Here is a 57,671-nt window from a genome sequence, read left to right on the forward strand (position 1 = left end):
GTCTTTGGCTACGCTCAGTCTATTTAACTTGGAGTGTATATAAATATCATCAAGCCCTTTTTCTTCAAGGACTGCCCGTACATCGTACATTAGAGAAAGCACTAGTCTCCTTTCTTTCTCTAGTTTTGCAAAGAGTCTGTCAACTGATGAAACTTTACCCATGCCTTTTGTCCTTTTGAAATTAACGTTAATTTGCCTGCACAAATATTATCGAGTATTTCAGCAAGTAAAAAAAGACATCAAAATGATGTGTGCGAAAACCTAAAAAACATTGATTTTCAATATCTTAAAGCATTACTAAGTAAAATTGCTATGCAGGCCTATCTGTGGCTAGGTATTTTTCGTAGTTCCTAGTATGAAAGTCATTGATAAACCACATTTGAAAAAGAGGAGTTGTTATCGATGGGAGAATGCCTTCTCTTAAAACTTCATAAAGGCCTTTTTTTCCCTCAGTTACGTAGACTTGACAACAAAAGTGGTAATAGGGCTGAACGAGTAGAACTCCTTCATTTTCGATTCGATTGTGATTTTTCATCAATTGCGCCACGCCATCCCGATACTCTTTATTTTCTTCAATATTCGATATCATCGCTTGCGCACCGACTTTGAGCAGCTTCTCTACATTTTCAGACATTGGGTTGATATCTATATCTTCCATTTCAGTGATTTACCATTGTTAATTGAGCTTTCTATTTTAAATGCTAGCAGACAAACGCTATCTTGGCTTCATTTTGTAGACAAATAAGAACAGCATTGTTATGCGCTTGATGAAAAACTATCAGTACTTCGCCTTGATAAAGTGGTTGGTCGCTGCAAGAAACTCTGCAACGTCACCTTCTATTAAAACGTCAATCTGTCTCTCATTTTAAGAGTAACGACCAACTATTTTCGCGTTATAAGTAATCGTTGAGTTGGGAAACAAATGTGAAAAGTATTCATGCACTTTCTTTCCCTAATTCATCCAATTCACAAGAGATTTTCCTATTCTTAAGATAATAATCGATTTGCTGAGAGGGTTCGTAGTATAGTCGCAGCGTTGCTTTAGCTCGGTAGCCGTAATTAAGCGGGATTTAGACTTCAACTATTATCTGTTATTTCAAGCGGCAATTCGTGCAAATAGTTGATGTTGGGGTAAAATTCAGTGATTAGCAATGCTCGTTAAACGTACCGAGCAGCCGACCAGTATCAGAGGCTTTCTTAGATAACTAACGGAGATTCGACACCAAAGCCGGGGCAGGTCTAAAAAAGTCCCGCACTTGAAGGGCTGAGTCGGTCTCTATTTGTTATGAGCCTTTTAATGGCGGCTTTCCCATTTGTTCAAGCTTTTCATTAAGCTTATCCTTGCGCGCCTTTAATTTCCTAGGCTGCACGAACACATAATCTAATAATGCTTCAAGAACTTCTATTAGCCATTCAGACTCTCCGTCTTCAACGTCTACAATCTCTCCAGAGTGGCTATTTTTCAATGGGTGGGCTGCGAAATTTCCTACTGTTCTAATAGCATCTACGGCCTCTGATAAGTAAGTTGGAACATCAGAAGAAGCAATGAAAACATCGATTTCATCTGATAGATTTCTTTTTTTTATTTTTAGCTCTAGATGAAATATCTTTTGCAAGAGTCGCCTTGAAAGGGCCGCACTAGCTTTTGGACTTAAAGGAAGCACTAAATATGCTTCCTTTAATTCTTCTCTATATTCTTGAGGTATTTCTTCAGGTAACAGCTTCCCAGTAGATTGGGGATAAATAGCTTTTTCTTCTTTTATCTTTCTTAACCTGCATTCTCCGCTGAGTTCCGAAACTTCACCTTCCCTATACATTACAACGATATTGCTACAAGAAGGACAAAGTTGAACAGCAAAACCAAAACCACTCTCGAATTCTGCGTCTTCATCTTGTTCAGAGAAAAAATAATATTGAGAGTTATCCGGTTGTACGTGAAACTCTTTAGTGCATGTTGGACATTGCATCAGATCATCCTTAACTCATAACACCCGCATAACAGAAATAACATTTACCTTACTGAATAAAGCACTTGCCAAGTCTGGTTTTCGTAGATACAGAGCTCACATCCACAAGCTTTGCCATGAACCAGCCTACAATTTCAGGTGACTTAATATCTTTTTTAACTTCAATAACCAAAAGCTCACCAAAATCACCAGCTAAATTTAGCGATTCTAATTCCCAATTCTTATTTTCTAACAACACCCAATACATACTGTTTGTTGCTCTTTCACTTCCATCTTTGCTAAGCGTGTTCTTACTAGTTTTGAAGTCGACTATTTCTAAACTCTGATTAATCTCTGCATATCCTGATAGTGACTGCTTTTCGTGATTAGTCTGATGAAACTTATCAAAGTGACAATTGATTGTTTCAGATGCAAATACGACGTGAGGGAAGGTTGAAACTAATAAAAACAGAATTGTCAATTCTTTGAGCTTCATAAAATATCCTTATGCACCTAGCAACTTGTTACTGAGGTCATATAGTAACACTCAGTTTCGTTGAAAAAACATTTTTTTGTTTTCATTTGTATAATTGAATGCTCGTATCCTTGTACTTGCAGACTGTTTATGAACGCTTTTAGTACATAGCGGAAAGGGGGTATGTGAAGCGAAAATTTCGATAGCTGTGCAATAAAATCTGCTTGAAGCGTGTTGCAGACGGTCACACCAAACCAATTAGAATATCGTTTATGGGAACTGTGTTCATGCTGTCCAACAGTTTTACTAATTCTAACGGGTTAAATCTATAACAATATCTGTCAGAGGTTTTGAGCAGCAAGGGAGAAACTCTTCATCATGGATGAAGGCAAGAGGGTCAATGATATATTCAACAGAACCCGTGCCCAATGGGCACCGACAAGCGCCACAAAAGCCTTCTTTACAATGGTATTGAATGTCGATATTAATCGCCAAAAGAGACTTTAAAATTGTGTCCCCAGAGTCCGGTACATCAATAGTCCCGAACTCTGTTTTACATATTATTTTCTTCACAAGACGTAACTAATTAGAGTTCAAAGTCTTCAAAATCTTCTGAGTTAACTTCGGCACTAATTTGACCTACTAAGTAGCTGGAAATTTCAGATTCCTGTGGAGCAACCTGAACATTATCGGAGCTAAGGTAGTTATTCATCCAAGGTAATGGGTTGCTTAAAACGTCGAAAGGCTGATCGAAACCAATAACGCTCATGCGTTGGTTAGCGATATATTCGACATAAGACTTTAAGATTTGAGCATTTAGGCCGATCATAGAGCCATCTTTAAATAAATAGTCTGCCCATTCTTTTTCTTGCTCAACTGCTGATAAAAAAATATTTCGTGCTTCATCGTGCAGTTCCTCAGCAATCTCTTTCATTTCAGGATCGTCTCTGCCACTTCGCCAAAGATTAATAACATGCTGTGTTGATGTTAAATGAAGATTTTCATCTCTTGCAATTAGACGCAGTATTTTTCCAGAGCCTTCACACATCTTTCTCTCTGAAAAGGCAAATGTGCAGGCAAATGAAACATAAAATCGAATGGCTTCTAGTGCGTTGACTGATTGCATACAGAGGAAAAGTTTCTTCTTAAGTTCACGAACCGTAATGTTGTGGCTAACTCCATTAACTTTATGAACACCTTCGCCTAAAGTCTGCCAAAGTTGAGTAGCAAAAATAAGATCATCATAATACTTGCTGACGTCAACCGCACGTTTGATGATATTCGGATTTTGAGTGATATCATCAAAGACTGGTGAAGGGTCGTTAAACACATTTCTCATAATGTGTGTATAAGATCTTGAGTGAATGGATTCGAAGAAAACCCAACTATCGACCCAAAGCTCAAATTCACTTAGAGAGCAGATAGGAAGGAGTGCAATGCTCGGACTACGACCTTGTACGGAGTCCAAAAGCGTCTGATATTTTAGGTTAGAAGTGAATATATGCTTTTCAGAATCAGTCATTTTATTAAAGTCGATTCTGTCTCTGCTAAGATCCACCTCTTCAGGTCGCCAGAAAAAACTTATTTGCTTTTCAGTAAGCCTTTCAAAGATTGAGTGCTTCTGCTGATCGAATCTCGATACATTCACTGAATTTCCAAAAAAAATAGGCTCACTAAGTGGGTCGTTACTTTCTTTTCTAAATGTTTGGTAGGCCATGTCAATCTCTCTCGAATTAGTGAATAGTCAGCATATAGTGCGTTGTTTCCGATATACCAAAACTTTTCTTTTCACCTGTTTTGGTAACGACAAACTCTGCTTTTGGTAAAATTACCATATCTTTGCTGATGCAATTTTCATTTATTTTTGGTGTCTCACACTCACTCACTCGCTGATTTGTGATAGTTTTTTGTCGGAATTCGGTTTCAACCCAAGTTTCTAACTCTGGTAGTGAAATAATAGGCAAGAACGCGATGTTCGGGCTACGGCCTTGCACCGAATCTAACAGGGTTTGGTACTTAAGGTTTGAAATAAAGATGTGCTTTTCTGGGTCGGTCAATTTTTGGAAATCAACACGGTCGCGAGAAACGTCAACTTCTTCAGGGCGCCAAAAAAAGCTAATTTGCTTCTCAATAAGCTTTTCGAATATGGCATGCTTTTGCTGGTCGTAGCGTGCAACGTTTACGGGGTTACCGAAAAACATCGGCTCGATCAATGGATTAGTACTTTGCTGATTAAACGTAGTGTATTTCATGATGGCCTAACTAAAAACTTAATGATTAACGCGTATTATTGTTTGTGTTCTTGCTGCGAAACGTTAATGGCAAATGCAGTTAACTCCTTTTATGCATTTGCCATTTAAACAGGGGGCGTGTTCTAAATCTTACACGCACCACCTGCACAATCATCATCTTCCTCTACAACCTCTTCTTCTTGACGTGGCATAGGCTCGCTCGCTTTAGCATCGAGAGCAGATGTGTCTGACGCGCCGTCGCGAGTGTTATGATAGTAAAGTGTTTTAACACCCAGTTTATACGTAGTAAGAAGGTCCTTAAGAAGAAGCTTCATTGGTACCTTGTTACCTTCGTAACGGCTTGGATCGTAGTTGGTATTCGCTGAGATAGTTTGGTCGATAAACTTCTGCATGATACCAACAAGTTGTAGGTAACCATCGTTTGAAGGAATATCCCAAAGTAGCTCGTATTGGTCTCTCAGCGTTTCGTACTCAGGTACAACTTGCTTAAGAACACCATCTTTGCTCGACTTAATGCTGATAAAACCACGCGGTGGCTCAATGCCGTTTGTCGCGTTTGAAATCTGAGAAGACGTCTCTGACGGCATTAATGCTGACAGCGTAGAGTTACGCAAACCGTGAGTTTTGATTTCTTCACGAAGTGCATCCCAGTCGTAATGAAGTGGTTCATTACATACGCTATCAAGATCTTTCTTGTAGCTATCAATTGGCATGATGCCTTGAGAATAGGTGGTTTCGTTAAACTTAGGACACGCACCTTTTTCTTTAGCAAGATTGTTCGACGCTTTTAATAGGTAATACTGCATTGCTTCGAACGTGCGGTGAACTAGACCGTTCGCGCTGTGATCAGAATATTTAACGCCATTTTTAGCAAGGTAGTATGCAAAGTTGATAACACCGACACCTAGCGTACGACGTCCCATTGTAGCGTTATATGCAGCAGGAACGGGGTAGTCCTGGTAATCAAGCAGGTTATCTAGCGCACGTACTGCAAGGTCAGACAGCTCTTCAAACTCGTCCAGTGACTTAATCGCACCTAAGTTAAACGCTGACAGCGTACATAGTGCAATTTCACCGTTCTCATCATTAACGTGCTGAAGCGGCTTAGTAGGTAGCGCAATTTCAAGGCACAGGTTGCTCTGACGAACTGGCGCAACTTCTGGGTTAAACGGGCTGTGCGTATTACAGTGGTCAACGTTTTGTAGGTAAATACGACCTGTGCTTGCACGCTCTTGCATGAACAAGCTGAATAGCTCCATCGCTTTAATTTGCTTCTTACGGATGCTGTCGTCGTTTTCGTATTTAACGTATAGCTCTTCAAACTTCTCTTGGTCAGCGAAGAAGGCATCGTAAAGACCTGGAACGTCAGACGGGCTAAATAGTGAGATATAGCCGTCTTTCATCATGCGCTGGTACATTAGTTTGTTGAACTGAACGCCGTAATCTAGGTGACGTACACGGTTTTCTTCAACCCCACGGTTGTTCTTAAGCACTAACAGTGATTCAACTTCCATATGCCAGATAGGGTAGAACAGCGTAGCAGCGCCACCACGAACACCACCTTGTGAACAGCTTTTAACGGCTGTTTGGAAGTATTTGTAGAACGGAATACAACCCGTATGGAATGCTTCACCGCCGCGAATAGGGCTACCTAGTGCGCGTATACGGCCTGCATTTACACCGATACCAGCGCGCTGGCTTACGTATTTAACAATGGCACTTGCCGTTGCATTGATTGAGTCTAAGCTATCGCCGGTTTCGATAAGTACACATGAGCTAAACTGGCGAGTAGGCGTACGTACGCCAGCCATAATAGGTGTAGGCAATGACAGCTTGAATGTTGAAGCGGCATCATAGAAGCGGCGGATGTAGTCCATACGCGTCGCTTTATCGTAATTTGCGAAAAGGCATGCCGCCACTAAGATATATAGGAACTGTGCACTTTCGTAGATTTCACCTGTAACTCGGTTTTGAACCAGGTATTTACCTTCAAGCTGTTTAACTGCAGCGTAGCTGAAGTTCATGTCTCGCCAATGGTCGATATACGAGTCCATTTCAGCAAATTCTTCAGGCGTGTAGTCTTCAAGCAAGTGCTTATCGTATTTGCCCATATCAACCATTTTACCTACATGCTCAAGTAGGGCAGGCGGCTCAAATTGACCATAGGCTTTTTTGCGGAGGTGGAAAATGGCCAAGCGTGCAGCTAGGTATTGATAATCTGGCGCATCGGTAGAAATAAGATCTGCCGCTGATTTGATCAGGGTTTCATGGATCTCGCTAGTATTGATACCGTCATAAAACTGGATTTGTGCCTTGATTTCAACTTGTGAAACTGAAACGTTTTTAAGTCCTTTGGCTGCCCATGTCACGACTTTGTGGATTTTCTCTAAGTCGATGGACTCTTTTTCACCGTTGCGTTTGGTGACTAATAAGTTGTTGTTCATGTTACTGGCCGTTTGTCTGTTAGCGCTTGATGCGTGGGCTATGTAATGCCCATTTTCATTTTTAATTTATTGAGTGTGAGTGAGATTATCACCATTGGCTCACGCCAGATAACAACACACACGAAAGCGGCCTAAACCAATACCGAAAGTACAAAGTAGAGACTGCTCATTTAATTTTTTCACTGCATTTATATTTTCAGCGAGGTTGATGTCATACACTGCATATGGCATTGCCATAATCTCGTTAGCGATCTGTGCGATCCCAGAAAATCTGCATTGGGATCACGTGCTGAATTAAACACAAGATAGTGAGGTTTTAGTCTTAATGCAACCCAATATCTGGTGGTATTTCAAGCACTCAATCTGGCATGAAATTTATGTTAGTAACAACTAACTTTTTAGCGTTCTACAAGCGTAAAATATCTGGATTGCAAGCATTTTTAATTATTTCTTCGACATAAAAATTAATTTATTCTTAGAAAATAGTTTTTATATAAACACGATATATGGTGTTTAAAATATCGCCGCAACCCAATATATAGTGTTAAATTAATTTTGCGCTACTGTATATAGTAAGTAGTTAACGTCGACATTATTCGCAGAGAGATAAAAGCCTTGAGAAATTGGGTCCATGTGTAGACCTGTCATATCTCGAGGCAGCAAACCAGCATGATCGGTCATCGCCATAAGTTCAGATGGTTTGATGAACTTACTGTGATCGTGGGTGCCCTTTGGAACCAGTTTAAGGATATATTCCGCTCCCACGATCCCCATCAGATACGACTTTAGGTTTCGGTTAAGCGTAGAAAAGAAAACATGGCCACCAGGCTTAACCAACTTAGCACAGGCCAGCACAACAGAAGCAGGGTCGGGTACATGCTCTAACATTTCCATACAGGTTACCACGTCGAACTGTCCTGCATTTGCTTCTGCGAATGCTTCGGCAGTTGAACATACGTAGTCAACTTTTACCCCTGATTCTAAACCGTGCAGCTTCGCTACTTCTAACGACGCTTCAGCCATATCCAAGCCGGTTACCGTCGCGCCTGCACGCGCCATAGATTCTGCTAAAATACCGCCACCACAGCCAATATCGACGACTTTTTTGTCAAACAGGCCTTCACTGTGTTGATTAATGAAGTCTAAGCGAAGTGGGTTAATAAGGTGCAATGGCTTAAATTCGCCTTCTGGATCCCACCAGCGTGAAGCGAGTTCAGAGAACTTATTGATTTCTTGTTGATCGACGTTCGTCATGAGTAAAACAATCCTTAATCTATCTCTTTTTAAGATATCGTAAATTACGGTTGTGTTTCACTGTTTTTAAACAGAAATAGACAAATTATAAGAAGGGTCGAACGAAAAATAATCGCTTGCCTTTTAGTTGATTAATAAGCGTAATTAAGCGCTACATAATTCTGTCATCAAGTGGTACACTCGAAGCACGATTATGACCCACATAATAATAACAGTGCGCTCCCACGCCTTGTTTTCACAATGATGTGAAGCGAAGTGCTGGATAACGCAGAACAAACCAAGATAAAGGGATTAAGCAGTTTATGTCTGATAACGCTAAAGAAATCCTCCCCGTTAATATTGAGGAAGAGTTAAAGAACTCTTACCTTGATTACGCGATGAGCGTTATTGTCGGGCGAGCCTTGCCTGACGTAAGAGATGGCTTGAAGCCAGTGCACCGTCGTGTGCTGTTCGCAATGAACGAACTGAAAAACGACTTTAACAAGCCATACAAAAAATCTGCCCGTGTGGTAGGTGACGTAATTGGTAAATATCACCCTCACGGTGACTCTGCAGTTTACGACACTATTGTTCGTATGGCCCAACCGTTCTCACTTCGCTATATGCTAGTAGACGGTCAAGGTAACTTCGGATCGGTAGACGGCGACTCTGCTGCTGCGATGCGTTATACCGAAGTTCGCATGGCTAAAATTGCGCACGAGTTACTTGCCGATTTAGATAAAGAGACCGTAGATTTCGTACCTAACTACGATGGTACAGAGCATATTCCTGAAGTATTACCAACGAAGGTGCCTAACCTTCTTGTTAACGGTTCATCGGGTATCGCGGTTGGTATGGCGACGAATATTCCGCCACATAACCTCACCGAAGTAATCAACGGCTGCGTAGCGTTAATTCAAGACCCGTCTATTACCATCGACGACTTGATGACACACATTCCAGGTCCAGATTTCCCAACGGCGGCGATGATCAGCGGGCGCAAGGGAATTGAAGATGCGTATCGCACAGGCCGCGGTAAAATTTATCTTCGTGCTAAGGCGGAAATTGAAACTGACAGCAACGGTAAAGAAACCATTGTTGTTAACGAGATCCCTTACCAGGTTAACAAAGCGCGTCTTATTGAAAAGATTGCTGAACTGGTAAAAGAAAAGCGCATCGAAGGCGTTTCTGCACTGCGAGACGAGTCTGATAAAGACGGTATGCGCATTGTTATCGAAGTTAAACGCAACGAATCTGCTGAAGTCCTACTTAATCATTTATACGCGAATACCCAGCTTCAAACGGTATTCGGTATTAACATGGTTGCGCTTGATAACGGTCAGCCTAAGGTATTCAACCTTAAAGAAACGCTAGAATGCTTTATTCTTCACCGCCGTGAAGTAGTAACACGTCGTACTGTTTTTGAATTACGTAAAGCCCGTGACCGCGCTCACATTCTTGAAGGTTTGGCGATAGCGCTTGCGAACATCGACCCAATTATCGAGTTGATTAAAGCGTCACAAAGCCCAGCAGACGCCAAGAAATCGCTTGTAGCACAAGGTTGGGACTTAGGTGATGTAGCGCAAATGCTTGAGCGTGCAGGCGATGACGCTGCACGTCCTGACTGGTTAATGCCAGAATTTGGTATTCGCGACGGCAAGTACTACCTGACAGAACAGCAAGCGCAAGCTATTCTTGACCTTCGCTTACACAAGCTAACGGGTCTTGAGCACGAGAAGATCCTTGAAGAGTACAAGCAACTTCTAGAGATCATCGCAGAACTTCTTCACATCCTAAATAGCCCAGAGCGTTTGATGGAAGTGATTCAAGAAGAACTTGAAAAAGTACGTGATGAATTTGGTGATGAGCGTCGTACTGAAATTACGGCAGCAAGTCACGATATTGATATTGAAGATCTTATAGAGCAAGAAGATGTTGTAGTAACGCTTTCTCGCGAAGGTTATGTGAAATATCAAAAACTTACAGACTACGAAGCACAGCGTCGTGGTGGCCGTGGTAAATCAGCAACCAAGATGAAAGATGAAGATTTCATCGAAAGATTATTGGTAGCTAATACCCACGATCACATACTTTGCTTCTCAACCCGTGGTCGCTTGTACTGGTTGAAAGTATATCAGTTGCCGTTTGCTAGCCGTAACGCGCGCGGACGCCCAATTGTTAACATCCTACCGCTTGAAGAGAACGAACGTATTACTGCTATTCTTCCTATTAAAGAGTTTGAAGAAGGCAAGTTTGTACTGATGGCGACGGCAAACGGTACGGTTAAAAAGACTGACCTGAGCCTATATTCTCGCCCACGTTCAAGCGGTATTATCGCCGTTAACCTGAACGAAGGTGATGAGCTGATTGGTGTTGATATCACTCACGGTGATGACGACATAATGTTGTTCTCTGATGCAGGTAAAGTGGTTCGCTTCAACGAGAAGCTTCGCGACAGCGAAACCGGTGAAGTTAAGCGTGACCCAGAGACGGGTGAAGAGCTTCTGGCACTTCGTCCTATGGGAAGAACAGCCACAGGTGTTCGCGGTATTCGTCTGCAAGATGGTCAAAAAGTGGTATCACTTATTGTTCCTAAAGGCGACGGCCCAATCCTGACAGCAACAGAGAATGGTTTCGGTAAGCGTACTCCGCTTGAAGATTACCCTGCGAAGAGCCGTGCGACACAAGGTGTTGTATCAATTAAGGTGTCTGAGCGTAATGGTAAAGTGGTTGGCGCGGTTCAAGTAGACGAAACCAATGAAATTATGCTTATTAGTGACCAAGGCACACTGGTTCGTACCCGTGTAGGCGAAGTGTCAGTAGTAGGCCGTAACACACAAGGCGTTCGCTTAATACGCACCGTAGAAGGTGAGCACGTTGTAGGGTTACAACGCATTGAAGAAGTGGAAGAGTTACAAGAATTCGACGAAGACGGTAACCTAATCATTTCAGACGATGCGCCAGAACAAGCAGAAACTGCTGTTCAAGAGCAAGAGAACACCGCAGAAGACGGTGACGGCTTAACGACAGAAGAGTAGGGATAGGGCGCAGGTATTCATACTTGCGCATTATCAGTGTTCTTTCAAACAAGCGGCTTAAGCCGCTTGTTTACCTAATAGACCCGCAAAATGTTCAAAACAAAGCGAGTTAAACGGTAATTATCTACAGGTGTTGAAAAACGCGATGAAAGAGGTTTTTAATTTTAGTGCTGGCCCGGCTATGCTTCCAAAAGAAGTCATGGAAAAAGCACAATCAGAATTTACAAATTGGCGCGACCTAGGCTGCTCTGTAATGGAAGTAAGCCATCGTGGTAAAGACTTCATTGAAATAGCGGCAAAAGCTGAGCAAGATTTGCGAGATTTGTTGTCCATTCCTTCCAACTATCATGTGCTGTTCACGCACGGTGGTGGGCGTGGGCAATTTGCCGCTGTACCGCTCAACTTATCAAACGCTAACGATACCAGTCTTCACTTAGTCAGCGGTTCTTGGTCTAAAGGTGCCGTTGACGAAGCAAACAAATACAACCACGCCAAAGTGGTGGGTGAAGTGTCTGAAAAAGACGGCTGTCACTACGTTGCGCAGCCTCAGTTGAGCGATATTGATCAATCTGCCGCGTATTACCATTTCTGTCCAAATGAAACCGTTGACGGAATAGCTTTTGATTGGCTACCAGAGTCGGGCAAGGTTCCGCTTGTTTCTGATATGTCTTCGACTATATTGTCTCAGCCGTTAGATGTAGCAAAACATGGCGTTATATACGCTGGCGCACAAAAGAATATCGGCCCAAGCGGCTTATCAGTTGTTATTGTTCGCGAAGACCTGGTTGGCAAAGCACGTAAAGAAACGCCCTCTATCTTCGATTATGCACTAGCGGCAAAGTCTGACTCTATGTACAACACACCGCCAACGTTTTCATGGTATTTGGCTGGCCTTGTATTTGAGTGGCTTAAAGATATGGGCGGTGTTGATGCTATGGCGAAACGCAATGCGGAAAAGGCGGCGTTATTGTATTCAGCTATTGATAGCTCTGACTTTTACTCAAGTAAAGTTCACCCTGATAACCGTTCAAAAATGAACGTGCCGTTTCATTTAGCCAATGCTGAACTTGACGGATTGTTCCTTAAACAGTCGCAAGAAGCAGGGTTACTTGCTCTTAAAGGGCATCGTTCAGTTGGGGGCATGCGTGCCAGTATTTATAATGCAATGCCAGTAGAGGGCATTGTTGCGCTAGTTGAATTTATGCGCGAATTTGAAAGAGTGAATGGATAAAATGGAGCAGTTAACATTAGACCCGATTGCAAAAGTATCGGGAGAGATCAATGTACCTGGCTCAAAAAGTCTGTCTAACCGCGCACTACTGCTTGCCGCGTTAGCTGAAGGTGAAACTGAATTAACCAACTTGCTTGATAGCGAAGATATTGAGCACATGCTAAATGCACTAACTAAATTAGGCATAAACTACCGCCTTAGCGAAGATAAAACACAATGTGTTGTGCAAGGTAACGGTGGTGCATTTAACGTAGCAGAGCCACTTGAGCTTTTCTTGGGTAATGCGGGTACAGCAATGCGTCCTTTGTGCGCTGCACTTGCTGCAAGTAACGTTGATACGGTACTTACCGGTGAACCGCGCATGGAAGAGCGTCCAATTGGCGACTTAGTCGATGCGCTACGCGAAGCCGATGCTGAAGTAACTTACCTTAAAAATGAAGGTTACCCACCGCTACAAATTAAAGGTAAGACTTTAAACGGCGGTGAAATGTCGGTAGACGGCAGTGTATCTAGCCAGTTCTTAACCGCGCTCTTAATGGCAGCTCCGCTCTTTTCTGGCGATGTGACTATTCGCATAAAAGGTGAGTTGGTTTCTAAGCCTTATATCGATATCACGTTAGATACCATGGCGAAGTTTGGCGTTACTGTTAAAAATGATAACTACCAAACGTTCACGATTTCTGGTGACGCTAAGTATATTGCGCCGGGTAAATTTATGGTAGAAGGCGATGCATCGTCAGCATCTTACTTCCTTGCAGCCGGTGCCATTAAAGGTGGAACGGTACGCGTAACCGGAATTGGCCAGAACAGCATTCAAGGTGACATTCGTTTTGCTGATGTACTTGAGGCCATGGGTGCAACGGTGGTTTGGAACGATGAGTATGTTGAAATAACGGGTGCGCCGCTTAAAGGCGTGAACATGGATATGAACCATATTCCAGATGCGGCCATGACCATCGCGACTACGGCATTGTTTGCTGAAGGTCCAACGACCATGACTAATATTTATAACTGGCGTGTTAAGGAAACAGACCGTCTTGCGGCTATGGCCACCGAGCTTCAAAAGTTGGGCGCGAAAGTGGAAGAAGGGCATGACTATATTAAAGTGTGGCCAACTGAGTCGCTAAAACATGCTGAGATAGACACGTATAACGACCATCGCATTGCCATGTGCTTCTCGCTTGTTGCGTTAAGCGATACGCCGGTAACAATAAACGACCCGGGCTGCACGCGCAAAACGTTCCCAGACTACTTTACCCGCTTTAAAACACTGTATAGCGCGTAAAGGCTCAAAAAATATTGCTCTTAAATAATGGTAGGCAATGCCGGTAATCGCCTTACTTGCCCCATTGATCTGAATCAGGTTTAACCTGATCTTCAATGCCGCCAATTAGAGGCGGCATTGCTTATCTCTCACTAAAGCGTATAATTGCGCGCGATTTTTAGTAATTTAAACGATGGAGCAGGTATGCATTCCACACCCGTAGTCACGGTTGACGGTCCTAGTGGTGCAGGCAAAGGTACATTAAGTAGCTTGCTGGCAAAAAAATTAGGGTGGCACTTTCTAGATAGCGGTGCAATTTACCGCGTATTAGCAGTTGCTGCACTTCACCACGACCTTCCGTGTGATGATGAAGAATGTGTTGTTCCTCTAGCAACCGGTCTTGATGTTAGTTTCGAGACGAATGGCGATACCACTCGCATTATCTTAGAAGGCGAAGACGTTACTGACGATATTCGCACTGAAGAAGTTGGCGCTGTGGCATCAAAAGTTGCAGCATTACCCCGGGTTCGCGAAGCACTACTTCGCAGACAGCGTGCTTTCCAACAAGATCCTGGTCTTGTTGCCGACGGTCGCGACATGGGTACAGTGGTATTTCCCGAAGCGCCTGTAAAGATTTTCCTCACAGCAAGCGCAGAAGCCCGTGCAGAACGCCGCTATAGCCAGTTGAAAGCAAAGGGCATGGATGTTAATATTGCGCGCCTTTTAACCGATATCAAGGCAAGAGACGAGCGCGATACACAGCGTGCAGTGGCTCCTTTGGTACCGGCACAAGATGCAGTAATTATAGATTCAACGGACTTGGATATTGACCAAGTCTTTGAAAAAGCGATGGATATTATTTCCTCACGCCTTTAATGACGAGAGCTGATCGCATCCAAAGCAGTGTTGCTACAGGAAGTGGCGACTAATTTTAATAACCCCGCGTTATCCGGATAAGAAGCGTGGATATCAACTTAAAAGTTATTTGAGACTTATGACTGAAAATTTTGCACAACTTTTTGAAGAAAGCTTACAAGAACTAGAAACACGTCCTGGTTCAATTGTAAAAGGTACTGTTGTTTCTATCGACAAAGACATCGTTCTTGTTGATGCAGGCTTGAAATCAGAAAGTGCTATCCCAGCTGACCAATTCAAAAACGCTGAAGGCGAACTAGAAATCGCTATCGGTGACCAAGTAGACGTAGCACTAGATGCAGTTGAAGATGGTTTCGGTGAAACTATCCTTTCTCGCGAAAAAGCGAAGCGTCACGAAGCGTGGGTTGAGCTGGAAAAAGCTTACGAAGATAAAGCTACTATCAAAGGCGTTATCAACGGTAAAGTTAAAGGCGGTTTCACTGTTGAAGTTAACAGTGTACGCGCGTTCCTTCCTGGTTCTCTTGTTGACGTACGTCCAGTACGTGACACTACGCACCTTGAAGGCAAAGAGCTTGAATTTAAAGTTATCAAGCTTGACGCTAAGCGTAACAACGTTGTTGTTTCTCGTCGTGCAGTTATCGAAGCAGAAAGCAGCGCAGAGCGCGAAACGCTTCTTGCTAACCTTGAAGAAGGTCATGAAATCAAGGGTATCGTTAAGAACCTTACCGATTACGGTGCGTTCGTTGACCTTGGTGGCGTAGACGGTCTTCTACACATCACTGATATGGCTTGGAAGCGCGTTAAGCACCCAAGTGAAATCGTGAATGTTGGTGACGAAATCAACGTTAAAGTACTTAAGTTCGACAAAGAGAAGCAGCGTGTTTCTCTTGGCATGAAGCAAATGGGCAACGATCCATGGCAAGAAATTGCTTCTCGTTACCCAGAAGGTACTAAGATCAACGGTCAGGTTACTAACCTTACTGACTACGGCTGCTTCGTTGAAATCGAAGACGGCGTTGAAGGTCTTGTACACGTTTCTGAAATGGATTGGACTAACAAGAACATCCACCCATCTAAAGTTGTTAACCTAGGTGACACTGTAGATGTAATGGTTCTTGAAATTGACGAAGAGCGTCGTCGTATTTCTCTAGGTCTTAAGCAGTGCATTGCTAACCCTTGGGAAACATTTGCTGAGTCACACGAAAAAGGTGACAAAGTGTCTGGTAAGATCAAGTCAATCACTGACTTCGGTATCTTCATCGGTCTTGACGGCGGCATCGACGGTCTAGTTCACCTTTCTGACATCAGCTGGAACAAGTCTGGTGAAGACGCGGTTCGCGACTACAAGAAAGGCGACGAAATCTCTGCAGTTGTACTTCAAGTCGACCCAGAGCGTGAGCGTATCTCTCTTGGCGTTAAGCAAATCGAAGAAGATCCTTTCAACAAGTATCTGACAGATAACAAGAAAGGTGCTATCGTTACTGGTACAGTAACAGCAGTTGATGCGAAAGGCGTTACTGTAAACCTAGCTGAAGAAGTTGACGGCTACATCCGCGTTGCAGATCTTGCTGTAGAGCGTGTTGAAGACGCAACAGAAGTAGCAAGCGTTGGTGATAGCATCGAAGCGAAGTTCATGGGCGTTGACCGTAAGAACCGCACTGTTAACCTATCTGTTAAAGCGAAAGATCAGGCTGACGAAAAAGAAGCTATCGATAAAGTTAACCAGCAAGAAGATGTTGGTTTCGCTAACGCGATGGCAGAAGCATTTAAAGCTGCTAAAGGCGAATAATGCTTTTGTGGGTGTGCAGATGCACACCCAATTCGCGATAGCTGTTTAAACAATAATATTGACAATGAGGTTAAGCATGACCAAGTCTGAATTAATTGAACGGCTCGCGGATCAAGCGCGTCATATTCCGGCGAAGGAACTTGAGCTGGCGATAAAAGAACTTCTAGAGCAAATGGCGCAAACTCTCCAAAAGGGTGAGCGTATTGAAATTAGAGGTTTTGGCAGTTTCTCTCTTCACTACCGCGCTCCACGCGTAGGTAGAAACCCAAAAACGGGTGAGACAGTGAAACTTGACGGTAAATATGTACCGCACTTTAAGCCTGGTAAAGAGCTTCGCGAAAGGGTAGACGCCTCAATCGCATAATGCATTTTAAAAGCCGCTGAAAAGCGGCTTTTTTGTGTCTGCTGCCTTATTGTTATTTAGCAAAATTCAATAGTCTATTTGCCTTAGCTAAAATAAGGTGCTCGTTATTGCTGATATACTTTCGTTTAATTTTTGATACCTATTGACCCCAACTCGAATAGGGTTATATATTGTTCAAATAATAATAAACGGTATTCATAGAAGTAATGTCAGCCGGCGACGAACAAGCAATAATAAAACAATACCAGCCGCTCATTCGCGCGTTAATTCCTTATGAACAACAAAACAAGCTGTTAGAAGGAATTAACAAGTTTTCGAAGCGTCTACCTAGTAGTGTTCGAAAAGTAGTAAAAGAGGAGGTTGTTCGATTAACGTCGTTAACCGACGCACCTGCTGATAACTCTGCCTTTGCTCAATTCCCCGTCATGAAATTCAAGCACTTCGGGGTTCAAATGCGCCTTGATAAAGTCGGCGCGCAGATACTCAAAAACGAAACATCACTTTATCAAGACAGATATACGGTAGGCGTGTTTGAGTCAGTAATGAACTCAGACTTCTACCAAAACCAAATAAAAAAAGAACAGTTCAAAAAAATTGTCGATGCTTTTAATGTTGAAAGCCAATCGTTTACTGATATAGATTTCGGCGATGACATCGCAATTCGTCCAAACTTTACTATTTCTTCCCCCGATTTTGAGAAAGGCCGTCATTGTTCGATCAGTTCGATGTCACACAAAGGCATTGCTCTTGAAACGAAAAGGCCACCGAACGCTTCTACTGGTGACATTATTACGTTCACTATTCCTGAAGTTAAAGGACTTACTAAAGAACCGACTGAAATAACGCTTGAACTAGAGTCGGTAAAATACAACAAGCACTTAGGGAAGTATGAGACATCGTTTGTTTTTCAAGACGACGTGGATAAAGGCTTTCTTGCAACCCTTAAACGATATGTAGCGATTACCGCGTATAAACAGCCTTTGCAGCGTGATTTAGAAATAGAACGCGCCATGCAAGAACTAGAACGCGACCGAATACTTGAAAATAGCCCGTGGTTGCCCGTGTTTCTCGCGCCAGAGAAGAAGTCGCTTAAGCCAATTATTGCCCTGTTTACCAAAGCCAATGTCGAGCATAACGACGCCGAAAAACTCTTGGCTAGCCTACAAGATAAGCCTATCTTCGCGACGTTAGTTGACGAGCTGCGCAAGTATAATGAAGCGTATGTCTTTCATGGCAACATCAAAACCAAAAATGGTAACGTTCAAATAACAGCGACGCATAGACAACTACTGGCATTAAAACAGCTTAACGCGTTGGTTTATCTTCTTGCCAAAAGTGGCGACTTCATCTGTACCCATTGTCGACTTGATAGCGTGACGCGAGAAGATAAACAAAAAGCGTTTGCTATTCACGATATTGCCAGTAAAGAATTTGAGCAACTGGCGCAGATCTCCCATGTTCTTTACTGTAAAGACGTGTCTGCTTATCTTACTAATCTGACTCTTTCAGCAAAATGCGATTTCAAACCCTTGTCAAAAACCTTGAGGGCTAGCGGCAATAATTGGCGAATTGATTATGTAATGGAAGAGGATTTAGATAGACGCAGTGAGACACGTTACGTTATTGATAAACCTGCCTCTATCAAAGTTGGACTGCTGACATCGATTGATGCGCGGGTTGCTGATCTAAGTGCAAGTGGAATGAAGTTAATTGTTGCACCGAAAAGTGAGCTACAAAAGGAAATTCGTGTTTCAGTACCGGAACTGAAAATTAAAGGTGAAAAATATAAGGTTGTGCACTACCAAGCGGAAACGGGCGTGGTGAGGTTGTGCCTTGTTGAAGATACACGTAAGGCTAAAGTGAGCTCGAGCGTCGATCATATGGTTGAAGAAAATACCGCGTATTTCAAAGTAAGAGATATTGCGCGTATTCAACGCTCAACTCACCGTTATATCTGGGAATTGGCGGTTAGGCATATGCCGTCTTTATCGGTACTATGTGTGATGAACCGCTTTACGTTAGACAGGCTCAAAACGGTGTATCAAAGTGACGCATCTGACGACCTTTATCCTTTTTCGCGCACTCAAAATATTATCCCACTGCACGGCTTTTTTGCAGACAAAGGGCAGGCTAAGCCCAAGTCACAAATTCTAGAGGCGATGTTTAAAGAAACATCTGAACAAGCGTTAGTGGTTCACTGCGTTAGAAAGAGCGATAGCCGCTTAGTGTATATAAAAGAACGCGACTTCCTTTTTTCTAAGTTGCGAACACAGATAAAAACTCAGTTAGATGAAGAAAAAATACATCTCAGTGCCACAGATGTCACTGCTATCCGGTGTCACGGTGCGATAACACCGTTAACTAAGAAGCGTCTTGCCCAGCTATCAAAGCTAGACAAAGCCATGTATGACAAGCTCGAAACGATGCAGGCGGGTTATACACACTGTATTTTTATTACTAATATGTCAGCCCTTCACCACGATTTAGTGGTAGACAATCTTATTGCCAAACCCCAACGTCAGGATCTAGAAAGCGAAGGTGCGGCTTAATGCCAGAGCCTTCTGAATGGGCAATTATCGATGCGGGTTGGTATAACATCATTTCACTTACGCTTTTAGTGTTATCTCTTTTCGCATTTTGCTATTCTTGTAAATAAATCAACAAAAAAGGGTTGAGTGTTGAAAGGGATCCTAACGTTTCTTATCATTTTGGTTCTGCTCGCGATCGCGTTTGTCATTGGCTCTCAAAATGAAGCACAAGTAACAGTTAATTATTTAATTGCTCAGGCGAATCTTCGCTTATCGACGTTAATAGCGATAACACTTTCAATTGGCGTTGGTATCGGAATTTTGGTAATGCTAATGAGCTGGCTAAAATTACGTGTTCAGCTGATGTCTGCGCAGTCTAAAATACAGAGTCTGGAACAAGAACACTAATGCTCGAACTGCTGTTTCTCCTTTTGCCTGTTGCGGCAGGTTACGGCTGGATAATGGGCCGAAATAGTGTCCGTCAAGCGCAGCGAAAGCAGTCTAGCATTCTATCTAAGCATTATTACAAGGGGCTAAACTTCCTTCTCTCAGACCAACCTGATAAAGCAGTCGATACGCTAATCAAAATGATTAACGTGAATAGCGATACAGTAGAGACGCATATCGCGATGGGGAGTTTTTTCCGTCACCGAGGTGAAATAGACCGCGCAATTAAAGTCCACCAGAATTTAGTTAGCCGTGATGAGCTCCAGCCGGCTCAACGAGAAAATGCACTGAGGGAGCTTGGTCACGACTACACACAAGCAGGCTTTCTAGAGCGTGCTGAAAATGCTTTTCTTCAACTGCTTAACAGCGATAAACACTACCTTGTAGCTCAACAGCAACTTTTCAGTATCTACCAGACCACGAAAGAGTGGGAAAGAGCCATAGAATTAGCTGAACGTATGGTGCAGTGTCATGGTGACAATGATGATTTGTGCGAACGCCTTGCACACTTTTATTGTGAACAAGCATCGGTTGAGTTGAAGAACGATAGCCAAGGGGCGGCATTGACCTTATTACAAAAAGCGGTAAATGCCGACGAACATGCGGTTAGGCCGTGGCTTATGTTAGGTGATATAGCGCTTGATCAAAAACGCTTTACTGATGCCAACGCGTACTTTACGCAAGTGGCCGAACGCGATATCAACTGGTTCAGCGAAGCCGTACCTAGTTTGGAAAAAATTGCTGAAGAAACTGACGACTGGGAAAGTTTTCAGAAGAACTTAGAAGCACATTGGCAGGAGTGTGCTACGTCCTATTTAGCCATGGTTGATGTGCTTATGAAGCGCGGTGAAACGGCACAGGCGGCTGAGTACTTACTAGAGCAACTTCGCAAACGCCCGACCATGCGCGGCTTTAAAACCCTTATGGGGCTTTACATTGACCAGCTTTCAGATAAAACCACGGCTGATAGCTTACGCTTACTTAAAGAATTGGTGGAAAAGCAAATGTTGCAGCGCCCGAAATACCGCTGTGGCAGCTGTGGCTTTTCCGGTCGAAAATTATATTGGTTATGCCCTAGCTGTAAAAAGTGGGGCGTAGTAAAACCTATCAAAGGGCTAGACGGAGAATAAAAGAACATGCATGACCCACGCGTTATTGTTGCATTAGACTATGACAATAAAGACACTGCATTGGCGTTTGTTGATAAATTAGATTCAAGCTTGTGCAAGCTAAAAGTGGGCAAGGAAATGTTCACCTTATTTGGACCAGAATTCGTAAAAGCGCTAATCGCTAAAGGCTTTGACGTTTTCTTGGATCTTAAATTCCATGACATTCCAAATACTGTAGCGAAAGCGTGTAAAGCAGCGGCGGAGCTGGGTGTATGGATGGTAAACGTACATGCATCGGGCGGCCTACCTATGATGCAAGCAGCTAAAGAGGCGATTGCAACAAGCAGCAACCCTCAAACTAAACTTATTGCGGTTACCGTTCTTACCAGCATGGATGAAGCGCAGTTGGCGGATGTAGTAAGCGGTGTGACACCAGAACAACAAGTGCTGCGTTTGGCGGCACTAACAGAAAAAGCAGGATTAGACGGCATTGTCTGCTCAGCGCAGGAAGCCAGCGCGTTACGCGAAAAACACAGCGACGATTTTCTGCTAGTTACACCGGGTATTCGCCCAGTAGGCGCAGACGCTGGTGATCAAAAACGCGTCATGACGCCTCCCGATGCTATGAAAGCTGGCGTGAGCTATTTAGTTATGGGAAGACCTATCACTAAAGCGGAAGACCCTATTGCCGTACTGAAAGCAGTAAACGCATCAATAAACGGTTAGACTTATTTCAAATACAAAAAAGCTCGGATGTGATGTTCACATACCGAGCTTTTTTATTCCGATATTCTTATTCAAGGGTATGGCCACAGCCCCACCCGAGACTAACCTTAAGAAATTATTCGCCTTTAAGCGCTACTTCAGCTGGTGTATAGGTTAGACCTAGTTCTTCACCTAGAGCGTCAACAACGGCTTTGTACGTTACCTTACCTTCGTGCACATTTAGGCCGTTAAGCAAATGCTTGTCTTCTAGCATTGCTTTCGCTGGGCCTTTGTTAGCTAGGGCTAGACCAAATGGCAATGTGGCATTGTTAAGTGCCATCGTAGAAGTACGCGCAACGCCACCAGGCATGTTTGCAACACAGTAGTGAACTACATCGTCAACAACATAAACAGGGTCTTGGTGTGTGGTCGCTTTAGATGTTTCAAAGCATCCACCTTGGTCGATAGCAACATCAACAAGCACTGAACCAGGTTTCATTGCCTTAATTTGTTCGCGAGTAAGAAGCTTCGGAGCTGCTGCACCAGGAATTAGTACCGCACCAACAACAAGGTCAGCTTTTGAAGAGTAGTGCTCAATAGCGTCAACGGTAGAGTAAACCGTTTTTACTTGTCCGTTAAAGATATCATCGATTTGACGAAGACGAGGAAGCGAGCGGTCAAGAATAGTAACGTCAGCACCAAGGCCTAGTGCCATTTTTGCTGCGTTAGTACCAACAACACCACCACCGATAACCAGTACTTTACCTGGTGCTACACCCGGAACGCCACCAAGAAGTGTACCGCTACCGCCGTGTGCTTTTTCAAGGTAGTGCGCGCCAGCTTGAACCGACATACGGCCAGCTACTTCACTCATTGGTGCTAGTAGTGGAAGCCCACCGCGGTCGTCAGTCACTGTTTCATATGCGATACAAGTTGCACCAGACTCAACAAGCAGCTTTGTTTGCGTAGGATCAGGCGCTAAATGTAGGTAGGTGTATAGTGTCTGGCCTTTACGAAGCATTTTACACTCGTTAGGCTGAGGCTCTTTAACTTTTACGATCATTTCTGCTTCAGCAAACACTTGCTCAGCCGTTGATGCAATGGCTGCGCCTGCTTCGACATACATTTCGTTAGTGAAACCTATTGCTTCACCTGCGTTCGTTTCTACTAAAACGCTGTGACCGTGGCTAACAAACTCTTTTACAGCTGCTGGCGTCAAGCCAACACGGTATTCGTGGTTCTTAATTTCTTTTGGTACACCAACTAACATGTATAGTCCTCAATCTTATAGTGAGCTTCTAAGCGGCTCTGGTTGAACTTTTGATAAATAGTGTTCGGCTTTGAAGCACGTGAACATATTTGCGGAGTATACGTGATAAAAAAACGAACTATCTGCTGAAGAATGGGCGTTTGTAGCATATAATTCTCCTAAAAGATGCTTTTAAGATATTTTATATGCTGGTAAAGACACCAAAACACCTAGACCGAATAGACAGGAATATCCTGGTACAGTTACAGAAAAACGGGCGTATATCAAACGTCGAACTTGCTAAAGAAGTGGGATTAAGCCCCAGCCCTTGTCTTGAGAGAGTTAAGAGGCTGGAGGCTCAGGGCTATATAAAAGGATATCATGCTGTCGTTGACCCAGAAAAGCTCGGCGCAGCTATGCTTGTGTTCGTAGAGATTACGTTAACGAAAACATCGGTAGATATCTTTGCAGAATTTTCTGCTGCGGTAAAACTGCATGACGATATACAAGAATGTCACCTGGTGTCCGGAGATTTTGACTTCCTTCTTAAAGCACGCGTTGCAGATATGGGAAGTTATAGGAAATTATTAGGTGATACTTTACTGCGCTTGCCCGGAGTGAGTGAGTCGCGGACGTACGTTGTGATGGAAGAAGTAAAAAGTACATCGTCGCTGCGCATTAATTTGAAGTAATGAAAGCGTGGCTCAATAGCGTGGTTTTGTGGTAGGCTGTGCAAAAATACAGTGTTTGTGTTTTACCAAAGGATTAACAGCACGCTAAAGCACAGGGTAGGGGATGGGTGTATTAATTCAGTTGTGCGCTCAGTAACTTACCAAAAAGTAAATCAATAATAATTATGTAGGAATAGCAAAGAGTTCGCTAAGCTCTTTGTTGCGGTTAGTACTGCGGTTACCGCATAGCGTAAAAAGCTATCTGCGGTAATACATGCGATGGAAATTGAAGGTTTTTTAGGGTTATGGCGCGATTAACAGGGGTTCAGCGAGTGTGGGAAGCAGGTATGATTATCGCCTGTGTTTTCGCCTTCTTCTTATTGCTGGCACTAGCATCTTTTCATCCAGGAGACCCAGGTTGGAGTCAGGCTGGATTACAACTCGACGTTCACAACTGGGTTGGAGCAACAGGGGCGTGGGTCGCTGATCTTCTGCTATTCTCATTTGGTTTTTTAGCGTATTTGCTGCCTTTCGGCTCCGCCTTCTTAGGGTGGTTTCTATTCCAACACATTAAAGAACTCGATGAATTCGATTACCTTACTATTGGATTAAGAATTATCGGTGGGCTGTTGATGGCCCTCGGTGCAACGGGCATCGCCAGTATAAATTTTGACGACATCTACAACTTTTCAGCCGGCGGTTTTGTTGGCGACGTAATTAGTTCAGCGCTAGTGCCTTACTTCAATACAGCTGGCACAATTTTGCTACTTCTTTGTTTCTTCTGTACGGGCTTTACCTTACTAACGGGTATTAGCTGGCTCACTATTATCGACAGGTTAGGTGAAGGTACGCTGTGGTTAGGACGCAAGACTCTTTCAGCGCCTCAGAGTTTGTTAGCATTCGAAATGCCGCGACTAGCCCTAGCTAACAAATCGTCTAATCAAAGTGGCGACGAAGGTGCAGAGCTAGATATTACTAGTATGCGCGCTGAACCTTTGGCTTCTACTGCACAGACAAAACCATCACAGACACAGAAAACTACGCCATCACGCAGTGAGCCTACCTTTGGCATTGACGATGTAGATGATGAACCGCCGTTTTATACCTATGACGGGGACAAGTCTGCTCAATCTAATCCCAACGATACTGTCAACGCCGAGGAAGACGATGCGACATCAAGTGCAGATGTAGATGCAGATGAGACGAAAAAGTCGTCGTTCTCATTGTCAGGTATGCGTAGTGCGGTTACTGGTAGCTTTAAAGACAAAGTGGGTTTGGGTAAATCGAGCCAAGATGACTCAGTTCAGTCAGAAGATGATAGCAGTCAACATGAGCATAAACACCAAGCGCAGCAAAGTCCGCATATTAACTTTGACGACTTAGAAGAGTTTGATGAAGACTTGCCTTACGAAACTGGAAGCAAGCCAATAACTTCTGCAAATAACAGCGCGCCATCTGTTGAAGGTAGCGAACCAAATACGGAAACGCTACAGTCGCAAACTGTTGAAACTCAGGGAGCGAGTCAAGGTGCTAACCAAGCATTTACGCCTGCTGCACTAGGTGCCAAACCTGTGAAGGCGAGGGCAGGTGAGTTAGACCCTGATTTACCACCTATGCCGTCCTTTGATTTACTTGAACGTGCCGACAAACATGAAAACCCGCTTACGCCAGAAGAGATTGAAGGTATTTCTCGTTTGGTAGAGGAAAAACTGGCTGACTTTAACATTGAAGCGACGGTGGTTGGCGTGTTCCCAGGCCCTGTTATTACCCGGTTTGAGCTTGATTTAGCACCTGGGGTAAAAGTGAGCAAGATCTCAGGACTGTCGAAAGACTTAGCCCGCGCTATGTCAGCTATCTCGGTGCGTGTAGTGGAAGTTATTCCGGGTAAGTCAGTAATTGGCTTAGAACTGCCGAATAAAAAACGTGAAATGGTGCGGCTGAGCGAAGTTATTAGCTGCGATACTTTTCAGTCTAATAAATCACCATTAACCATGGTGTTGGGCGCTGATATTTCAGGTCAGCCAGTGGTGGTCGATTTAGCCAAAATGCCTCACCTTTTGGTTGCGGGTACTACAGGTTCAGGTAAATCTGTAGGTGTGAACGTTATGATTCTTAGTTTGCTTTATAAGAGCACGCCAGAAGATGTTCGCATGATCATGATTGACCCGAAAATGCTTGAGCTTTCCGTTTATGAAGGCATACCTCACTTGCTTGCTGAAGTGGTTACCGACATGAAAGAAGCCGCCAATGCCCTTCGTTGGTGCGTGGGTGAGATGGAGCGTCGTTATCGTCTAATGAGCGCTCTTGGCGTGCGTAACCTAAAAGGCTATAACGCGAAAGTAGAAGAAGCTATTGCTAATGGCACACCAATAAAGGACCCACTGTGGAAGAATGAAGAAAGTATGGATGCTGAAGCGCCTGACTTAGCCAAACTTCCTGCTATCGTGGTAGTGGTCGATGAATTTGCCGACATGATGATGATAGTGGGCAAAAAAGTAGAAGAGCTTATTGCACGTATCGCGCAGAAAGCACGTGCTGCGGGCATCCATCTTATCCTTGCCACACAGCGTCCATCTGTAGATGTTATTACAGGTCTGATCAAGGCCAACATTCCAACCCGTTGTGCATTCCAAGTTTCTAGTAAAATAGACTCAAGAACCATTCTAGACCAACAAGGCGCAGAAACTTTGCTAGGGATGGGTGACATGCTTTATCTGCCTCCTGGTAGCCCTGTGCCAACCCGTGTTCACGGTGCATTTGTGGATGATCACGAAGTACATGCTGTAGTTGCAGACTGGCAGAAACGTGGTGAGCCTGAATACATTGATGAGATCCTGAATGGCGAAGCGACGGCTGAAGTCTTACTGCCAGGCGAACAGCCTGAGGGTGAGGATCAAGAATTTGATGCCTTCTATGATGAAGCCGTGGCGTTTGTTACTGAAACACGTCGAGCTAGTGTGTCGAGTGTGCAGCGTAAGTTTAGAATTGGTTACAATCGGGCTGCGCGCTTGGTTGAACAAATGGAAATGAGTGGTGTCGTAAGTGCACAGGGGCATAACGGGAACCGTGAGGTTCTTGCACCGCCGCCCCACAAAGAATAACGAATGGATTGAATAAATGAATAAAGCAGTTTCGGTTTATTTTGTGAGTGCATTGGTAACGGCAGGTACAGCAATGACTGCTGCTAACGCTGCGGTAGAATTAGATACAACAGGTTCAAATATAGGCAAGAACAATGCTCACGAGGTTGTCAGTGCTCATGACGCTATTCAGGCTAATGCCACAGTAAACACTAGTCAGCCTAAAACTTCATCGCTTATCAAAGATTCTGCGAGTACTTCACTGCAGGCTTTGTTAAGCAATATGAAGCAGTTTCGTGCAAGCTTTGCGCAGACAGTAGTCGATGCACAGCAAAATGTCGTTCACGAAGCACAAGGCACGCTGACCATGACCCGCCCTAATAAGCTTCGCTGGGAAACAACGTTTCCTGATGAAACCCTTTTGGTTGCCGATGGCGAAGCGGTTTGGAATGTGGATACCTTCGTAGAGCAGGTAACAGTCCTATCTCAAGACAATGCGATTAAAGATAACCCTATTGTTTTGCTTACATCGACAGATGAAGCAACGTGGTCAAAGTTTTCTATCAGTCAATTAAATAGCGGTTCATCGGCCGTAACACCTGAAAATGGCGCGGCAGACAACATCAATGGTGTTAGCGCAACAAAAAGCTACCAAATCACGCCTAAGGAACAGGGCGGCCAAATCGCAACGCTTACATTAACCTTTAACCAAGACAGTGAACTCGCTTCGCTTAATATGCTCGATGCGCAACAGCAAATCAGCACTTTGGTGTTCAGTAATATTGAAACGCGTTTTCCAGTGCCCGCTGATACGTTCTCAGTTGATATTCCAGACAGCTTCATAATTGATGACCAGCGTTAATCAAGATTTCGCGCCCCTCGCGGCGCGAATGCGCCCGGTCACCATAGAGCAGTACAGCGGTCAAGAACACTTACTTGGCGAAGGTAAGCCTCTACGTAAAATGTTAGAGGCGGGTCACTGTCATTCTATGATTTTGTGGGGGCCGCCCGGTACCGGTAAAACTACCCTTGCTGAACTCATTGCTCAATACACCAACGCATCTGTATTGCGTATTTCTGCGGTTACCTCTGGGGTAAAAGACATCAGAGCCGCTATGGATACGGCTGAAGAAAACGCCCGTTATAACCAGCGGACACTGTTGTTTGTTGACGAGGTTCACAGGTTTAATAAAAGCCAGCAGGATGCGTTTCTCCCATTTGTAGAATCTGGTGTAGTTACCTTTATTGGCGCAACCACAGAAAATCCATCGTTCGAATTAAATAAAGCCCTGTTATCACGTGTTCGCGTATACGTTTTAAAGACGCTAGAACACGACGCGCTTTCACAATTAGTGAACAGAGCGCTAAGCGATAATGAAAAAGGCCTCGGTGACAGAGCTCTTGGTATTGAAGAAACAGCAAGAAACGCCCTTATAGATTTGAGCGGTGGCGATGCCCGCCGTCTTCTCACGTATTTGGAACTAGCTGCCGATTTTACAAGTGCAAGTGAGATAACCATAAGCGATGTTGAGCATGCGGTGGGGGAGAAAGTTGCCAGCTATGACAATAAAGGCGATACCTTCTACGATCTAATCTCCGCGTTTCATAAATCTGTTAGAGGCTCAGATCCAGACGCAGCCCTTTACTGGTACGCAAGAATTCTTGATGGCGGGGGAGACGCGCTGTATGTAGGAAGACGTCTACTTGCTATCGCGTCTGAAGACATTGGTAATGCAGACCCAAGAGCAATGCAGCTCTGTATTAATGCCTGGGACACGTTTCACCGAGTAGGGCCCGCAGAGGGCGAGCGCGCTATTGCTCAAGCTGCGGTATATTGTGCGTTAGCTGCAAAAAGTAACGCGGTATATATGGCGTTTAACGAAGCAAAAGCATTGGCGCGTAAAACCTCTGATGCACCTGTTCCCATGCATTTACGCAATGCGCCTACGTCGCTAATGAAAGAGCTCGGTCATGGCGATGGTTACCGCTATGCTCACAACGAGCCGAACGCGTTTGCCGCGGGTGAGTCTTACTTTCCGGAAAGCCTTACCGGAACTCGCTTGTACAACCCTAATGAACGCGGTTTAGAGAAAGCTTTGAAAGCCAAGCGTGAATTTCTCGATTCACTTAATGCGAGAAGTAACAATAAAAGGTAAAGTTGCAGACAAGTAACTCAACTAGTTCAGATTATATGAATTAGTTAATAAAAAATGCGCTAGGGAGTTTTCGTGCCTCAAGGGTTAGCTTTGTATTGTTTTATTGCCGCTGGCGGTGCGACCGGCGCCTGTTTACGCTATTTTGTTACCACAAGTGTTGATTCCTTATTTGGAAAACACATGCCGTTTGGTACACTAACGGTGAATGTGGTCGGGTCGTTTGCACTCGCATTACTGTACGGTTTTATCGAACGTCATGATTTAAGCGACTCTCCTTACCGAGCGCTTATCGGTGTAGGGCTATTAGGTGCCTTTACTACATTCTCAACATTTTCCGTTGAAACCTTAACTTTATTAGAAAACGGGTTGTGGCTTAAAGCCGCAGCAAATGTATTTCTTAACGTTGGCGCTTGCCTAATAGCAGGTTGGCTAGCCATTCAATTGATGAAAGGATAATTAGAAACACATGTTAGATCCAAAGTGTTTGCGAAGCGATATAGAACAAACAGCTAAGCGATTAGCTGCCCGTGGTTTTAACCTCGATGTAGCAGCTTTCAGTTCGCTTGAAGAAAAAAGAAAAACACTTCAGTCCAGAACACAGGATCTGCAAAACGAGCGTAACGTACGAAGTAAATCCATAGGTAAAGCAAAAGCGCAGGGCGAAGATATTGCACCGCTATTGGCTGAAGTGGGTAAGCTTGGTGACGAGCTTGACGCCGCTAAAGCGGAACTTAGCGAACTGTTGGAAGAAATTAACACCCTTACGCAAGGCATTCCTAATTTGCCACACGAGTCTGTACCAGCGGGTAAAGACGAAGATGACAATGTTGAGATTTCTCGATGGGGCGAACCACGCACGTTTGATTTTGAAGTTAAAGATCATGTTGATGTGGCTGAAGGCTTAAACAACGGCTTAGATTTCGCTACCGCAAGTAAGCTTACGGGAAGCCGCTTTGTAGTGATGCGCGGCGATATTGCTCGCCTAAATCGTGCAATTGCTCAATTCATGCTGGATACCCATACACAAGAACATGGCTACCAAGAGATGTATGTGCCTTACTTGGTTAACGCTGACAGCCTTTATGGCACAGGTCAGTTACCTAAATTTGGTGAAGACCTATTTCACACCAAGCCAGCAACTGAAGAAGGACAGGGGCTTAGCTTAATTCCAACGGCGGAAGTTCCGCTAACTAATATTGCACGTGATGAAATATTAGATGCGAAAACGCTGCCTGTGAAAATGACTGCGCATACGCCTTGCTTCCGCTCAGAAGCTGGTTCGTACGGTCGTGATACCCGTGGCCTTATTCGTCAGCATCAGTTCGATAAGGTAGAACTTGTACAGTTAGTTAAGCCGGAAGATAGCTTTGACGCACTAGAAGCACTTACAGGACACGCAGAAGTTATTCTTCAAAAGCTAGAATTACCGTACCGCAAAGTGTTGCTTTGTACTGGTGATATGGGCTTTGGTGCATGTAAAACCTACGATCTTGAAGTATGGCTACCTGCGCAAAATACCTATCGTGAAATTTCTTCATGTTCAAACATGTTGGACTTCCAAGCACGACGCATGCAGGCTAGATTCCGTAACCCAGAAACGAATAAAACTGAACTTCTGCACACATTGAATGGTTCTGGTTTAGCGGTAGGGCGTACGCTTGTAGCTATTTTAGAGAACAATCAGCAAGCAGACGGAAGCGTTACGATTCCAAAGGCGCTTGTGCCTTACATGGCAGGGCAAGAAGTGATTAAGGCTTCTTAGCGAGCTATTTTTTGGGCACATGAACTGAGCCCCGCCTCAAAACAGAGCCTTTTATAAGCTAAAACATACAAAATCCGACATTGCATTCAGTGTCGGATTCTTTCATTCTCCACCCCGTGTAAAGTCGCAGGTTGAATGGAGGTATTACTGTTCGCTTCGAATAAGCGTTAACTAAAACGATGAGCTACCACGTGAACGTGGTGGCTCTTTTTTGTGTTACTTCCCTTATAATTTCTGTACCTTGAAGCGAGTACAAACTCATAGGCTTTCTTACATGTGCGGATTTATACAGCGTATTACTGACTCACCTGACGTTATTGCGCTACTTGAAGAAGTCGGGCTTACACAAACCATTCCGCTTTTTGTCAATGAATCTTCCACAAGCAATGTTATTAACTTTTATCCTGCATTTGGAAAAGTGCCAGAACGACAAATTACCAATTTAATTGTATCTGGTGATAGCACCATCGATGCAACGTGGTGGTTTGACGCAAAACCTAATGGAAACACGCTTACCGTAGGTGATAGAACAACATTTAACGCTCGAAATCTCGATAGCCCTTATTGGAGCAAGTTCATTCGTGAACGACGCGCTGTGGTTGTCGCAACTGCAGTAGGGGAGTCAAACCCGCTTGGTAAAGGAAAAGCGCACTTTTTAATGAAACCGGCTACTGGTGCATTGTTAATTGGCGCGGTATACCGGCGGTTTAGTAATGGCCTATTTTCCTGTGCAGTAGTGACGCGCCCACCCGTAGAGGGATTTAGCCAGTATCATGAAAAATCCATTCCTTGCTTTCTTCCACATAATGCACATGCGATAAATGCGTGGTTAGCGGCTGACAAACAAGGCTCATTGAACAATGAGGTAGAATATATTTTGAATAATCCTCGTGTTTATACCGATCTTGAAGTCACGCGAGTAAAGACGTTTAAAAGCGCCGAGGCAATCGGTGAGGTTAATGTGTTAAAAGCTGACGAAAACCGCTAACTTTTACTTATAAGCGAGTAAGAGAAGGCGGCAATGACAACAGCCGCCTGTGACAATCTAACTACTAAATAACGTTTTATTTAAGGTAGGAAAGCAAGGTTTCTTCGTCCGCGCCTAAAACATTCTTTTTCACTTCTTTGTCGACGACGTCTGAACATTGAGATGACATTCCGCTTCTCAATTTACCAAGAAATCCAGGCCCACTAATAATATCTATCGAGCCCAACGCACCTCGTTTACGCTCACCATCTAGCCAGTCAGCAATGTCACTGGCAAATCTTTCATCTTCGAGTTCGGCGGCATCTTTTCGATTCATGCTATCAACGCCTGGTACTTGCGAAGCGGGAGCCGATTGTCTGCCGGGTTTATCTGTATAAATGTCTTGGTCACTCGCGCCACTAAACTCGTTATGCCACTTTTTTACTTCAACAAGTGCACTTCCGTGGTTGGTATAGGTGTAAGCTGTGGCGTCGTCGTGGTTGGCCACAATTACGTAGTGTTTTTGAACTGTCATACAGCCTCCTATGTCCATTTATGTAAAACATTCACGTTTATGGTGTTCGGTAAAAGGCAAGTATGAAAAATATGCCTGAAACCCGAGATAAAACGCCAATGTAGGAGGGGAGTTGCAATATCAACACCAAGGCTAAAACAGTTAACAATAGGGTGGCTTTTCTGATAGCTACCTTAAATCGGGTTTCAATCCGTGAAGCAATTCAACAAGTGCTTTTAGCAGAAGGCTAGCCGGGGGCGCTAGCACTTTAAATATAATGTGCGATCGCCTTTACAAGCATTTGGCAGGTTTAGGTAATCCTGCCAGTTTGGTGGCTTGCTTAGCCGGGCCTTTTTTAAAGAGTCGCTGCAGGTAGCGGCTATTACCTTTTTCTGGCCCAAACTTATTGGCCATAGCTTTCACCAAAGCACGAATCGCTGGGCTGGTTTCGTACTCTTCATAGAATGCGCGTACGAAGCGCACCACTTCCCAGTGGGCTTCGGTTAATTCAATGTTCTCTTCTTGCGCCAGCAACTCAACCATACCTTCTTCCCAAAGGGTATAGTCGAGTAAATACCCGGCTTTGTCTGTAGGGATCGCTTGCCCTTTATAATTGAAGCTATAGGTTTCTTGTGTCATGAAAGGGGTATCCAGTGCTGATTTTTTGCTGATATTGCAGCAAGTTCTTTGTGGGAAATTGGATTAAAATGTTCGGGAAGATTTGCGCCCCTGGTATCCGCATCTGTACTCAAGAACGACAGGTTAAGCGTTGGTTTGTCTTTTGCCGTGCTTTTTACCGTATTGGCCAGCCGCTCAAAAAACGCGGTGTTTAATGCAGGGGCATAAACGCCATCACCAACAAATACAACATAAGTAGAAGTCGATTGCTCATAAGTGGCTTCAATAAGCTGTTTGTATTCAGTGCTCAAAATTGGCGTTGAAATAGTAATAAGCATTAGAATGTCACCACATGATCTACGCTTTGGATAAGCGTGACCTTTTCTTCTGGGGTTATCCACTCACAGTCTAACTCATCAACTAAACTGTTATTTGAAAGAACCTGCTCAATGTCGTAGGTATCTGCACTTGCTTTACACACAAAGCATTCTTCGATATCGAAAAACGGCATGCTAGCTAAACGTTTGGTGTGATTTTTTAGTCCTTTGGTAGACGCTGCCTTAACAAGCTGCAGTACACCTTGGCTTTCAAAAAGCACTTTAACATCGTGCCCATAGTTTGTTGCAGCAAGCGCAAAATCTAAACCGTCTTGGCTTTTAGCATTGGAAAAAGGGCTTTGCGTAAACCTAATAAGTAGTTGCGCCATTAGAATTGTACCAACCTGTTGCAATCATGGAGCGCAGTGAAGAATTCGCCCAAGCCAGCTTGCTCGAAAGGCGCGGTTAAGTTGGCCTGAGACAACCCATTCTCTTTCGCCTCTAACTCACTAACAATACCTCGCTTAACGGCGGCGGTAATGCATACTAGTAATTTCACGTTGTGTTCAGTCGCTAGAGTCTTCCAGCTATCAAGTACGAACAGCTCGTCACCCGTCTTTAGCATTAAGTTATTAGTGTGGTGTACACCTTCGCTATAAAAGAAAACGTTGTTTATTACATCACCATTATCGATTACACCTTGTGCAAAGGAGAGGGCGCGTAACGCTGTATCGCCTTGAAACGGTGATGATGTGATAAGTACTGAATATTCTGCCATACAAATAAAAACACCCCGGTTAAGGGGTGTTTCTCTTTAAACCTTTAACGCTGTTTTAATCGTCGCCACCAAACGCACCTAGAAGGTGAAGGATAGACGTGAACAAGTTGTATATGTTCAAGTATAGCGAAACTGTCGCGCGAATGTAGTTTGTTTCACCACCGTGGATGATACGACTTGTATCAAACAAGATGAAACCTGACATAATAAACACAATCGCTGCACTGATTGCTAAGCTTACCGCTGGAACTGCGAAAAAGATGTTCGCAATAGCAGCTACAAGCACTACAACTAGGCCTACTACCAAGAATCCGCCCATAAACGAGAAGTCTTTCTTAGTGGTAAGTGCGTAGCCAGAAAGCGCGAAGAACACAAGGGCTGTTGCACCTAGCGCTTCCATGATCAAGCCTGGGCCCGCAACGCCTAGATAGAAATTAAGCGTGTAACCTAGTGATGCACCCATTAAACCTGTGAATGCAAACACCCAGTAGATACCAGATGCTGAATCAGCTTTTTTCTGAACTACAAATAACGTAATAAAAGCGCCGATAGTCATAACAAGAGACATCATAGGAGAAATGCCTACTGCCATTGCTATACCAGCACAAACCGCACTAAACGCCAGTGTCATCGCAAGCAGCATATAGGTGTTGCGTAGAACCTTGTTCGTCTGCAATACCGATGGTTGAGATGCACTTGAATACATCGAACGTTGATCCATTGTTTCCTCCAACAGGACTTATGATATGACCAAAATGGTACACAATTGTTTAGTGTATGTTGTATGGGTTTTAGTTCCCATTTTCAAGTAGTTTCAGATGAAAATGGTGTCAGGTGAATATAAAAACATCTCTTATACGTGCTAAACAGTCTATTTGGTTGAAATCTCGGCACTTAGACAACTTTTTTAATTTTTCGCTTTACAGTCATAAAAATATCATTAAGATACGCAGCACTTCAGGAGAGTTGGCAGAGCCCGGTTTAATGCACCTGACTTGAAATCAGACGTGGGGTCAAACCCACCGGGGGTTCGAATACATTCCATTCACATGTTTAGGCTTGCGCTTTTCTTCGCGCAATCTAAAGGTGTTATGTGTCACAAGAAAGTTCTTCTTATCAAAATCTTCACAAACCGAGCAGTAGTTTTAAATCAAGAGACGAATATTTAAATCACGAACTTCAAGTACTTTCTCCAAAACGTTGGCGGTTGAACCTGCCTGGTAAAGACTACCGCGTTGAGTGGGAAGACTTCGTGCCAGGCATGGCGGCGACCATAGGAAAAATCGTTATGGTTGCCGCCGTAGTAGGTGCATTCGCAGCACCGCTAGGGCTATCTCCTGAGTTTGTTATTGAAAACGTGCGCTTTGAATTACTCATTGCAGCAGTCTTGTTCGTTGTTCTGATTTCCGGTTTTCTGAACCCGTCAGCTAATTTAGCAGGTACACACGGCCCCTTACTGCCCTTGGTACCCCTTATTGTTGCATCTGGCGGCCATCCCATGGCGCTCGGTCTGCTCATTGGACTCTTTGGTTTTATTTTAGGAATAACGAAGGGCGGCAGTGTGCTTGCCAGGCTAACCAGTAACGGTGTATGCGGTGGGTTGCTGTTGTATTTAGGGTTTATTGGCATTACAGGCCAGGTGAAGAAACTCTTTGCGTGGGCAGAAAGCTTCGATATGGCTTACTTAGCCTTCGTGGTGATCATTGCCACTATCTTAATGTATGCATGGCTAGAGCATATTCAAAAGCGCTGGCTAGCCATTCCGCTTGGTGCGGTGATGGCGGCGGTCATTGCGTTTTCCTTCGGTGCGCCATTTGAGTTCACAACGTCGCCGGGTATGCCTAACTTGAACCCTGCTTATTGGTGGGGGGAAGACACGGGTTGGAAACTAGGCCTGCCAGACTGGTCACATTTCATTGCTGTGCTGCCTTTTGCTGTGCTGGCTGTATCTATGTGGTCGCCAGATTTCTTAGGTCATCAAGTCTTTCAAAAGCTTAGCTACCCTAAAAAAAGTGAACGAGCGCACATGAATATAGATGACACCATGATTGCTGCATCTAGTCGTCAGGCAGTGGGAAGCCTACTGGGAGGGGGGAATATCTCATCTTCGTGGGGGACCTACATTATTCCGGCTTCTATCGCGCGCAGACCCATACCCGGTGGTGCATTAGTTACTGGCTTTTTATGCGTTGTAGCGGCACTTTGGGGTTACCCCATGGATCTAGCAATTTGGCCGCCAGTGCTTTGCGTAGCGCTTATTGTTGGGGTCTTTCTGCCGCTAATGGAAGCTGGTATGCAAATGACGCGTGAAGGTAAAACGACGCAATCTGCCGCATTGGTAGTGATCTCCTCTGTATTAGTTAATCCAGTATTCGGATGGTCTTTTACCATGCTTTTGGATAATTTGGGGCTCGTTGGGTGTAAAGATAGAGCTGGAGAACTCGGCAAAGCAGGGCGTTGGCTAATTCCAGGAATTACGTTTTTGGTGCTATGTACCGTTATGGCACTAATTGGTATGTTCCCGGGGGTGCCCGCGATTATGGAAACCTTCAGAATGTGATGAGGGCTTTAGGGTAAGGTTACTCTTTTAGAGTTTAAGTTACTGAAACCAGATATACTATTACGCGAACGGCGTCGGAGGTGTTTCTCCACGCCGTTTTTATTTAATTTATTATGCTGATATCCCTCATCCACTGAAGTTACGTTTTTACCACATAAATTAAGCGTTACGCGTACCGCGATTTACTTGTCCCAGTAGGGCGTACTTTCAAAATAGCTTGATAAAAAGTCAATGAAAACCCTTAGCTTATTAGAAATGAGCTTACGATGAGGATAGACCGCATACAAAGAGATAGCTTGCGGTACGAAATCGTCCAGTATGGACACGAGTTCCCCGTTTTTGAGCGCTTCACCGGCAATGAAGGTAGGTTGAAGTACATAACCTTCACCCTGCTTTGCTACATTGGTTAGGACTTCTCCATTATTCGCGGTTAGCTTGGGCGTCACAGTCTGGGCATTTGCTTTAAGCGCCGCAATAAGCACTGATTTATCGTTATCATAGTTGACGTAGGAGTACTCAAGATAGTGTTCTGGTTTTAATTCAGCTGGATGTTGCGGTGTGCCATATTTTTCCAGGTAGGCTGGTGAAGCGCACAGGGCCAGCTTTATCGTTGTGATTTTCTTGGCCACCAGCGACGAGTTAGCTAGGTGACCTGCACGTATTGCTACATCAAAGCCTTCGTCTATCACATCAATCTTTCTATCGTTTAGCTGCAAGTTTATCGATACGTGAGGGTGTGCTTGTTGAAACGCACTGAGTGCACTCGCTAAATGTAATGTTGAGAAAGAGACAGGGGCACTTACGTGCAGAACTCCCTTTGCTTCTGTATTGAGCAACCCAAGCTGACTTTCCATATCGGTTACGCTTTCAAGAATATGATTTGCATGTTGCAAACACTGTTGACCTGCCTCGGTTAGGTGAATTTTTCTTGTAGTGCGATTGAATAAACGCGTATCAAGTTGCTTCTCTAATTCGGCAACATACTTGCTTACGAGTTGATTTGACGTGTCTAGCTTTTCTGCAGCTTTTGTAAAACTGCCTTCATTCGCAACAACGCAGAAGGTTTTCAGTAGCGATAATTTATCCATCGTTTAGCCATTCGTCTCAATAAACAACAAATTGTTGGTAATCATTCAATATTTAACCGCTTTATTCAATAGGTGTTGGTAACTATTCTATATGCATCAGGTTAGCGCTGTGCCAACTCAATGAAGTCAGGCGGAGCGTTCATCACTTTTTAGATATGACACTTTCAATTACGAGAGACTTTGAGGATTCAACAATGAACAAGCAATTTCTGAAAAACATTTTTTCTTCTAACAGCAGTGTTTCTAGTTTGGTTTTACGTGTGCCTGTGGGCATTATTCTTACCGCACACGGCGCACAAAAGCTTTTTGCGTGGTTTGGTGGTTATGGATTAGAAGGCACAGGTCAGTGGATGGAAAGCATTGGTTTAACGCCAGGCTTTTTAATGGCATTGCTGGCCGGCAGCGCTGAGTTTTTTGGCGGGATAGCGCTTATTATAGGTTTTCTAACACGCCCAGCCGCTTTAGTAAGTGCATTCACAATGGTGATTGCGATTTTTAGTGTACATGCAGCAAACGGTTTATTTATGACTAACAACGGTTACGAGTTTGCACTAACGTTACTTGCTGCAACAGGTGCGCTAGCTATTCAAGGTGGCGGTAAACTTTCAATCGACTCTCTTATTAGTCACAAGCTTAATAAATAGCGGTTGTGAGATTCGACGACTAACGAAACCGGCCCAAATGCGCCGGTTTCAATGGCTATAGAGCCCTTATATCAATCCGCATTGATAATTGCCCACTCAGAAGACGCTGGCAAGTTTCCTAGCGAAGCGTGGGAATGCAGGAATGGTATTCTCTACATCTAACAAGGTATAGTTTTATGCAACAGCGAACGCAAACTCGCCCGTCTGTGAGAATTAACACCGCTTATATTTCTCATGGTGGAGGGCCGCTTCCACTTCTTGAAATGCAGTCAGTAGGAGAGGCGAGAATGTCTGCCTATCACATTGAAATGATTGAAGCGCTCAAAGCATTATCAACAGATTTACCCAAACCTGATGCAGTCATAGTGATTAGTGCCCATTGGGAAGATACTGAAGTCTGTGTAACTACTCACCCAGAACCTTCCTTGATTTATGACTATTATGGCTTCCCTAAAGAGGCGTATTCCCTTGAATATCCGGCCAAAGGGGAAGTAGCACTCGCAACTTTATTACTAAAGCGTTTAGCAGGGCAAGGCATCGCTGTACGGGAGGATAGGGCACGTGGTTTCGATCATGGAATGTTCATTCCCCTAAGTATTATGTATCCCAGTGCCGATGTACCCTGTATTCAACTATCCATTACGTCTGATTTGGATTCGGAAAAGCATGTGCTATTGGGGGAAGCAATTAGGAAAGCTGTTGAACTCGGGGTAGAGCCTGTAAATAGTGAAGCAAAGAACGAAGTGAATATTTTAGTATTGGGCTCGGGGTCTTCTTTTCACAATATGCAGGGCTTTTTTGATAGCTCCGATGATGCAATGCGAAAAGCAACGCGCTTTAATAACTGGCTTCAGACAACTATGCAGACCAGTGCCTACAGCGAGAATGAACGAAAAGCTCGTCTTGTTGAATGGTACAGCGCGCCGGATGCGCGATACGCCCATCCTAGAGAAGAGCACCTTCTCCCTCTCCATGTTTGTTATGGTGTTAATAATAGAGCAGCTGATAAAGCTCTGTCTTTAACGCTTCTAACCAAACCTGCAAGCATGTTTATGTGGTGTGATTGACCAGTGCTTCACATTGCCGCGTCAGTGCAACACCTGATTGGATACCGGCTGCGTTAAATGAGAGCAATTAAATTTTGAACACTTTGATTATCAATTGGTCGTTTGAGTAAAAATGTTAAAATTAGTGCTTTACAGTCCCACATAAATCATTAAGATACGCAGCACTTCAGGAGAGTTGGCAGAGCCCGGTTTAATGCACCTGACTTGAAATCAGACGTGGGGTCAAACCCACCGGGGGTTCGAATCAAAGCTAAATGAACATTATCATTTTGGCATCATGAACTGTCGACGTGCATAGAATACCTAATGAGAACGCAGGTCATTTTCTAGCAAGATGGTTATTATTCTTGCGAAAAGGTGAATATTTCACCAGTTGATTGATTTAATTGAAATTAGTGCTTTACAGCGTCACGTAAATCATTAAGATAAGCGTCACTTCAGGAGAGTTGGCAGAGCCCGGTTTAATGCACCTGACTTGAAATCAGACGTGGGGTCAAACCCACCGGGGGTTCGAATCCCTCACTCTCCGCCAGATACTTATCACCGCATAAAAATCATTATTCTTATCGTTGTACAAATAATTAACTGTAATTCCATGTCGCCTAAAAATTTCTTGCGAGGGTGAAGTGCACACATACGGATAGAGCTTCTTTTGTTGTTCCTCTACAAATTGATTAACGCCTTTGTTTTGAGTCAACGTCATAGAGCGATAGTGATAAGTGATCTCTCCGTCACTGGTTGATAGGCGCTCCATAGTGAGTGTTGGGTTTACAATTAAAGGGGTACTCTTATTGCCTTTGCGAACGGCTTCATTGAGAAGCGCATTAGTATAGTTGTCAGCTGCAGTCGCGGGTGAACCGTACAACGAGAGCAGCGTTACTGCTATGTAAATTACTGATTTCATGTTAAGAAAAATCCTTTTTCGTTTCTGAAGGTGTGAAGGTATAAACGTATAAGTATGCTGTTTACCGACGCAGCTTAATTAGCCAACGTTGAATCGGGCATTTAGTAAGCTAGGTAAACGTAACATGATAACCAACGGTATCTCCATGCTTTTTATGATCACGAGCTTTAAGTTAAACGGTGTTTCACAGCATCATCGCAGGCATAAGTTTGTTATGAAATATTTTCTGATCTCATCCTGTCTGTATCTTGTAATTACAGGACATTCCATAAAAACCTAGTTATGTCGCGCTTTATTCATAAAAGCTTGGTATACATAAAGGGTTAGCAATCAACTGAAATCATTACGGCATTTTAAAGCGCTCTTCTTTTATTCTTATGGCGCTGGTCCTACGCAGTTGGTAGTAATAACAAAAATCGAGAGGACATTATGCAGGCAATGCCCACACTTAATTTACGGCAAGGAACAGTTGAGCAAAAAAGACAGGAAATAAAGGCTTATTTCCTCGATTCCTTTGATACCTACGAATCGCTTTTCTCTTGTCTTGCCAATGATGACGTATTTTATCAACGACCTGAAAAGTTGCGCCATCCGTTAATTTTCTATTTTGGTCATACTGCTACTTTCTTTATCAATAAATTAGTACTGTCTAAGGCGATAAACGAGCGCATTAATCCAAAATTTGAATCGCTATTTGCCATTGGTGTTGATGAAATGAGTTGGGATGATCTTAACGATGAAAATTACGACTGGCCGAAGGTGGAAGAGGTGCGTCAATATCGTAATCAAGTGCGCACATTGGTATGCGATTTAATAGATACCATGTCTTTCAGCATGCCTATTGACTGGGAAAGCCCAATGTGGCCCGTAGTAATGGGAATAGAGCATGAACGTATTCATTTAGAAACCTCATCTGTTCTAATCAGACAGCTCCCCATAGCATCGGTACGCCCCAGCCCAGAATGGCCTGCATGTAGCACTATGCAAACTAATGCTGAAGCGTTAGAGGCTAATGTTTTAATGACCGTTCCGGCACAGAAAGTTATAAATGACAAAGCGTGGGACAGTGCTTATTACGGCTGGGACAATGAATATGGTTCTCAGCAAGAATCCGTTAGCGAGTTTAGTGCGTCTAAATTTCTTGTAAGTAATGGTGAGTATTTATCGTTTGTGTAAGACGGCGGCTATAACAACGCAAAATACTGGGAGGCTGAAGGCAATAAGTGGCGTGAATACACTAAAGCTCAGCACCCTGTATTTTGGATTAAAAAGGGTGATGATTATTTATATCGCAGCATGCTTGAAGAGCATCCACTACCTTTAGATTGGCCTGTGGATGTGAATTATCATGAAGCGAAAGCGTTTTGTAACTACTTGAGTGAAAAAACGGGTGAGCTTATTCGTCTGCCGACTGAAAATGAATGGCAGGCGTTACGTCAGCAGGCTGGTGTAACACAGACCGTATACAGCGAAGGATTCAACATAGCGCTGCAAAAGTATGCGTCGAGTGAACCTGTTAATGTTAATAAGTCCGGCGAATTTTATGATGTTGTTGGCAACGTATGGCAATGGACAGAAACACCCATCTATCCGTTTGAGGGCTTTAACGTTCATCCTTTATATGACGACTTTACAACACCAACATTCGACAATAAGCATAACCTCATCAAAGGCGGTAGTTGGGTATCTACAGGTAACGAAGCAATGAAAGATAGTCGTTACGCTTTTAGGCGCCACTTCTTTCAGCACGCGGGGTTTCGGTATGTTCAAGGAAAGCGAGTTATAGCAGTGAACGATTTTGATTATGAAAGTGATACACAGGTTTCGCAATACAGTGAATTCCATTACGGCGACGAGTACTACGGCGTCCCTAATTTTGCTAAAGCCAGTGCGCAGTTTTGTATTGACGCTATGCAAGGGCGTCAACACGCTAAAGCGTTAGATTTGGGGTGTGCCGTTGGTCGGTCTACCTTTGAACTTGCAAAATACTTCGATCATGTCGATGGCATCGATTTTTCTGCACGCTTTATAAAAACAGCGTTTGAGATGCAAGAGCGTGGTGAAATACGCTATAACCTTATAGAAGAAGGTGAACTTACGTCGTTTAAGGCGCGCAAGCTCTCTGCGCTCGGTTTAGATGACAGTGTAGACAACGTTGCTTTCGCACAAGGTGATGCGTGTAATTTGAAGCCGCAATTCACAGGCTACGACTTGATCTTCTTAGGCAACCTTATTGATAGAGTGTATAGTCCAAGAAAGGTATTAACGGACATGGCCACGCGGCTAAATAAAGGTGGATTGCTCGTTGTCGCCAGCCCCTTTACATGGTTGGAAGAGTATACCGAAAGAAGTGAATGGTTGGGCGGCTATAAAGATGAAAATGGTGAAACGCTTAGCTCTACTCAGGCGCTTGAAGATGCATTAGGTCAGAGCTTTAAACGAATTGCTGAACCTAAAGACATTCCATTTGTCATTCGAGAAACAAAGCGGAAATACCAACATACGCTTTCTGAATTTAACGTGTTTGAAAAGATAGAATAACACGGTGTCTATTAAAGTGTGTGCAGTATAAAGTGAGCGCGGTACGCGTGTTTCGCGCTTATAAATATGATAGATTTCAGAAGGCCTTTAGCCAATAGTAAATGCGTAAGGCTATATAGATAGGATAATGTGAAGGTGAGCAACGCGCTAAGCCATCTCCCCGTGTTCAACGCTATGCAAAGCGAGTTTATGCCTTACAAGGATGTATGGCAGGCACCTTCTCACCTGAAACTCGATCAAACCCGTCTTAAATATTCAGCGATATTTCGCCGCTTTCAGGGCGCGTCTTCATCTCAAGCGAACGTTGTCGCGTCTCAGCAAGACCCTATTCCAATGTGGATAGCGGATATGGACATCCCGCCTTGTGATGAAATTCTCAGCGCGATTACACAAAACCTTCGCTCTACTTATGGATATCAGTCCCTTGATATCGGTGACGCGGTAGCAAAACGTTTTGAGCGTACCACACAAAAAAGTAGTCGCTTTAAAGTAGAAAGTGGCGATGTTGTGGATGTTGCGAGCGTAATAGGAGCAATAGACGTTGCGCTTCACACTTTTTGCCAACCTGGTCAAAAAGTTATGGTTTTAACACCAACCTATTCCCCTTTAATAGAGGCTATTAATAATAACGGCTTAACGCCAGTATCTATTCCAGTCATTCAAAACGCGCGTCAAAGTCAGACTAGGCTTTCTGAAGTTACCGCGACAAAGGATAGCGACAAGAGTCGTCAGGAAGACGTCGAACGTTCTTACTCAACTATAGATACTTCAGCCTTCGATAGTTCTGCGGCTGCATTCGTGATTTGCCATCCTAATAACCCTACAGGTACAGTATTAAGTGCAGAAGAGCAGCGTGTTATTATAAGCTTCTGCGCCAAGAACGATATTTTAATGATCACTGATGAGGTACACAGCGAGTTTGCATTTAACTCGTCAAATGAACCAACGATAATACCCATGTTTGGTGCAGAGGTGAGCAATAAGAGCGAGGGGCGCCAAGAAAGTCTAAACGGTGGTAACATCCATACTCATCAACTGCCGCGAATTATCCACATTAATAGCGTGTCCAAGGCGTTTAACCTAGCGAGTATCCCAGGTGCATCGTATGCGGTCATTAAGGATAAAACGATCAGAGAGACATTTGCCCAAGCTATTAATAGCAGGCACCTGAACGCAAGTAACTTAGGAAAAGTTGCGTTGATTGCCGCCTATGAGAAGGGAAGTACTTGGTTAGACAGCGTAAAAAGTGCGTTGAGCTTCAACCGAAAGCTTGTTGTGCGCTTCTTTGAGCACTATGGTTTATCTGTTAATTATACAATGGGCAGCGCTGGTTATTTCTTGTGGCTAGACCTTTCAACGTTCCCTTCGCATTTAACACAGCCGAACAGTATCGCTTCTGTGGATGAAGCTCCTTTAGGTAACGCTTCTTGTCAACCTTTCAAATATTCACCCGTGACCACTGTGGAAGGGTGTATTGAGCGAGGCGTGATAGGTAACGACGGCGCGCCCTTTGGTTCTCCACACCATATTAGGCTAAATTTAGCCTGTCACCCTGCGGTTGTAGAAACCGCGCTGCAAAGACTGTGCTTTATTTCTTAGCGTAGCTTAACCCGCATCTGTTGACCGATAGTTAGTTTGATTCTAAATATTAGAATAATAAGCTCAAATATATGACATTTTATTCCTATTAAAGAGGATTAAAATGGCCTTATTACATAATTAGCCCTTGAGACATGTTCTATCGCCCAGCGTTACTCCTGTTGGGGAGAAGAGCCAGTGGCGGCTTACGGTTATAAGGAATGCAAGATGATGTATTTGAGAAAAGCGAATGAAAGAGGAAAAGTGAACTTTGGGTGGCTAAAAAGCCAACATAGCTTTTCGTTTGGACATTATTATGACGCAAAACATATGGGGTTTTCAGCGCTACGGGTTATCAATGACGATGTTGTTCAGGCCGGCAGAGGTTTTGAAACCCACGGTCACAGAGATATGGAGATAATTTCATATGTTGTAAGCGGTGCTTTAAAGCACAAAGATAATACCGGTAATGAGTACGTAGTGCCTGCGGGTGACGTGCAAGTAATGAGTGCAGGTAAGGGTATTATGCATTCAGAGTTTAACCCTTCTACTGAAAAGCCTGTTAACTTTCTGCAAATTTGGATTGTGCCCAATGAAAAAGGCGGTACGCCCAGCTATGCGCAAAAAACCTTTGGCACACAGGCGGGTGGAAATAACCATGATTCAAAGCTTGAATTATTAGTAAGTGATAACGGTAGGGAAGGGTCATTACGCATTAAGCAAAATGCGGCAATCAGCCGTTTAACGTTGAAGGCTGGCGAAACATGGGAGCATGGCACTGAAGACCAAAAGGGTTACCTTCATATGATTAGCGGTAATGTACAAGCTATGGTAGACAGTGAAACGAATGCAGTTGAAATAGAGGCAGGCGATGCTTTGGGTATTTACGAGCAAGACATCATTCGTCTGAAAGCCTCAGAGGAAAGTGTGGCCTTGTGGTTTGAATTACCTAAATAGCTGCCTAAAAGTAATCTAGATCAATAATTTAGTTTCAAATTGTGTATCTCTACTTCACGAATTCTTATCTCGTGGTATTATGACTGGATAAGGTTAAAGGCTGGTAATACTTCTCATTGATGAGCATTATCAGTCTTTATTCCAGTTGTATGTAAAACTGAAGTCAGTGAGATACTAGAGTGATAAAAATAATCCTAGCAGATGACCATGATTTGGTCAGAACAGGGATACGCCGGATTCTGGAAGACGTAGACGATTTTACTATTCTCGCAGAAGCGAAGAACGGTGAAGACGCGGTACTTTTGTGCCGAAAAAACGCGCCAGATGTGGTACTCATGGACGTGAATATGCCCGGTATTGGTGGACTGGAAGCGACAAAGAAAATTGTTCGTATGTCTGAAAATACGCGTGTTATTTGTGTTTCAATGCACAAGGAAAGTCCTATTCCAATGCAAGTTATGGACGCAGGCGCATACGGTTTTCTGACAAAAGATGCAGAGCCAGACGAAGTAATACGCGCTATCCATAAAGTTGCGGCAGGGCAAAAGTATGTTGATCAAGAAGTGGCCAATAGCATAGCCATCGGTAAGTTATTGCCTAGTTCGGATAATCCGTTTGATGAGCTATCGAGTAGAGAACTTTCAATAGCAATGCGATTAACCGAAGGTCACAAAGTGCCGGATATAGCCCGAGAACTCAGTATTAACTCAAAAACGGTTAATACTTACCGTTACCGAATGTTTCAAAAGTTAGGCGTAAATTCTGATGTAGAGCTAACACACTTGGCCTATCGCCATAAGCTTATCAATCCTAACACCTTTTAAGCGTCACTAGACGCGCAACGTCAAAGTGATTATGTCTGCATTTGATTCAGCAGCATTTCTTAAGAATCTAACCTCTCAACCTGGCGTGTACCGCATGTACAATAGTCAGGAAGAGGTTATTTACGTAGGAAAAGCCAAAAACCTTAAAAAGCGCGTATCAAGCTATTTTCGTAGTAATCTTGATAACGCCAAAACGCGTTCGCTAGTTAGTCAGATTGCGAACATGGATGTCACGGTTGTAAACAGCGAAACCGAAGCGTTTTTGCTTGAGAACAACTTCATCAAGAAATACAAACCGCGTTACAACGTGGTCATGCGTGACGACAAGTCTTATCCCTTTATCTTCTTATCCGATCACGAACATCCAAGGCTTTCTTTTCATCGCGGCCCTCAAAAGAAAAAGGGCGAATACTTTGGCCCATACCCCAGTGCGTGGTCGGTGCGAGAAAGCTTGCGTTCAATGCAGCGAATTTTCCCCGTACGTCAGTGCGAAGATAGCTATTATCGAGCACGCAGTAGACCTTGTCTTCAGTATCAGATGCAGCGCTGCAGTGCGCCGTGTGTAGAAGGCTATGTGAGCGATGAAGAATATAAAGAGCAGGTCAATTTTGCACGCTTGTTCTTGAAAGGTAAAAACCAGCAGGTCATTGGTGGGCTGGTGGAAAAGATGGAAGCAGCCAGCGAGGCACTCAACTTTGAAGCTGCTGCCCGTTACCGCGATCAGATTAATGCACTAAGAAAAGTTCAAGAACGACAGTGGGTTGCCGGTACTCAAGACGAAATGGATGTGTTTGGGTTTGCGTTCAAAGGCAATATGGCGTGTATTCAGGTAATGTTTATTCGTGAAGGGCAGTTGTTAGGCAGCAAGGCCTATTTTCCCAAAGTACCCAACACTGCCGATGAACAAGAAGTTTTTGAATCTTTCTTCCTACAGTTCTATCTGGCGGGTAACAAAGTTATTCCCAAGCAGATAGTACTTAGCAATACATTAACTGACGAAGACGCTATAGCAGATGTACTAGCCAGTGAAGCGGGACACAAGGTTCAGTTCTTCAAAGGGGCGAGGGAAGAGAAGCGCAAGTACCTGCAGCTGGCGCAGTCAAATGCGCAAACTGCGTTAGATGCTCAATACAGTCAGCAAAAGTCTGTGTTTGCACGCTATCTCGACTTAGAATCGGCACTGGAAGTTGATACGCCTATTCAACGCATGGAGTGTTTTGATATATCACATACGTCTGGCCAGCAAACGGTGGCTTCGTGTGTGGTATTTAATCGTGAAGGTCCGCACAAAAGTGACTATCGCCGATATAATATAGAAGGCATCACCCCAGGTGATGACTACGCGGCTATGGCACAGGCGTTAAAACGTCGCTACAAGTCAGTGAAAGAAGTGCAAAAAATACCTGATCTTCTATTAATAGACGGTGGTAAAGGACAGCTTGCCCAAGCAGAAGCGTTTTTTGAAGATTGGCCCCATGATAAAAAGCCTATGCTGTTAGGCGTGGCAAAAGGCACCACCCGTAAGCCTGGCTTAGAAACACTAATACTGGCAGGTAGCCATCAGGTTCTGCCGATGGACAGCCATTCGCCAGGGCTTCACCTTATTCAGCATATTCGCGATGAGTCTCACCGATTTGCCATTACTGGGCACCGCAACCGACGCCAGAAAGTTAAAACCACGTCGAGTTTGGAAAGCATACCTGGTATTGGTGCTAAACGCAGACAAACACTGCTTAAATTCATGGGGGGCTTGCAGGGTCTTAAGAAAGCCAGCAAAGATGAAATTTCAAATGTACCTGGTATAAGCCCTGAACTGGCGGAAACTATTTACGACCACCTTCATCAATAAATGAATGAGTAACAAGCAATGCATTACAAATTAAGGTAATGTGTTAGAAAAATGAAAGATGCAGAGCTTATACGCTACCGCGCTAAAACGCCCATAGAGGCATAACACCGAGACGTACTTTTTATGTGGACTGTTCCAAACTGTATTACTTTATTCCGAGTAATCCTTATTCCTGTATTTGTAGTTGTTTATTTTCTTGATTGGCGCTGGGCGCACGAGGCAGGCGCATTTATTTTTTGGCTTGCGGCAATAACGGACTGGTTTGACGGCTATCTAGCAAGAAAACTACAGCAGTCTACACCCTTTGGTGCATTCTTAGATCCTGTAGCAGACAAGCTCATTGTGGGCGCTGCTCTTCTTATGATTACTCATAGTTATGCAAACCTGTGGATCACGTTGCCATCTATTGCGCTATTGGTTCGTGAAATTTATGTGTCGGCGTTACGTGAATGGATGGGTTCGAATGGTGTAAGGGATGCGGTTAAAGTGTCTTTTATAGGTAAAGCAAAAACCACTGCGCAAATGTTAGCCTTAATTGGCTTGTTGTCGGGATTAGAAACCTTTATGGGCATAACTATTTATTGGGTTTCTTTAGGTTATATTCTTTTATATTTCTCAGCAGTGCTGTCAATTTGGTCAATGTTTGTTTATACAAAAGCGGCCTGGCCACACCTTCGAAGTGGCGCAGTAAAGTGAAATTGATCGTACATTAATCAAAGTGAATAAAAAAATAGCAAACGATCATAAAAAACCGCATTTATCTCAATTTAAACGCTTTTTTGTGTTGACAGTTTTGAATGGGTAGGTAGAATGCACCCCACATTTCGAGAGGACATCAACCAAACGAAATGGTCGATTAAGACATGCGGGAATAGCTCAGTTGGTAGAGCACGACCTTGCCAAGGTCGGGGTCGCGAGTTCGAATCTCGTTTCCCGCTCCAATCTCTTAGAGATGAGTTTTAATCACGCGCCAGACGCATCTGGCGGAATGGCAGAATGGCTATGCAGCGGATTGCAAATCCGTCTATCTCGGTTCGACTCCGGGTTCCGCCTCCAAACGCTGCAACGCAGCATCAGGTTCTACGCCTGACACCTTTGCTGAAAAGCAACCCGATGCCCGGGTGGTGAAATTGGTAGACACAAGGGATTTAAAATCCCTCGCTGGTAACAGCGTGCCGGTTCAAGTCCGGCCCCGGGCACCATTTCATAGTTTTTAATAGTTTCTTACAGTCAATTTCACACTCTAAACTCCCTATTTATCAGCATTTACAGTGTCTACCTGTATATTGTCGTCTATTGTCATCTCGTAGTACATGGTGCTACATTCGGTGCTACACAGATTCAATTACGACTAAATAGCACCAGCAAGTAAGCATGTTGGTAGCACCAGTCGATTAATCAGACGATAGGTAGCACCACATGCCCTTAACAGACATTCAAATAAAGCAAGCTCAAGCAAGCACAAAGGATATTTGGCTCACTGATGAGAAGGGCCTGCGCTTGCTCGTGAAAAAGAATGGCTCTAAGTACTGGCGCCTTAAGTATCGTTTTCAGGGAAAACAAAAGACATTAGCAATTGGGGTTTACCCAGAGGTGTCACTTAAGGATGCACGAGAAGCAGTTTCAGAAGCTAGAAGACAATTAAGAGATGATATTGACCCTAGCGCTATAAAGCAGGAAAAGAAGCACCTTTCTTCTGTAAGCGAAATAGAACTGTTTAACACTCAAGCACGGCTTTGGTGGAATAAGCAAAAGGGCCAGTGGAGCGAGGGCCATGCTGCCCGTATTTGGACACGCTTAAATGATAATGCGTTGAAAACGCTAGGCAAGCGGCCTATTGGCGAAATCACGCCTCAAGACATAATCAGAACCGTTCAAAAAATAGAAACGCGTGGTGCGCTAGATGTTGCTCAAAGAGTACTTCAAGACATTAGGCGCGTTTGTCGCTTCGCTGTACAGACTGGCGTTCTACTCCATAACCCTGCTTCTGAGTTATCTGGAATACTGGAAAAGCGTAAAACATCGCACAGGGCCTCTTTACCAAGGGAAGAATTGCCACAGTTTCTACGTGATTTAGATGCTTACCACCAGCAAGGCCGCTTACTTACCAAGCTAGCTATTGAACTATTGGTACACACTTTTGTTAGACCTGGTGAGTTAGCCGGTGCTCGTTGGGATGAATTCGACTTAGAAGAAAAACTATGGCGCATACCAGCGCATAGAATGAAAATGAAGTCTGATCACATCGTGCCACTTTCTAGGCAAGCACTTGCAGTATTAGAAAATACCAAGCCGTTTAGCGCTCGTTTCGAGTTCGTTTTTCCTTCTGAAAGAGATAGGTTCAAACAAATGTCTGACAATACTATGCGAATGGCTATTTTTCGCATGGGCTACGATGGTGAAACTAAAGGCAAAAGCAAGGCTAACCCACATGGATTCCGTGCTACTGCATCTTCAATACTGAATGAAACTGGCTTTAACCCAGACGCAATAGAGCGTCAGCTTTCACATATGGAAAGGAATGGTGTTAGAGCTGCTTACACGCACCATGCTCGTTACTTAGAAGAACGTAAAGAAATGATGCAATGGTGGAGTGATTACTTAGATAGTCTTAAGAATAACGGTAACGTTACGCCTATTTTTAAAAAACAAGCCTGATGAGTGTCGTACAGGGTCAATTAACTACGGTAGGGAATTAATATGAAAATCGATAACAGATTAAAGAGTTACATAGATGCAGGTGAGCATGAGAGCCAGTTACTAGCGTTCACTAGTTTGTATAACACTATGCAGCTTGTTATAGATGGTGGCCGCAGCTATGCAGATTTACAATCTCAGACGTTATCAGAAACGCTCAGCTTAATGTTACCTGCATTTAAAAGTACGTTAACCCAGCTTGAAAGCATTGGTAAGGGTGATAGTTCTAAAGACCTAGCGTTAATCATTAGGACAAGAGAAGCTTCAAGCGCCCTAGCAGATGAAATGCTAGGCATTCTTGAAAACGGTGTATTCCAACAAAAAGATTCATCTACAGAGTATCAATCTTTTAGAAGTGCCTGTTATAGCGTTAGTTCTCAGATATGTGACGCTTCACACGAATATCATGCGATTCTTCACAAGTATATCGACCCTGACTATAACGTGCTGACTATCACCGCAGCTTAGCCTTATAAACTGGCGCTAGGGTAGCTCCCGAAAAGTGACCCCAATCACCTGTGCCAGTTCCTCTTTATGGGATTCCGTAGGGGTACGGACGTGAAATCTAAGCAACAATCAAAACAAACTAATCTCACAAAAGACTATGTATTCTCTGAAAGCATTAAAGGGCAGGAATTGAGAACTGAGTTAGACATTTTACTCAACTCTGTGTTCTCTGATTTTGCATTTGATGAAAACAATTCTCAGCCTGATAAAGCAAAATTGAAGAAACTTGATGCCAATATAGGGTTACTAGAAACACTAAACGAAAAACTTCGGATTCATAACGACAAACATTGGGTACCGAACGATAAAATCGATTCAATGTTAAAAGCTTTAAAGGTGTCATGTGAAAATGAGTTGCCTATAGCGTCTTCTTTACTCTTGGCCACTGTTCTAATTAAAACGGTAGCTATTCCTGATGCTGAGTTACTTAAATTTGCTTACGAATTTGGCAAGCTCGAAGGAGTTAGGGAAGCGGCATCTCAAAGCAAGAAAGGTGACAGCCATAAAAGACAAGTAGCTCTATACTTGTTCAATGCACTGTGTAGAGAAGCTGGCCACGTGTTAACAGAGGGGCAGCTTCTGAAACACATGATAGCAAAAAACTACACCAAGCAATCACCACTTACGATAAGCACTCCCTTAAGCGCTGAGATATGGCGCGAAACCACCAGCAAGGGAAAGAGACTATTTATAAGAACATCGCATGATGGTGAAGTGTGGAGCTTAGCGTACCCTACATATACAAGAGAATATAAAAAGCTCGTTACGCTAAGTGATTAAATGATTTATGTACCCAAGAAACAAGGGGGAACGCGATTCCCCCTATTTTTTTGCTAAACAGAATTACAAATTTTAGGGGATTCACGACCCCCCTAGTCAAAATTTTATATGTTGTTACTCCCGTACACGTCTAGAAACCTAAGAGAGTAATAACTATGGAAAACTCAGTACAAACCATCAACGACCCTATTCTACGAATGTCCGATGTTGAGAAAACAGTGGGCTTAAAGAAACCAACAATCTACAAGCTCATCAAAAAAGGTGAGTTTCCACGTCAAATCAATCTAGGCGGTAGAGCAAGCGGCTGGCTTCTTTCTGAAATCAACCAATGGAAAGCTGAACGTATAGCAATATCACGGGGGCAGTAATGCAAAAGACTATCCCGTATAAGCCTGATCACTTCTATTTTATCGGTTCTACCGTAAATCAAGTTATAGGTTTTCGAGCTGCTCGCGGTACTGGCCCATGCAAAGTAATGGAAACAGCGAACGAGGGCTACTATTTGGAATATGCCCCCTCTAGTAACTTAGAGCTTCAGTTCAAGTTTAAACACCATCCATTGGCTAACGGTGGTGAATGCCTGGTGTACGACATCCCCGAAACTTTCAACCTTTCTTCTGTAAGCAACAAAGCTAAGCAAATGGGGTTAGACCTATGAAACTACGAGAGTTAACGAGTAAAGAGCACCTAGAACCAGATCACGTGTATATCATTGGGGATAATGAGCAAAAGGTACTCGGTTTTCTTGAAGAGTTGCGTGTGGGTATTCCACATAAAGCGTTATTTACAGATAGCAAACTAACATACCTTTGCTACCCACCAGCAACCGAAATCAATCAACTACAAAGGGAAGTTATTAGCTTACCTTGTGGTGCTACATGTGTGGTGCATTGGCTAACCCACAAAGCAAAAAAACGAAGATTGGAAGATCCTTCAGTTCTCTTTTCATCTCACATGAAACCGCAATTAATAAAGAAAATAAACAAAGCTAAGTCTCGCAGTAAGAAGAGGTGATAATGGGTACGTTAGATTTTAAAGGCTTAAATGAGTATGCGTTAAGCAATATCGATAGCGTATTAAATTATTACTTACCTGGAGGTAATCATGAAGGCCACGAGTACAAACCATTAAATCCCAGAAGACCCGACAACAATATCGGATCTTTTAGTATTAATACCGTAAAGGGTGTATGGAAGGATTTTGCAGGCTCTGACGAGGACAGCGGACAAGACATAATATCACTGGTGGCATATGTTACAAACAAGCCTCAAGGCGAAGCCTATAAAGAGCTTAGCGACTTACTCAACTATGGTAATAGAGTTGCAACAAAGACAAACAAAAGCGCCACAAATACCCGTAGGAATAGTGAGGAATGGTTACGCGTAACGCCTGTACCGCCCGAATTTGTTAAACGTTGCTTTAAAAAACACCTAAAGCACGGCTTACCTACTTTTACATGGGAATACAGGGACGCTAACAACCAGCTCATTCTTAAAGTACTGCGTTTTGATAAACAGATAGACGGCAAAAAAGAAAAAGTATTTGCACCGTTAGCCTTATATAGAAACCGTGATACTGGTGAAATCAAATGGCGATGGTCTATGCCAAAAATAAACCGCCCATTGTACGGATTACACGACCTAGCCAAGCGCCCTAAAGCCACAGTAGTTCTTACAGAGGGTGAGAAGGCCGCAGACGCGGCAAAAGCATTGCTCCCTAGCTGTGTTTGTATGACGTGGCCTAATGGCTCTAAGTCTATCAGTAAGGCCGATTTCACACCGTTGGCTAAGCGTAATGTAATCATATGGCCTGATAATGATAATGCCGGCATTAAGTGCGCCAAAGAGCTTAAGAACTTACTCACTTCACTAGATGCAGCAAGCATTCGAATTATTGATTTAGACAGCTTAGCTAAAACCCCTCTTTCTGAAAGCGAAGGTGGCCCTTTATTTGGTGAAGGTTGCACGTGGCCCGATAAAGCGGATGCCGCAGACGCTATTGAGCTAGGATGGGGCGCTACACACTTAGAAGCGTTAAAGAAAAGTGGTGAACTATTCATAAAAGAGGCGGTTACACACGCCCCTAGCGATATTAAGGCTAACGTGCCTCAAGGCTTTAAATTAACGGATAACGGTGTAGAAGCATTTTACAAGTCTGATGACAAAGGCAATGAGAAATATAAGCGAATATGTGCCCCTTTAGAACTGTTAGCCTTAACCCGTGATGCTGGTGGCTCTGGTCAAGATTGGGGTGTACTTGTGCGCTTTAAAGACTATGACGGTCAAGAGAAGCGCTTAAATATTCCTAAGCGCCTGTTTGCTACTGACGGTGGTTCAGACATTAGAAAACAATTGCTTTCCGAAGGGCTTCATATAGAGCCACGCTCGCAAGAGAAAGGAAAACTCATTGATTACCTTAACTGTCCTGACATAACCAATAGAGTAGGGTTAGTTAAGAAATTGGGTTGGCACAAGAACGCTTTCATTTTGCCGGACCAAACGATAGGCGAAACAGAGTCACCGCTTCTCTACGACAACGAAAACGCCCGTGATTGTAAATTAAAGGCCGCTGGCTCAATATCAGATTGGCAACGTGAAATAGCGTCATATTGCGAAGGAAATCCCTTACTTACTATTGCTGTGTCTCTGGCCTTTACTGGCCCCCTAGTTAGCTTAATGGGGCTTTCTGAGAATGTAGGCTTTCACTTCTACGGTGACAGTTCGTTAGGTAAGTCCACGTTAATGAATGTTGCTTGCTCTGTGTATGGCAAGCCTAGTGAATTTAAAGGTTCATGGCGTACCACTGATAACGCTTTAGAAGATACCGCAGCTCTGCACTCAGACATGCTATTGGCGCTCGATGAGCTGAACGAAGCTAACCCTCTTACTATTGAGGGGATCATATACATGGTTGGTAACGGTAAAGGAAAGAACCGCTCTGGCCCTGACTATGCTAAGAAGAAAACACAACGTTGGAACCTGGCGTTTTTGTCAAACGGTGAAAAGACTATTGATGACTACTTAGGCAGCATTGGCAAATCAGTTAATGGTGGTGTTCATATGCGTTTTCTTTCTCTGCCAGCTTCACAGCACGAAGACGAAGCACTTAAAAAGCGTAATGGCATATACACCGATACACATAACTTTATTAACGGTGCTGCATTGTCTGACCACTTAAACAAGGCGTGTGAAAAGTACCACGGTGAACCGTTCTTAGAATTTATTAAGCAGTTAACCAGTACCGACTTAGGCGAACTAATCAAAGTGCATCATGCAGAGATTGCAACTTATAGAGAACGTGTGCTTGGTAATGATGCTGGTGGACAAGCAGTAAGGGCCTTTCAGAAATTTGCGCTGGTGGGCTTAGCTGGTGAGCTTGCTTCAACTTTTGGCATTACTGGATGGAGCGAGGGCCATTCTATTCAATCGGCTATATCCTTGTTCAGAATGTGGGTAGATATTCGGGGTGGTACTGGGAACGTGGAAGAGATACAGCTTCTTAATCACCTGGCGAAGCAAATAAAGCTTTATGGTGAAAAGCACTTTAAACGGTGGGATAGAAGAGGGGCAAAAGACCCTATGGTCATTGATGAGCATGTACCTTCTAAATTAGAAATGTGGGGCTATAGAGAGCAAATTACTATTAGGCACCCTGACAAAGCCGCTACTACAGACCATATGTATTACGTGTACAAAGACATATTTATGGATGTTATGTGTAAAGGCTTTGACGGGAAGAGGGCCGCTCGACTGCTTAGAGATTTGAGCGTTTCTTTACTCAGACCTTCAGAGCTAGAACGTAAGAAGCTTAACACCTCTGAAGCTCTACCCAATGCTGGTGGTAAGTCTCAACAGGTAATTAAGTTCAAGGCTTCCTCACTCTTTGAGGCTGTAGACAGAATGACTTTAAGCGATAGTGATCAACACGATGCTGAACACGCTAAGTCAGCCTGATTATGTGTATATGTCAATGGATGATGCTTAATATACTAAGCCTGTTTAGATATACAGGTTTAGTATTGTTACATGCAATTAACTACCTAAGTGCATTGCTCCAACTGCTCATTTCTTTCTCTGTAAGCACCTATAACACACCATTTATCTTATTAAATTTGCACTATGCAGTACCTATTTGCACTTTGTTTATAACCGTTTGCAGTAGTGCAAATGCTAAATATGTATTTATAAACATAGGGTTACAACTCCTGTTTGCACTATTTGCACTTTTTGCACTCTATTTTACTAGGTCAGGGGTTCGTCCCTTCTACCCTGCGCAACGGGGCACAACGCGCTTTCAGTTGTAAAGACTTCTAAACAGACTTCACACGAGTGAGGTGCAATGGTGTACACCCACCACCATAACCTTTGCCAACGAACTCACTTCACAATGCTATTTGCCTATGCTTTTTCACGGGTCCTTTTGGAAAGGGGGGGTTGTACGGCACACGGAACCGCGTATCTTTAACAGCTATAGAAAATTTCAGAGGGGGGTTATATTTTAATTGAGATAACTTCATTAAAATCATTGGTTTAAATGATATGTAAATTCATACTTAGTTCGATTTATATGCTTTGGTTCAATTTAATGGTGGGCACATTGCACCGTTAAATTGAACGTTTGCACTAAGGTATTGTATACCAGACCTAATTTATAAATTTTACTCAAAGGGTAACTGGGTTTTACCTCGTTATGGCTGTTCATACCCAATACAGCAAGACCAAAATACAGTGTGTACAATCGGGCTTCTCTTCGCGTGAAAGCAAAAGGTTAAGGGGCACGGGGTTAGATAGGCATATTTCTACTGCAAAAAGTGCAAATAGTGCAAATTATATAAATAACTGTATATTTATCAGTTGTATATTGTGTTTGCACTTTTGATTAACGCTTAAAGTAAAGTGCAAATTTAGAAACGATAGTGCAAATTTATAAGGGCCGAAATATGCTTTTGATGAAAGGTGTAAAGATATGACTGAGTGGGGCTACGGGTTAGTAGTATTGGTGCATGGGCTCATTGCAGCGTATTTATTAACTTATATCAAAAAAAAGGCTAGTGACCTGGCTACAAAGGAAAACCTAGAGGACTTAAAATTACAGCTGCATGAGACAACTACTGTGGTGAAAAGTACCGAACAGCACATAATGTCTGACGTGTGGGTAGCGCAGAAAAGGTGGGAAATTAAGAAAGAGTTTTACTCGAACGTATTAGAAATTTTTGAAACAATTCTTGAAGCACTTAAATTCATTGAGAACAGCTTAAAGCCTAGCGAAAGTGATAGGCCGCAATCATTGAAAACGCTGGTTAGTGAAAAAGAGAAGATGATTAAGTCTTCAAATGCAAAGCTTGAAAATGAAGTAAAAACTATCGGTACGCTGTTTCTTGATAAGGAAGTGCTAAGCGCAATAGACAGGTACCTAAAAGCGGAGGAAAGGAGGCGAGCTAGAATTGATTTAGAGCTTCTTGACCCCGACTGCACAGATCCGAGTGTTGGTGAGGAATACTATAGTCCATCTTCCTATATATGCCACCAGCTTAATGAATGCATAGAAGCTCATAAGCTGCTAGTGGAATACGCCAGAGAAGATCTACAAGTGATGTGGCAAAGTGATAACAGGCATTCCAAAAACTACGACAAATAGGAAGCAAATTAATGGAAAAATTACGGGTAACCGCGTTTAAAGGTTCTTCTGAATCGTTTTGTGAAGCGTTAGACGAAGCGCAGCTCAAACATAGCAAAGTATTTCATCTATCTGAAAGCGTAATGGCCTCCGGATTAACCATAGAGATTATATTACACGGCGGCTTTGGAGCACTGGCAGTGGCGTGTTTGGCGTGGGTTCGTTATAAGAAAAATAGGCGTATCA

The 57,671-nt window shown here is 43.6% G+C and carries 50 protein-coding genes, 5 tRNA genes and 2 pseudogenes (1 of these 57 running past the window's edge); 40 read left to right on the plus strand and 17 right to left on the minus strand.

What is annotated here, in order from left to right:
- Positions 1 to 310: 310 nt before the first annotated feature.
- From MHN09_RS10785 to ubiG, 8 genes and pseudogenes are all read right to left on the minus strand, one after another.
- Positions 311 to 658 carry a hypothetical protein gene (locus MHN09_RS10785; protein WP_061095167.1) on the minus strand — a complete coding sequence of 116 codons (348 nt, stop codon included), beginning with the start codon at positions 656 to 658 and terminating at the stop codon, positions 311 to 313.
- A gap of 625 nt (positions 659 to 1,283) precedes the next feature.
- Positions 1,284 to 1,967 carry a DUF4145 domain-containing protein gene (locus tag MHN09_RS10790; RefSeq protein ID WP_081099378.1) on the minus strand — a complete coding sequence of 228 codons (684 nt, stop codon included), beginning with the start codon at positions 1,965 to 1,967 and terminating at the stop codon, positions 1,284 to 1,286.
- Between the two features lie 49 nt (positions 1,968 to 2,016).
- Positions 2,017 to 2,442: a hypothetical protein gene (locus MHN09_RS10795; RefSeq protein ID WP_061095166.1), complete on the minus strand. Its 426-nt coding sequence runs from the start codon at positions 2,440 to 2,442 to the stop codon at positions 2,017 to 2,019.
- 291 nt (positions 2,443 to 2,733) lie between these two features.
- Entirely contained in the window at positions 2,734 to 2,994 is a 261-nt protein-coding gene (gene yfaE / locus MHN09_RS10800; RefSeq protein ID WP_081099377.1) for a class I ribonucleotide reductase maintenance protein YfaE, read from the minus strand.
- Positions 2,995 to 3,007: 13 nt separating this feature from the next.
- Positions 3,008 to 4,138 (minus strand): class Ia ribonucleoside-diphosphate reductase subunit beta, encoded by a 1,131-nt coding sequence (nrdB, locus tag MHN09_RS10805; RefSeq protein ID WP_061095165.1) that lies wholly within the window; start codon positions 4,136 to 4,138, stop codon positions 3,008 to 3,010.
- Positions 4,139 to 4,340: 202 nt separating this feature from the next.
- Positions 4,341 to 4,673: pseudogene (locus MHN09_RS10810) on the minus strand (ribonucleotide-diphosphate reductase subunit beta); the annotation flags it as partial.
- A 122-nt stretch (positions 4,674 to 4,795) separates the two neighbouring features.
- On the minus strand, positions 4,796 to 7,117 hold the full coding sequence (nrdA, locus tag MHN09_RS10815) for a class 1a ribonucleoside-diphosphate reductase subunit alpha (RefSeq protein WP_239240668.1): 2,322 nt from the start codon (positions 7,115 to 7,117) through the stop codon (positions 4,796 to 4,798).
- A 549-nt stretch (positions 7,118 to 7,666) separates the two neighbouring features.
- Entirely contained in the window at positions 7,667 to 8,371 is a 705-nt protein-coding gene (ubiG, locus tag MHN09_RS10820; protein WP_014949647.1) for a bifunctional 2-polyprenyl-6-hydroxyphenol methylase/3-demethylubiquinol 3-O-methyltransferase UbiG, read from the minus strand.
- A gap of 302 nt (positions 8,372 to 8,673) precedes the next feature.
- Between ubiG and gyrA the strand changes: the two genes are divergently transcribed.
- The 10 genes from gyrA to pyrF all read left to right on the plus strand — a co-directional run bounded on the left by gyrA (position 8,674) and on the right by pyrF (position 21,722).
- Positions 8,674 to 11,388 carry a DNA topoisomerase (ATP-hydrolyzing) subunit A gene (gene gyrA, locus MHN09_RS10825; RefSeq protein WP_156078409.1) on the plus strand — a complete coding sequence of 905 codons (2,715 nt, stop codon included), beginning with the start codon at positions 8,674 to 8,676 and terminating at the stop codon, positions 11,386 to 11,388.
- 145 nt (positions 11,389 to 11,533) lie between these two features.
- Positions 11,534 to 12,619, plus strand: a complete 1,086-nt coding sequence (serC, locus tag MHN09_RS10830) for a 3-phosphoserine/phosphohydroxythreonine transaminase (RefSeq protein ID WP_014949645.1) — start codon at positions 11,534 to 11,536, stop codon at positions 12,617 to 12,619.
- 1 nt (position 12,620) lies between these two features.
- Complete coding sequence (gene aroA, locus MHN09_RS10835) at positions 12,621 to 13,904, plus strand: 3-phosphoshikimate 1-carboxyvinyltransferase (protein ID WP_156078408.1); 1,284 nt, start codon at positions 12,621 to 12,623, stop codon at positions 13,902 to 13,904.
- A 183-nt stretch (positions 13,905 to 14,087) separates the two neighbouring features.
- The gene (cmk, locus tag MHN09_RS10840) at positions 14,088 to 14,759 is read left to right on the plus strand and encodes a (d)CMP kinase (protein WP_014949643.1); all 672 of its coding nucleotides are present in this window, start codon (positions 14,088 to 14,090) and stop codon (positions 14,757 to 14,759) included.
- A 118-nt stretch (positions 14,760 to 14,877) separates the two neighbouring features.
- On the plus strand, positions 14,878 to 16,548 hold the full coding sequence (gene rpsA / locus MHN09_RS10845) for a 30S ribosomal protein S1 (protein WP_014949642.1): 1,671 nt from the start codon (positions 14,878 to 14,880) through the stop codon (positions 16,546 to 16,548).
- Between the two features lie 76 nt (positions 16,549 to 16,624).
- Positions 16,625 to 16,912 (plus strand): integration host factor subunit beta, encoded by a 288-nt coding sequence (gene ihfB, locus MHN09_RS10850; protein WP_014949641.1) that lies wholly within the window; start codon positions 16,625 to 16,627, stop codon positions 16,910 to 16,912.
- Between the two features lie 206 nt (positions 16,913 to 17,118).
- Positions 17,119 to 19,461, plus strand: a complete 2,343-nt coding sequence (locus tag MHN09_RS10855) for a PilZ domain-containing protein (RefSeq protein WP_014949640.1) — start codon at positions 17,119 to 17,121, stop codon at positions 19,459 to 19,461.
- Positions 19,462 to 19,590: 129 nt separating this feature from the next.
- A complete protein-coding gene (locus MHN09_RS10860; RefSeq protein ID WP_014949639.1) occupies positions 19,591 to 19,848 on the plus strand; it encodes a lipopolysaccharide assembly protein LapA domain-containing protein in 258 nt (85 codons plus the stop codon).
- On the plus strand, positions 19,848 to 21,017 hold the full coding sequence (gene lapB / locus MHN09_RS10865; protein WP_014949638.1) for a lipopolysaccharide assembly protein LapB: 1,170 nt from the start codon (positions 19,848 to 19,850) through the stop codon (positions 21,015 to 21,017). The genes MHN09_RS10860 and lapB overlap by 1 nt, the downstream gene beginning before the upstream one ends.
- 6 nt (positions 21,018 to 21,023) lie before the next feature.
- A complete protein-coding gene (gene pyrF / locus MHN09_RS10870; RefSeq protein ID WP_039234640.1) occupies positions 21,024 to 21,722 on the plus strand; it encodes an orotidine-5'-phosphate decarboxylase in 699 nt (232 codons plus the stop codon).
- A 115-nt stretch (positions 21,723 to 21,837) separates the two neighbouring features.
- On the opposite strand, the gene ald is transcribed toward pyrF, so the two are convergent.
- On the minus strand, positions 21,838 to 22,971 hold the full coding sequence (ald, locus tag MHN09_RS10875) for an alanine dehydrogenase (RefSeq protein WP_049588668.1): 1,134 nt from the start codon (positions 22,969 to 22,971) through the stop codon (positions 21,838 to 21,840).
- Between the two features lie 185 nt (positions 22,972 to 23,156).
- Here ald and lrp point away from each other — a divergent pair, with 185 nt between their 5' ends.
- The 7 genes from lrp to MHN09_RS10910 all read left to right on the plus strand — a co-directional run bounded on the left by lrp (position 23,157) and on the right by MHN09_RS10910 (position 31,607).
- Entirely contained in the window at positions 23,157 to 23,642 is a 486-nt protein-coding gene (gene lrp, locus MHN09_RS10880) for a leucine-responsive transcriptional regulator Lrp (RefSeq protein WP_014949635.1), read from the plus strand.
- A 284-nt stretch (positions 23,643 to 23,926) separates the two neighbouring features.
- Entirely contained in the window at positions 23,927 to 26,722 is a 2,796-nt protein-coding gene (locus tag MHN09_RS21575) for a DNA translocase FtsK (RefSeq protein WP_156078406.1), read from the plus strand.
- A gap of 16 nt (positions 26,723 to 26,738) precedes the next feature.
- Positions 26,739 to 27,563, plus strand: coding sequence for an outer membrane lipoprotein chaperone LolA (lolA, locus tag MHN09_RS10890; protein WP_156078405.1), 825 nt, complete (start codon positions 26,739 to 26,741; stop codon positions 27,561 to 27,563).
- A complete protein-coding gene (locus tag MHN09_RS10895) occupies positions 27,550 to 28,857 on the plus strand; it encodes a replication-associated recombination protein A (protein WP_156078404.1) in 1,308 nt (435 codons plus the stop codon). Before lolA ends, MHN09_RS10895 begins: the two co-directional genes overlap by 14 nt.
- Before the next feature lie 72 nt (positions 28,858 to 28,929).
- Positions 28,930 to 29,313, plus strand: a complete 384-nt coding sequence (gene crcB, locus MHN09_RS10900) for a fluoride efflux transporter CrcB (RefSeq protein ID WP_014949631.1) — start codon at positions 28,930 to 28,932, stop codon at positions 29,311 to 29,313.
- 10 nt (positions 29,314 to 29,323) lie between these two features.
- Positions 29,324 to 30,619: a serine--tRNA ligase gene (gene serS / locus MHN09_RS10905; protein WP_239240671.1), complete on the plus strand. Its 1,296-nt coding sequence runs from the start codon at positions 29,324 to 29,326 to the stop codon at positions 30,617 to 30,619.
- Between the two features lie 274 nt (positions 30,620 to 30,893).
- Complete coding sequence (locus MHN09_RS10910; RefSeq protein WP_156078401.1) at positions 30,894 to 31,607, plus strand: SOS response-associated peptidase family protein; 714 nt, start codon at positions 30,894 to 30,896, stop codon at positions 31,605 to 31,607.
- A 76-nt stretch (positions 31,608 to 31,683) separates the two neighbouring features.
- Here MHN09_RS10910 and MHN09_RS10915 read toward each other — a convergent pair whose 3' ends face one another.
- The 6 genes from MHN09_RS10915 to MHN09_RS10940 form a co-directional block, all read right to left on the minus strand.
- Entirely contained in the window at positions 31,684 to 32,121 is a 438-nt protein-coding gene (locus MHN09_RS10915; protein ID WP_014979395.1) for a host attachment protein, read from the minus strand.
- Between the two features lie 270 nt (positions 32,122 to 32,391).
- Entirely contained in the window at positions 32,392 to 32,739 is a 348-nt protein-coding gene (locus MHN09_RS10920; RefSeq protein ID WP_014976656.1) for a TusE/DsrC/DsvC family sulfur relay protein, read from the minus strand.
- The gene (locus tag MHN09_RS10925; protein ID WP_156078400.1) at positions 32,736 to 33,056 is read right to left on the minus strand and encodes a hypothetical protein; all 321 of its coding nucleotides are present in this window, start codon (positions 33,054 to 33,056) and stop codon (positions 32,736 to 32,738) included. The genes MHN09_RS10920 and MHN09_RS10925 overlap by 4 nt, the downstream gene beginning before the upstream one ends.
- A complete protein-coding gene (locus MHN09_RS10930) occupies positions 33,056 to 33,424 on the minus strand; it encodes a DsrE family protein (RefSeq protein ID WP_014949621.1) in 369 nt (122 codons plus the stop codon). Before MHN09_RS10930 ends, MHN09_RS10925 begins: the two co-directional genes overlap by 1 nt.
- Entirely contained in the window at positions 33,424 to 33,813 is a 390-nt protein-coding gene (gene tusD, locus MHN09_RS10935; protein ID WP_014976653.1) for a sulfurtransferase complex subunit TusD, read from the minus strand. Before tusD ends, MHN09_RS10930 begins: the two co-directional genes overlap by 1 nt.
- Before the next feature lie 55 nt (positions 33,814 to 33,868).
- Positions 33,869 to 34,534 carry a Bax inhibitor-1/YccA family protein gene (locus tag MHN09_RS10940; RefSeq protein WP_014949619.1) on the minus strand — a complete coding sequence of 222 codons (666 nt, stop codon included), beginning with the start codon at positions 34,532 to 34,534 and terminating at the stop codon, positions 33,869 to 33,871.
- A 241-nt stretch (positions 34,535 to 34,775) separates the two neighbouring features.
- Between MHN09_RS10940 and MHN09_RS10945 the strand changes: the two genes are divergently transcribed.
- Together MHN09_RS10945 and MHN09_RS10950 are read left to right on the plus strand one after the other, a co-directional pair.
- Positions 34,776 to 34,869, plus strand: a tRNA-Ser gene (locus tag MHN09_RS10945).
- A gap of 37 nt (positions 34,870 to 34,906) precedes the next feature.
- On the plus strand, positions 34,907 to 36,373 hold the full coding sequence (locus tag MHN09_RS10950) for a DUF3360 family protein (RefSeq protein ID WP_039227656.1): 1,467 nt from the start codon (positions 34,907 to 34,909) through the stop codon (positions 36,371 to 36,373).
- A 182-nt stretch (positions 36,374 to 36,555) separates the two neighbouring features.
- Here the strand turns inward: MHN09_RS10950 and MHN09_RS10955 are convergent, their stop codons facing one another.
- The gene (locus tag MHN09_RS10955; RefSeq protein WP_075177980.1) at positions 36,556 to 37,461 is read right to left on the minus strand and encodes a LysR family transcriptional regulator; all 906 of its coding nucleotides are present in this window, start codon (positions 37,459 to 37,461) and stop codon (positions 36,556 to 36,558) included.
- A gap of 194 nt (positions 37,462 to 37,655) precedes the next feature.
- Between MHN09_RS10955 and MHN09_RS10960 the strand changes: the two genes are divergently transcribed.
- The 3 genes from MHN09_RS10960 (at position 37,656) to MHN09_RS10970 (ending at position 39,704) form a co-directional block, all read left to right on the plus strand.
- Positions 37,656 to 38,105, plus strand: coding sequence for a DoxX family protein (locus MHN09_RS10960; RefSeq protein WP_239240674.1), 450 nt, complete (start codon positions 37,656 to 37,658; stop codon positions 38,103 to 38,105).
- A gap of 176 nt (positions 38,106 to 38,281) precedes the next feature.
- Positions 38,282 to 39,172 (plus strand): class III extradiol ring-cleavage dioxygenase, encoded by an 891-nt coding sequence (locus MHN09_RS10965; RefSeq protein WP_239240677.1) that lies wholly within the window; start codon positions 38,282 to 38,284, stop codon positions 39,170 to 39,172.
- 440 nt (positions 39,173 to 39,612) lie between these two features.
- Positions 39,613 to 39,704, plus strand: a tRNA-Ser gene (locus MHN09_RS10970).
- On the opposite strand, the gene MHN09_RS10975 is transcribed toward MHN09_RS10970, so the two are convergent.
- Complete coding sequence (locus MHN09_RS10975) at positions 39,666 to 40,076, minus strand: hypothetical protein (protein WP_239240680.1); 411 nt, start codon at positions 40,074 to 40,076, stop codon at positions 39,666 to 39,668. The genes MHN09_RS10970 and MHN09_RS10975 overlap by 39 nt on opposite strands.
- A gap of 429 nt (positions 40,077 to 40,505) precedes the next feature.
- Here MHN09_RS10975 and ovoA point away from each other — a divergent pair.
- The 18 genes and pseudogenes from ovoA to MHN09_RS11065 all read left to right on the plus strand — a co-directional run.
- A pseudogene (gene ovoA, locus MHN09_RS10980) lies at positions 40,506 to 42,617 on the plus strand (5-histidylcysteine sulfoxide synthase).
- Between the two features lie 135 nt (positions 42,618 to 42,752).
- Complete coding sequence (locus MHN09_RS10985) at positions 42,753 to 44,216, plus strand: aminotransferase class I/II-fold pyridoxal phosphate-dependent enzyme (protein ID WP_239240683.1); 1,464 nt, start codon at positions 42,753 to 42,755, stop codon at positions 44,214 to 44,216.
- Between the two features lie 207 nt (positions 44,217 to 44,423).
- The gene (locus MHN09_RS10990) at positions 44,424 to 45,152 is read left to right on the plus strand and encodes a pirin family protein (protein WP_239240687.1); all 729 of its coding nucleotides are present in this window, start codon (positions 44,424 to 44,426) and stop codon (positions 45,150 to 45,152) included.
- Positions 45,153 to 45,331: 179 nt separating this feature from the next.
- Positions 45,332 to 45,976, plus strand: coding sequence for a UvrY/SirA/GacA family response regulator transcription factor (gene uvrY, locus MHN09_RS10995; RefSeq protein ID WP_239240690.1), 645 nt, complete (start codon positions 45,332 to 45,334; stop codon positions 45,974 to 45,976).
- A gap of 31 nt (positions 45,977 to 46,007) precedes the next feature.
- Positions 46,008 to 47,825, plus strand: coding sequence for an excinuclease ABC subunit UvrC (gene uvrC, locus MHN09_RS11000; RefSeq protein WP_239240693.1), 1,818 nt, complete (start codon positions 46,008 to 46,010; stop codon positions 47,823 to 47,825).
- 123 nt (positions 47,826 to 47,948) lie between these two features.
- Complete coding sequence (gene pgsA, locus MHN09_RS11005; protein WP_014949608.1) at positions 47,949 to 48,521, plus strand: CDP-diacylglycerol--glycerol-3-phosphate 3-phosphatidyltransferase; 573 nt, start codon at positions 47,949 to 47,951, stop codon at positions 48,519 to 48,521.
- Between the two features lie 169 nt (positions 48,522 to 48,690).
- A tRNA-Gly gene (locus tag MHN09_RS11010) sits at positions 48,691 to 48,766 on the plus strand.
- Positions 48,767 to 48,807: 41 nt separating this feature from the next.
- Positions 48,808 to 48,881 (plus strand) — tRNA-Cys (locus MHN09_RS11015).
- A 59-nt stretch (positions 48,882 to 48,940) separates the two neighbouring features.
- Positions 48,941 to 49,027: transfer RNA gene (locus MHN09_RS11020), tRNA-Leu, on the plus strand.
- Between the two features lie 217 nt (positions 49,028 to 49,244).
- Positions 49,245 to 50,483: a tyrosine-type recombinase/integrase gene (locus MHN09_RS11025; RefSeq protein ID WP_012518575.1), complete on the plus strand. Its 1,239-nt coding sequence runs from the start codon at positions 49,245 to 49,247 to the stop codon at positions 50,481 to 50,483.
- 42 nt (positions 50,484 to 50,525) lie between these two features.
- Positions 50,526 to 50,990 (plus strand): hypothetical protein, encoded by a 465-nt coding sequence (locus MHN09_RS11030; protein WP_239240695.1) that lies wholly within the window; start codon positions 50,526 to 50,528, stop codon positions 50,988 to 50,990.
- Between the two features lie 90 nt (positions 50,991 to 51,080).
- The gene (locus MHN09_RS11035; protein ID WP_239240697.1) at positions 51,081 to 51,809 is read left to right on the plus strand and encodes a hypothetical protein; all 729 of its coding nucleotides are present in this window, start codon (positions 51,081 to 51,083) and stop codon (positions 51,807 to 51,809) included.
- A gap of 155 nt (positions 51,810 to 51,964) precedes the next feature.
- Entirely contained in the window at positions 51,965 to 52,177 is a 213-nt protein-coding gene (locus MHN09_RS11040; protein WP_012518572.1) for an AlpA family transcriptional regulator, read from the plus strand.
- Positions 52,177 to 52,467 carry a hypothetical protein gene (locus tag MHN09_RS11045; RefSeq protein WP_239240699.1) on the plus strand — a complete coding sequence of 97 codons (291 nt, stop codon included), beginning with the start codon at positions 52,177 to 52,179 and terminating at the stop codon, positions 52,465 to 52,467. Before MHN09_RS11040 ends, MHN09_RS11045 begins: the two co-directional genes overlap by 1 nt.
- Complete coding sequence (locus MHN09_RS11050) at positions 52,464 to 52,823, plus strand: hypothetical protein (protein ID WP_239240701.1); 360 nt, start codon at positions 52,464 to 52,466, stop codon at positions 52,821 to 52,823. The genes MHN09_RS11045 and MHN09_RS11050 overlap by 4 nt, the downstream gene beginning before the upstream one ends.
- A 2-nt stretch (positions 52,824 to 52,825) precedes the next feature.
- The gene (locus MHN09_RS11055) at positions 52,826 to 55,762 is read left to right on the plus strand and encodes a DUF927 domain-containing protein (protein ID WP_239240703.1); all 2,937 of its coding nucleotides are present in this window, start codon (positions 52,826 to 52,828) and stop codon (positions 55,760 to 55,762) included.
- A gap of 1,012 nt (positions 55,763 to 56,774) precedes the next feature.
- A complete protein-coding gene (locus tag MHN09_RS11060; RefSeq protein ID WP_196897030.1) occupies positions 56,775 to 57,446 on the plus strand; it encodes a hypothetical protein in 672 nt (223 codons plus the stop codon).
- An 11-nt stretch (positions 57,447 to 57,457) separates the two neighbouring features.
- On the plus strand, positions 57,458 to 57,671 hold the 5' portion of the coding sequence (locus tag MHN09_RS11065) for a hypothetical protein (protein ID WP_239240705.1). The gene runs 143 nt beyond the window's last position; only the first 214 of its 357 coding nucleotides appear in the window; its start codon is at positions 57,458 to 57,460; its stop codon lies beyond the right edge, outside the window.

The sequence above is a fragment of the Alteromonas sp. MmMcT2-5 genome, assembly GCF_022348315.1.
In the GTDB taxonomy this organism is placed as follows: Bacteria; Pseudomonadota; Gammaproteobacteria; order Enterobacterales; family Alteromonadaceae; genus Alteromonas; species Alteromonas macleodii.

Excerpts from the sequence above, each read along its gene's own strand:
- MHN09_RS11030 (WP_239240695.1), top strand. The coding sequence starts at position 50,526 with ATGAAAATCGATAACAGATTAAAGAGTTACATAGATGCAGGTGAGCAT.
- MHN09_RS11040 (WP_012518572.1), top strand. The coding sequence starts at position 51,965 with ATGGAAAACTCAGTACAAACCATCAACGACCCTATTCTACGAATGTCC.
- MHN09_RS10940 (WP_014949619.1), bottom strand. The coding sequence starts at position 34,534 with ATGGATCAACGTTCGATGTATTCAAGTGCATCTCAACCATCGGTATTG.
- ald (WP_049588668.1), bottom strand. The coding sequence starts at position 22,971 with ATGTTAGTTGGTGTACCAAAAGAAATTAAGAACCACGAATACCGTGTT.
- MHN09_RS10855 (WP_014949640.1), top strand. The coding sequence starts at position 17,119 with ATGTCAGCCGGCGACGAACAAGCAATAATAAAACAATACCAGCCGCTC.
- MHN09_RS21575 (WP_156078406.1), top strand. The coding sequence starts at position 23,927 with ATGGCGCGATTAACAGGGGTTCAGCGAGTGTGGGAAGCAGGTATGATT.
- nrdA (WP_239240668.1), bottom strand. The coding sequence starts at position 7,117 with ATGAACAACAACTTATTAGTCACCAAACGCAACGGTGAAAAAGAGTCC.
- nrdB (WP_061095165.1), bottom strand. The coding sequence starts at position 4,138 with ATGGCCTACCAAACATTTAGAAAAGAAAGTAACGACCCACTTAGTGAG.
- ihfB (WP_014949641.1), top strand. The coding sequence starts at position 16,625 with ATGACCAAGTCTGAATTAATTGAACGGCTCGCGGATCAAGCGCGTCAT.
- MHN09_RS10910 (WP_156078401.1), top strand. The coding sequence starts at position 30,894 with ATGTGCGGATTTATACAGCGTATTACTGACTCACCTGACGTTATTGCG.
- MHN09_RS10965 (WP_239240677.1), top strand. The coding sequence starts at position 38,282 with ATGCAACAGCGAACGCAAACTCGCCCGTCTGTGAGAATTAACACCGCT.
- serC (WP_014949645.1), top strand. The coding sequence starts at position 11,534 with ATGAAAGAGGTTTTTAATTTTAGTGCTGGCCCGGCTATGCTTCCAAAA.
- MHN09_RS10790 (WP_081099378.1), bottom strand. The coding sequence starts at position 1,967 with ATGCAATGTCCAACATGCACTAAAGAGTTTCACGTACAACCGGATAAC.
- lolA (WP_156078405.1), top strand. The coding sequence starts at position 26,739 with ATGAATAAAGCAGTTTCGGTTTATTTTGTGAGTGCATTGGTAACGGCA.
- ubiG (WP_014949647.1), bottom strand. The coding sequence starts at position 8,371 with ATGACGAACGTCGATCAACAAGAAATCAATAAGTTCTCTGAACTCGCT.
- lrp (WP_014949635.1), top strand. The coding sequence starts at position 23,157 with ATGCTGGTAAAGACACCAAAACACCTAGACCGAATAGACAGGAATATC.
- pgsA (WP_014949608.1), top strand. The coding sequence starts at position 47,949 with ATGTGGACTGTTCCAAACTGTATTACTTTATTCCGAGTAATCCTTATT.
- pyrF (WP_039234640.1), top strand. The coding sequence starts at position 21,024 with ATGCATGACCCACGCGTTATTGTTGCATTAGACTATGACAATAAAGAC.
- MHN09_RS10895 (WP_156078404.1), top strand. The coding sequence starts at position 27,550 with ATGACCAGCGTTAATCAAGATTTCGCGCCCCTCGCGGCGCGAATGCGC.
- MHN09_RS11050 (WP_239240701.1), top strand. The coding sequence starts at position 52,464 with ATGAAACTACGAGAGTTAACGAGTAAAGAGCACCTAGAACCAGATCAC.
- lapB (WP_014949638.1), top strand. The coding sequence starts at position 19,848 with ATGCTCGAACTGCTGTTTCTCCTTTTGCCTGTTGCGGCAGGTTACGGC.
- rpsA (WP_014949642.1), top strand. The coding sequence starts at position 14,878 with ATGACTGAAAATTTTGCACAACTTTTTGAAGAAAGCTTACAAGAACTA.
- MHN09_RS10915 (WP_014979395.1), bottom strand. The coding sequence starts at position 32,121 with ATGACAGTTCAAAAACACTACGTAATTGTGGCCAACCACGACGACGCC.
- MHN09_RS10785 (WP_061095167.1), bottom strand. The coding sequence starts at position 658 with ATGGAAGATATAGATATCAACCCAATGTCTGAAAATGTAGAGAAGCTG.
- MHN09_RS10990 (WP_239240687.1), top strand. The coding sequence starts at position 44,424 with ATGATGTATTTGAGAAAAGCGAATGAAAGAGGAAAAGTGAACTTTGGG.
- uvrC (WP_239240693.1), top strand. The coding sequence starts at position 46,008 with ATGTCTGCATTTGATTCAGCAGCATTTCTTAAGAATCTAACCTCTCAA.
- MHN09_RS10795 (WP_061095166.1), bottom strand. The coding sequence starts at position 2,442 with ATGAAGCTCAAAGAATTGACAATTCTGTTTTTATTAGTTTCAACCTTC.
- MHN09_RS10960 (WP_239240674.1), top strand. The coding sequence starts at position 37,656 with ATGAACAAGCAATTTCTGAAAAACATTTTTTCTTCTAACAGCAGTGTT.
- MHN09_RS11055 (WP_239240703.1), top strand. The coding sequence starts at position 52,826 with ATGGGTACGTTAGATTTTAAAGGCTTAAATGAGTATGCGTTAAGCAAT.
- aroA (WP_156078408.1), top strand. The coding sequence starts at position 12,621 with ATGGAGCAGTTAACATTAGACCCGATTGCAAAAGTATCGGGAGAGATC.
- MHN09_RS11025 (WP_012518575.1), top strand. The coding sequence starts at position 49,245 with ATGCCCTTAACAGACATTCAAATAAAGCAAGCTCAAGCAAGCACAAAG.
- tusD (WP_014976653.1), bottom strand. The coding sequence starts at position 33,813 with ATGGCAGAATATTCAGTACTTATCACATCATCACCGTTTCAAGGCGAT.
- gyrA (WP_156078409.1), top strand. The coding sequence starts at position 8,674 with ATGTCTGATAACGCTAAAGAAATCCTCCCCGTTAATATTGAGGAAGAG.
- MHN09_RS11045 (WP_239240699.1), top strand. The coding sequence starts at position 52,177 with ATGCAAAAGACTATCCCGTATAAGCCTGATCACTTCTATTTTATCGGT.
- MHN09_RS10925 (WP_156078400.1), bottom strand. The coding sequence starts at position 33,056 with ATGCTTATTACTATTTCAACGCCAATTTTGAGCACTGAATACAAACAG.
- serS (WP_239240671.1), top strand. The coding sequence starts at position 29,324 with ATGTTAGATCCAAAGTGTTTGCGAAGCGATATAGAACAAACAGCTAAG.
- MHN09_RS10955 (WP_075177980.1), bottom strand. The coding sequence starts at position 37,461 with ATGGATAAATTATCGCTACTGAAAACCTTCTGCGTTGTTGCGAATGAA.
- MHN09_RS10920 (WP_014976656.1), bottom strand. The coding sequence starts at position 32,739 with ATGACACAAGAAACCTATAGCTTCAATTATAAAGGGCAAGCGATCCCT.
- MHN09_RS10975 (WP_239240680.1), bottom strand. The coding sequence starts at position 40,076 with ATGAAATCAGTAATTTACATAGCAGTAACGCTGCTCTCGTTGTACGGT.
- MHN09_RS10930 (WP_014949621.1), bottom strand. The coding sequence starts at position 33,424 with ATGGCGCAACTACTTATTAGGTTTACGCAAAGCCCTTTTTCCAATGCT.
- cmk (WP_014949643.1), top strand. The coding sequence starts at position 14,088 with ATGCATTCCACACCCGTAGTCACGGTTGACGGTCCTAGTGGTGCAGGC.
- MHN09_RS11060 (WP_196897030.1), top strand. The coding sequence starts at position 56,775 with ATGACTGAGTGGGGCTACGGGTTAGTAGTATTGGTGCATGGGCTCATT.